Consider the following 57,671-nt stretch of genomic DNA (forward strand, 5'->3'; position numbering starts at 1 on the left):
ATTTCCAAAAATGGCGTACCGGATAATGCCATGGTTGTTAGCTGCTTACTGCCGGTGATCATTTGTATCTGGGTTTATTTTCAGCCGGATAATCTGTCGCGCATTACCGCGTTTGCCGTCATCGGTATTTACATTTCGTTCCAGATGGTGGTGCTGGCCGCGTTGCGTCAGCGTCTGAAGGGCTGGAAACCAGCGGGTGAGTGGACCATAGGTGGTTGGGGGACTCTCGTCAACGTGCTGGCGTTAGCCTATGGGCTGTGTGGTATCTGGCTGCTGGCGCAGCCTGCCGACAGCAGCGACTTCATTGATCGTTGGACGGTGTTGTTTGGTCTGGCGATTGTCGTGGGCTCAGGGCTGGTCTATATGTTCCTGACCCGTCCGTTCGGTCGCTCCGCTGCGCCTGAAAATGATGCTATTGCCTACGCAAACAAGCTAACTATGGGGCAGGACAACTGAAAACAAGGGCCTTCGGGCCCTTAGTTTTGATAGTGATAAAGGATAAAGTAGTCGCTCTGATAAACAAGGGTGGTGTTCGTCGGCGACAACAATTCACCTACGCGATAACGCGGCCAACTGGAGAAAATAATTCTGTTTTCCAGATTCGTCAGAATCACATAATCAGGCTGGGGGCAGGAAAGCAATTCAGCTTCAATCTGGCTGACCAGCAGATCGACGGCGGCGACACCAAGAAACTGATCATTGAAGTAGACGGGTACAGCTGACGTCAGTGTGTAAGAGATGTTGCAAATATAATCGACATACGGGCCGTGAATATAAGCTTCGCCGGCTGGTGGGGAGTGTTTAAACCACTCGAACGTTCTGAAATCCAGCCGCTGCTGTGTGGCCTGATCCAAATCCAGATTTGCCTGACTCAAACCATTATCTTTTTTATACCACCATTCCAGATGCCAGTACTCTCTCGTTGTCGGCGTGCTCTCAATATGGCTGGCGAATCCGGCACCGGAGCAATAGTGATTGTCATTGAGTGTACGTTTAATGTGCTGCTGAACGGTTGCTCTTACAGCAGGGTCGAGGACCACCTCCGCTGAGCCTTTTTGCACACCGGCAATAGCCTCATGGATACTCCTCGCCAGCGCAACGGTAGAATCTACGGTAGAAGCAGTAATATCATCAATTTTACGGATTAATGCGCTTAAGGATGTCGAAGAGGTCATTGTCTGTCCTGCCTTCACTGATTGTTAATTCGAATTATATTTCAGCTTTTTTTCTATAAGGTAATAGGTAAATGTGTTGATAATCTGCGTGGCGAACTGTACGGATTCCACCTCGTTATGGGCAGCCAGCGCGTCGGCCAGCGCCGCATAGAGCGCAATAATTTCTGCATGAATATTGCCAGAGCGATAAAGTATGGCAACCAGTGAGGCCCATTCAGCCTGAACCTGCAATTCCTGATTGGCCAGCCGCGCCGAATGAGAACTGGCTGCTATTGCCAGCAGGCAACGCATATCGGCCTGTGTCATTAATTCTGGCGAATCCGCTTTTCTTAACACCTCGACAAACTCGCGAAATTTAGAGATATCGGCACCGGTCATACGCCTGGAAGCGAGTCTTGCGCTGTGGCTAATAATAGCGCAATGCATTTCCCCTAAATCGGAAAGGTAATCTGTACTGATCGATTTGAACGGATGCAGGGCGCTATTTTTGCCGTCGATGTTTTCGCAAACAAAACTCCCGCCATTGCGACCACGAATCGTATGGATAAGATTATTAGCCCGAAGCGTGTTTAATGCTTCTCTGATTGTGATATGTGAGACACCCATCATCTTTGCCAGATCGGTTTCGTTTGGGAGCTGCTCTTTTGGCTCCAGTAATCCCGTAATAATGGCGTTCGAAAGGCGCTGCACTATCTGGTCAGAACGACTGACCTGCCCGATAGGCGCAAATATGACCGCATGAGTAATCATAATCTTTTCTGCACTCAATTCCCTGAAACAACGACCATTTCTAACACAAGCCCGTCAGGCAAGGAAGGTCAGAATGGTCGCGTTATTTTACATGCCCGCGCGTGATGCCATTGCACAGACGGATGCGTGTTCCGATAGCGTCAACTGGTGATGAATTGCCTCTCACTTGTAAATGTAAAATATAAGTTAAAAATGCGAGGCTTATCATAGTGTCAATGTTGCGCATTTGAAAAAGTTTTACAATATATATATTACATAAGATTCTTTATGTATTAAATGGCAGGAGATACGCATGAAAACCCTGAAGCACTTTATTAACGGGCAATATGTCGCGGGTAGCACAGATGAAACCTTTGAACTGGTGAGTCCGGTTGATGGTGAAACGTACGCATTATCTCCCAACGGCAGTGCGGTTGAGGTGGATCTTGCTTACTCGGCGGCGGCAGCAGCGTTTAGTATCTGGAAAAAATCGACGCCCGCGCAGCGGCAAAAAGCGCTTCTGGCGCTGGCTGATGAAATAGAACGAAACGTAGAACGTCTGGCGAGGGCGCAAAGCCAGGAAACTGGTCAACTGCTGCATTTTATTGAGAAAGAGGAAATAGCCGCTTCATGCGATGCAATTCGCTTTTTCGCCGGTGCAGCACGCTGTCTTGAGGGAAAGGCCGCCGGAGAATATTCCACCGGTTTTACCTCTACTATTCGTCGTGAACCGCTGGGTATTGTCGGGCAAGTCACACCGTGGAATTACCCGTTTATGATGGCGGTGTGGAAGATTGCTCCGGCGCTGGCGGCGGGTAACACAGTAGTACTAAAACCGAGTGATACCACCCCGGTCAGTACGTTGCTGCTGGCGGAACTGGCTGCACCACTGTTCCCGAAAGGAGCATTTAACGTGGTATTGGGAAAAGCCAATACTGGTTCGCTGGTGGTTTCTAACCCAACGGCTTCACTGGTTTCTATTACCGGTTCCGTCCGTGCGGGTTTGCAGGTCGCGGCATCTGCGGCTGCAAACCTGACTAAAGCCCATCTGGAACTTGGCGGAAAAGCACCTGCCGTCGTTTTTGCCGATGCGAACATAGACAAGGCTATTGACGCGATCACCACGGCGGGCTTTTTCAATGCCGGTCAGGATTGCACGGCCGCCACGCGTATTCTGGTGGAGCAGTCCATCTACCCTGCGTTTCTGGAAAAACTGATCCAAAAAACAAAGCAGATAAAATTTGGCCCTCCTGAAGACCAGGAGGCTCTGTATGGCGCGCTGAACAGCCGAAATCAGCTTGAGCAGGTAAAAGGCTTTATTGCACGTCTGCCAGCACATGCAAAAGTTGAAACGGGTGGAAGAGCAGGAGCAGGGCCGGGTTTCTACTTTGAACCGACCATCATCTCTGGCCTGCATCAGCATGATGAAGCCATCCAACACGAAGTGTTTGGTCCGGTGGTGGCCATTCAGCCGTTCTCAACTGACGAAGAGGCGCTGGACAAGGCCAATGATGTTGAATACGGCCTGGCTGCCAGCGTCTGGACCAGCAACCATGGTCGCGCGCAACGTTTCAGCATCGATCTTGATTTTGGCACGGTGTGGATTAACAGCCATATTCCGCTGTGTGCTGAAATGCCACACGGCGGCTTCAAAAAGTCGGGTTACGGAAAAGATCTCTCTTCTTATTCTCTCGATGAATATACCCGTGTGAAACATATCATGACCGATATTTCTGAATAGCAGGTAATGTGATGAAAACATTGAAAATAGCTGTGCTTTCACTGGTGATGTTCTCGGGCCTGAGCATGGCGGCAAGTACCTCGCTGAGTACTGTGAAAGAGTATATGGCGGCATGGAATGCGCACAATGCGCAACTTGCTGCACAGTACCTGGCAAATGACGTGGTTTATTACGATGCAGCGGCGGGTGAGCCGGTAAACGGCAGAGAAAACGCCGAGAAAGAGGTCATCGGGGCATTTATAAAAGCGGTTCCTGATTTAACCTGGAAAATGATTGGTAAGCCCGTTTATGACGAGGATACCGTCGCTTTCCGGTGGGAATTTTCAGGCAAAAACAGCGGTGAATGGGCCGGAAGTCCGGCAACAAATAATCCGATCAAATTTGAAGGTGTCAGCTATATTCATGTTAAAGCAGGAAAAATTACCTGGCAGGGTGATTATTATGATTCGAAAAAACTGGATGAAGAACTGAAGCCAGTGAAGTAGTCGATTGTCTCTCCCTCAAAAAAGAGGGGGAGACTCTGATTTTTTTAGGGCAGTGTGCAAGTGGCAAAAGGACAAAGTTAATGGCAATTACCAGACGTGATTTTCTCAACGGCGTGGCGGTCACTATCGCTGCGGGACTGACTCCTCTGGATCTGGTCAGGGCGGCAGGAAATGGCAACGAATTCATTAATGGAAGTTATTATCCGCCTGCGTTGACGGGTCTGCGGGGTAATCATCCAGGTTCGTTCGAGATGGCTCATGCATTGGGCCGTGAGCATAAACGTTTTGACTTAAACGCTCTCCCCATCGAGGAGGAGTACGATCTGGTTATCGTCGGCGGCGGCATTAGCGGGCTGGCTGCCGCGTGCTTCTGGCGTGAACTCGCCGGGCAGAGCAGCAGGATCCTTATCCTCGACAACCATGATGATTTTGGCGGGCACGCCAAACGTAACGAATTTAATTCCGCGGGCAAAAAACTTCTTGGCTATGGCGGCAGCGAGTCATTTCAGTCACCAGCGCACAATTTTAGCCCCGTGGTCCAAAAACTGATGGAGACAGTTGGCGTTAGTGCTACGCGTCTGAAAGACAGTTTTGACGTGAATTTCTACCCTGACTGGCAACTTAGTCGCGGCGTATTTTTCGACAAAAAGAATTTTGGTGAGACCAAAATAGTCAGTGGCGATCCGGGGCGGGCCGTCTCCGATGATATTCCACCGGACAGACTTAATGGGCGAAATATCGAAGCGTTTATCAACGACTTTCCATTAAGTGAAAGTGACCGAAAGGCGCTCATCGACCTGCATGTGCGCCCGGTCGATTATCTTCAGGGCATGACGGTGGACGAAAAAAGCGACTGGATGGATGCCCACAGCTACAGTGAATTCCTTGCAACAAAAGTCGGATTGAGCAAAATGGCGCTGCTCTATTTTCAGCAGCGTTCCAATGATTTCTTTGCTATTGGTATCGAGGGAATTTCCTGCAGTGATGCCAGAGCCTGCGCACTACCTGGTATGGAGGCATTAGGGTTACCGCCACTGGACGGGGAGTCGCTGGCCGATCTCGAAGAGCCATATGTCTATCATTTCCCGGACGGCAATGCCGGTCTGGCGCGACTACTGGTCAGACACCTGCTGCCCGACGCGCTGCCAGGCAATTCAATGGAAGATTCAGTCCTCGCAAGGCTGCATTACGAAAAGCTGGACCAGCCGGAAAATACAACCCGTCTGCGCCTGAACAGTACCGTGATCAACGCGGCGAACGTGCCGGACGGCGTTGCCATAACCTGGTTACGTGATGGCAAGATGCATCGCGTTCGCGGTAAGAATGCCATCATGGCGGGCTATAACATGATGATCCCATACATTGTGCCTGAAACGCCGGAACAGCAAAAAGCAGACCTCAAACTGAACGTAAAAGCACCGCTTGTGTACACCAACGTGGTGGTCAAGAACTGGAATGCGTTTAAGCAGCTTGGTGTGCATGAGTTTTACTCTCCCGCTGCGCCTTACAGTCGGGTGAAGCTCGACTATCCGGTTAGTATCGGAGGTTACCAGCATCCGGCGACACCGGACGATCCAATGGTTATTCATATGGTCTATGTGCCTACTTATCCGGGCAGTAATCTGTCAGCCAGGGAACAGTTCCGCCTGGGGCGGGCATGGTTACTTGGTACCACGTTTGCGGCGCATGAAGAAATGATTCGCGCCCAGTTGCAGGAGATGTTTGGTTCTACGGGTTTTGATAATCAACGGGATATTTCAGCCATTACGGTTAACCGTTGGGCGCATGGTTATGCGTATTACCCCACGTCGCTGTTCGATGATATGGACAAAATGCCCGAGATTATTGACCGGGCGCGTAAACCAGTCGGTCGAATTGCCATTGCTAACTCGGATTCTGACTGGAGTGCTTATGCGCATGCTGCGATCGATCAGGCATGGCGTGCGGTCAACGAACTCAAGGATATGGGGTGATCTATGCGTAACGTAACCTTTCTTATCGCTTGTTTATTTAGCGTCGGTGTCTCTGCTGCTGAATCTAACGGTGAGTACATCGCGCGAATTTCTGACTGTGTGGCATGTCACACCGCTGAGGGCGGAGCGGCGATGGCGGGGGGCAAAAAGTTTCCCACGCCCGTTGGCGATATTTATTCGACGAATATTACCCCCGACAAGACCCACGGTATTGGCAACTACTCTTACGACGAGTTTGAAAAAGCGGTGCGCCAGGGTATTGCCAAAGACGGTCATCCACTTTATCCGGCGATGCCTTATCCGTCTTATGCGAAGCTTTCCGATGAGGATGTTCAGGCGCTGTACACCTATTTTATGCATGATGTCACCTCATCTGCAGAACCCAATAAAGAGAACGCCATCCCCTGGCTCCTCTCGGCCCGATGGCCGCTGCATATCTGGAACTGGTTGTTTACCGACGCACCTGAGAGCAAAAAAGCGGATGTAAATACTGAGCTGGTCAATCGGGGGGCTTATCTGGTTGAAGGGCCTGGTCACTGCGGTTCGTGTCATACCCCAAGGGGGATAGCGATGCAGGAAAAAGCGTACACCAGTAGCGATGATGAATACCTGAGCGGCGCGATGATCGACGGCTGGTACGCACCATCACTCAGAGGGACCGCCTTGTCAGAGCAGGAGTTAACGTCGCTGTTACTGACAGGAAAAAGCAAACATGCCGCGGTTTCAGGATCAATGGCCGAGGTTGTGAGTCAGAGTACTCAGTATCTGACGGATGATGACGCTGCGGCGATAGCGCAGTATTTGCTGAGTCTGAAGCGCGATAAGGCTGCCCCGGCGCGCCCGACGGCTACGTGGTCAAATTCGCCTGAAGCGGGCAAGGTTGTCTATAACCGCTATTGCTCAACCTGTCACGGCCTGGAAGGCAAAGGAACGGATGATAATGTGCCTTCTTTGATCAAAAACCCGCTGGTCATGATTGACGATCCGACCCCGCTGTACAGAGTGATTACGCAGGGGGCGGAAACACCCACGACGCGGGGAAATGTCTCCTTCAAAATGCCAGCGTATGAGGGAATGATGACTAAGGGTGAAATGCGCGACGTTATCAACTATGTGCGTAAAAGCTGGGGCGAAGGTAATGGCGAGATAACTCAGGAGGATCTGGCCGGACTTAAAAAAGCCACACACTAGCAGAACGCCGGATGGGGGGGCAAACCTCATCCGGTGTACAAATCCGACGTTCGTCAGCTATGGGCTTTAATAATCCCGGCCAGTCTGGAAAACGCCGATGCCATCTCATGTTCTTCAATGCTGGCAAATCCCAGCAACAGACCGCGGTGTTTCTCTTCACTGATGTAATACCGCGACAGCGGCCGAACCAACAAACCTTCGGCATTTGCCAACCGTGCAATGGCAACGTCATCGCTATCGGCTGGCAACTGTAAAATCAGATGCAGCCCGGCGTTACTGTTGAAGGAGCCCAGATAATGTTCACCGAGCATCCTGGTGATCAGTTCAACCAGCATATGGCGACGGCGGCTGTAGAGCTGACGCATTTTGCGGATATGGGCCGCGTAGTAACCCTCTTTAATAAACTCAGCCAGCGCGGCCTGAATCAGAAGATGACCACCGCGATAGAGGTCAGTGTGAACTTTCTTCAGTGGGGTAGCGAGTGCCCGGGGCAGGACGACATAACCGAGTCGGAGTGCGGGATAAAGTGTTTTGCTGAACGTGCCGATGTAAATGACTGGACTCTCTTCCTCCAGTCCCTGTAATGACGGAATGGGCTGACCCGAGAAGCGAAACTCACTGTCGTAATCATCTTCCACTATCCAGCTTCGTGTTTCACGCGCCCGAAAGAGGAGCTGCCGCCGCCGGCTGAGGCTCATTACCGAACCGAGGGGATATTGGTGTGACGGTGTCACAAAAATCAGTTTCGGCGCAACCTCTGATGCTCCTGGCGGAACCATACCTTGTTCATCAACGGGGATCGCCGAAAAGTTAACAGCGTTGATACGCAGAATGTTTTTTATTCCCCAGTAGCCAGGTTCTTCAATCCAGACGTTATCACCTGGGTCACACAGAGTGCGGGTCACCAGATCCAGCGCCTGATGAATGCCTTCGGTGATCAGTATCTGTTCGGGAGAGCATCTGACGCCGCGCGCGGTACGCAGGTAATCGGCCAGCGCCTCTTTCAGCTCACTTACGCCGCCTGTAGCATCGTAGGTAAGAAACTCCGGGCGCAACCGTCTTGCCAGCCGGTCCTGAATCTTTTTGAGCGTGCGGTGAGGAAAATACTGCACGTCAGGTACGCCGGGGATAAAAGGTCCCCACTGTCGGGGGCTCGCGCTGGCGTAACCCAGCAGTTCAAGACAACGGGCTGATAAGCTGGTGTGGTCTTCTTGCGCGGGTGAGGTGGGTTCCCTGTCGGTGCGCAGGTTGAGATTATCCAGTACGCTGTCAGTAACAAACGTCCCGCTGCTGGTGCGTGCAGAAATATACCCCTCGGCCTGTAACTGCTCATATACCCGTAATACGGTGTTGCGAGATAGCGCCAGCTCACTAGCCAGATCCCGCGAAGGGGGCATGCGGGTTGCTGGTTTCAGGTTACCTTCAAGAATACAACTGCAGATGGCGGCATACAGACGACGATGAAGCTTTTCGTCAGTCTGCTGGCTAAATGCTTGCTTGATCACATCTCCGGCAAGTGAACGCATTTGGATCCTTAAAATAAAACGATTTGGCTCTCGATTAAAGTACCAGATGGCGTCTAAATTTAAAGGGTAATTCAACCCGGATATGTTTATGGACAAGGTGTAGATAATGAACAATAAAAACCTGCAACAACGTCGTTTGGATGCCACCCCGCGTGGCGTAGGTGTGATGTGTGATTTTTTCGCTCAGTCAGCGGAAAACAGCACAATTACCGATATCGAAGGCAATCAATATATTGATTTCGCTGCCGGAATTGCCGTGCTGAATACCGGACACCGTCATCCTCGTATGGTGCAGGCAGTCGAGGCTCAGCTTCAGGCTTTTACTCACACGGCATACCAGATAGTCCCGTACGAGAGCTATGTTTCTCTGGCTGAGAAAATCAATGCAGTTGCGCCTGTTGATGGGCCGCGTAAAACCACATTCTTTACTACCGGAGCAGAGGCGGTAGAAAACGCGGTTAAAATTGCCCGCGCACACACAGGTCGGCCGGGTGTTATCGCCTTTGGCGGCGGTTTTCACGGACGCACATACATGACCATGGCACTTACCGGTAAGGTCGCGCCGTATAAAAAAGGATTCGGTCCGTTCCCTGGATCTGTTTACCATGCGCCTTATCCTTCTGAACTACAGGGTATTTCCACCGCAGATTCGGTTAAAGCAATTGAGCGGCTGTTTAAAGCTGACATTGACCCCAGCCAGGTGGCGGCGATTATTTTCGAACCCGTGCAGGGCGAAGGGGGATTTGTTGTAGCTCCGCCTGAATTTGTCGCGTCTATCCGTCGCATCTGTGATGAGCACGGCATTGTGATGATTGCCGATGAGGTGCAAAGTGGTTTTGCCCGTACGGGTGAGTTGTTCGCTATGGATCACTACGATCATAAAGCTGACCTGATGACCATGGCGAAAAGTCTTGCTGGTGGTATGCCGCTGTCAGGTGTGGTCGGTAAGGCCGAGATTATGGACGCACCAGCGCCGGGTGGTTTGGGCGGCACCTATGCCGGAAACCCGTTGGCTGTGGCAGCGGCCCACGCGGTGCTTGATATTATTCATGATGAACAACTGTGCCAGCGTGCAGAAGCACTTGGTGAGCAACTGCGTGCGGCCCTGAACGATGCTCGTGCAGGGTGTCCGGAGTTGGCCGAAGTACGCGGATTAGGCTCAATGATTGCTGCTGAATTTTGTGATGCAACAACGAAGGAGCCAAGCGCTGCCGTCGCGCAACGTGTGCAGAAGAAAGCGCTTGAGCAGGGGTTACTGCTGTTAACCTGCGGTCAATACGGCAACGTGATCCGCTTCCTCTATCCGCTGACTATTCCGCAAGATCAGTTCGCCAAAGCGTTAGATATCATCAAAATGGCCATTAAATCGTAATATCTGACGAGCAGTACGCACGCAGGCCGACGGTAGTGATTGCCGTCGGCTTTTCTTTTATCGCCGTTAAGTCCAGCGTGACGTAACACGATCCTGTCTGTTTCACGTCATAAATTGATCTTCATCTTTTGAATGGCTCGATTTATAGATAATGGGTTGCCAGTCACATCGTTATATAATTTAATGCATATCGTTTTTTCCTTTCCAGATGGTATCTATGTTAACTCTTCGTTCTTTTGTGCTGGTTTGTGCCAGCCTGTTGTTTGCGTTTTCCGCGCAGGCAGACCGCAGTGTCACCGATCAGCTAGGCCGTCAGGTCACGTTACCAGACCACGTCGATAAGGTGGTTGTGCTGCAACACCAGACGCTGAATATTCTGGTTCAGTTGGATGCTCAACAGTCAATTGTTGGTGTCATGTCGAGCTGGAAAAAACAGCTTGGCCCTGAGTTTGCCCGCTTTATGCCAACGATTACCTCATTGCCAACGCCTGGCGATCTCACCAGCGTGAATATTGAAAGTTTGCTGGCGATTCATCCGCAGGTGGTGTTCGTTGCCAACTATGCGCCAGCGGAGATGATCCAGCAGATCCAGAATGCCGGTATTCCGGTGGTGGCTATCTCGTTACGCCAGGATATTGACGGGCAACAGAACAAAATGAACCCGACAATGGCCGACGAGGAACAGGTCTATAACGAAGGGTTAAAGCAGGGCATTCGGCTGATTGCTGATGTGGTTGGGCGCAAATCCCAGGCTGAATCGCTGATTAACTACGTTTTTGCGGCGAGGGAAAAATTTAATGCACCGGTCGCTAATATTCCTGAAGCGCAAAAAGTCCGTATCTATATGGCTAACCCCGATCTCATGACCTATGGTTCCGGGAAGTACACCGGGCTGATGATGCAGCACGCTGGCGGGCTAAACGTTGCGGCTGCGAGTGTTAAAGGGGCGCGGCAGGTTTCGCTTGAGCAGGTATTACAGTGGAACCCGCAGGTCGTTTTTGTTCAGGATCGCTATCCGCAGGTGGTGGCTGAGATCCAAAACGATCCCAACTGGCAGGGAATTGATGCGGTGAAAAACCATCGTGTCTGGCTGATGCCTGAATACGCTAAAGCCTGGGGATATCCGATGCCGGAAGCACTGGCGATTGGTGAGTTATGGATGGCAAAAAAACTCTACCCGGATGCCTATAAAAACGTGAATGTTGATGCGCAGGCGCAGGAGTACTACCAACGTTTTTATCGTGTGAACTGGCAGCCTGATGCTGGTAAGTAAGCGCATTTTATCCTGGCAACCGATCCTCATAACGGCTGTGCTGTTGCTGGGAGTGGGCTCGCTGTGTCTTGGACATTATCCATTGTCATTGGGCGATGTGTTTTATCAGCTTAGCCATTATTCCGACACTCAGGGCATTGCAAATCAGGTCATCTGGACTGTCAGACTTCCGCGTATTCTGATGGCATTGTTAGCGGGGGGAGCCCTTGGGCTGTGTGGCGCCACCTTGCAAGGGGTGTTTCATAACCCGTTGGTTGACCCACATATTATTGGGGTAACTTCCGGTTCAGCTTTTGGCGGCACGCTGGCTATTCTGCTCGGGCTGGATCCGTGGCTGATGATGGGCTCAACGTTCTTCTTCGGTCTGGCAGCCTTAATCCTGGTGTACGCCATTGCCGCGCTCCAGGGACTGGAGAATACGCTTGTTCTGATCCTGTCAGGTATCATTTTGAGTGGTTTTTTTGCGGCACTGGTGAGTCTGATTCAATATCAGGCCGATACCGAAGAAACATTGCCTAATATTGTGTTCTGGCTACTGGGTAGTTTTGCGACGGCCAACTGGCATAAAGTGCTGATGCTGACCGTTCCGGTCAGTATCGCGGCGACAATTTTGTACCAGTTGCGCTGGCGGATAAACCTGTTATCACTCAATGATAAAGACGCTAAAGCGCTCGGCGTGGCGGTGATTCCTCTGCGACGCAGTGTGCTGGTCTGCTGCGCGTTTTTAGTCGCGGCACAGGTATCTGTCAGCGGCAGCATTGCCTGGGTTGGGCTGGTTATTCCGAATCTGGCGCGACTGCTGGTGGGTGTCGATCATCGTCGATTACTTCCCTGCGCCTTCTGGTTGGGGGGCGGTTTTATGATTGCTGTAGATGATATTGCGCGTACCTTGATGTCGGCGGAAATACCTCTGGGGATCATTACCGCATTGCTCGGTGCGCCGCTATTTGCCTTTTTGTTAATTCAGTCCAGTCGTCGGGGAAAACGATGAAATCTGCGGCTCTGTATGTTGATCACCTGGCATATGGTTACCAAACGCCGTTATTTGAGCCACTCACATTTCGTTGTGAGAAAGGTGATATATGGGCCGTACTGGGGCGTAATGGGTTGGGGAAAAGCACTCTGCTGGACACGTTAACCGGTACGTTGCCTGCGCTTGGTGGAAGTATAGAAAGTGAAGGTGGAACCGGGATTGTCGCTCAGCATTCCCATCTACCATTTCCCTATACGGTGAGTGATGTCGTGCTTATGGGGCGAGCACAACATGTGAAGCTGTTTGCCCAACCCCGTCATCAGGACAAGCAACGGGCGGCTGAGGCGCTGGAACAGTTAAACATTGCGCATCTTGCTGCGTGTTCGTTTAGCTCGCTCTCCGGTGGGCAGCAACAGCTGGTGATGATCGCCAGGGCACTGGTAACCGATTGCCAGACGTTGTTGCTTGATGAACCCTGTTCCGCACTGGATTTAGCCAATCAGCAGGTAGTGTTGCAACTCATCAGCGATCTGGCCCATCGACAAGAATGCTGTATTCTCTTTTCCACTCACGATCCGCTGCATGCACTGCAAATAGCAACCCATACGCTGTTGCTGTTACCGCAGGGGAAATGGCTTGCCGGTCCTACAGACAGCGTTGTGACGGAAGATAATCTGTACAGGGCTTATGGATTGCCGCTGCGAAAATTAAGCCTGGAAAATCATCCGACGCCGTTTATTGCGCCCCTGTTTGCGATCCATCGCTGAGGGGTAAAAATCCGGCGGCGGTTAAAAATTCCTGACCGCCGCTGGTGAGAATAAATTCAACCAACGCCATGACCTCCTTAGACGCGTCGAGAATGGCAAGCTGATATTCGCACTGAACGTTGTGTTCTGGCGGGATTGCAACACAACGGACATCGGGCTGCCCACACAGCGTTTTCGCATAGTGCGCGTAACCAATGAACAGATCGGCAAATCCCTGACGAATAACCCATGCGCTGGCCAGTTCGCCTTTTGGCACGTTGAGACTGTCGCGACCTCCAACCAGCGCAGTGGCGCGTTCGCGCAGTTGTTGCCCAAGACCCGCTTCAAGCAAATCCAGCTTCTCGAAAAAGGCCCAGGTATAATCGCCACAGGGATCGCATCCGGGGGTTGATGTACCGATACGCAGGGTGGGGTCACGCAGCAAATCCAGCCATTCGCCGGGACGAGCGGTGGTAAGACTCAGTTGATTACGGCTAAACGTCTGTACGGATACGGCTTTACGACTGGACAGTAACTGTTGGGGATGTGCTCGATTTGCCGAAGCAAAAAGTGCGCACGGTTCACCGGCCTCAATTCGCTCCCGCAATAAACCTGCCGGGCCATATTCAACAGTGAAATCTATTCCGCTCAGGCGGGTGAAATGGCTTATCAGCGGGGTTAATGCCGGCCGTAAACTGCCAGCAGCAAAGAGGGGAACAGAAGCGGACATAAGATCAGATCTCTGTGATAAAGAAGATGGTGGAGACAACTATACCTGCTTACCACCTCGCGATAATGCTTCTTTTGATGGTAATAGCAGTGTGTTTTAGTCATGTCTCATAGAACGGCAAACGTCGACGAAAACGGACTGCCGGTTGCACAATAGCTTTCGCAATACAGTCGCCTATTTCCGCGCAGGCAGTAAGACCTTGTACGAACGGTTGATCGTGCATCAGCCAGGGAATGGCGGCAAGTGCAATACGACCACGAACAATATCCGGTGCCTGCAAGGTGTAGTCTTCACCGACATCCGGTAATTCCTCGCCTGTGGACTGAAGCTGTTTTCGTAACGTCGGAAATGGCAGATCTTTTGTTTTTAGTGGTTTTTGTCCTCTGGCGTCGATAAACACGTCAAATTTATACGCCTTATCGTTAGCGGAGATCACGGTTGCTGCACCTTGTTGCTCCAGCTGGTAATCCGGGCCGAGGGCGAGAATACTCACTATCCCGGCTTCACGCAGTGCCAGTAATCTGCGAATTGACTGTGAGGGGATGGCGGCATAATTATCGATAAAGACGCGCGCAAGTCCGTTGTTGAAGCGTTTTCTGTCCTTCTCATTGAGCGAGGGAACAATCTCCTGCACGGCCTCATGCAAGCGAAGAATAGTGTAGCGCCAGGCGACAGTTCGTCGGTCACGCTTATTACGCTCAACTTCTTCAAGGTTAGTTTCGGCCCACTGAAAAGGGTCGTGTTTTTTGCGTGCGGCAAACCAGGCCTGCGTAAAACTGTCCGCATTGAGCGATGACAGAGCGATCTGTTGGCTCCATACAGGGTCAGTATGTTCAATTTCTTTTACTATCAGCGCAAAGACCCGGTCGAGCAGGCCTTCTGAGCCGTCGGCTATCTGTTTTTCCAGTGCTTGCCCGGTAACAAAACACAGCGGTTCATAGGGGATAGGGCAGTAAAAATCGGCTTCCGGTAAAATGCCAGAGCGGGACATGAGTACAATGTGCAGATCCCGACTTTTGTCATCTTTTTCGAAGCGAATATGCTGCCCGTTATAGGACACAAATTTGCCATGCTGCGCCACGACAGCCATTGCCGCATCAAGAGCGCTCAAAGACGTGCCCATTATCCCTATCTGGCATGCCGGGATTTCTGCATCCATCAGACCGGTCCACGGGCTGGGAAAAAAGGTGCGAGTTAGCGTCTCCTCATCAGGCCAAACGTGCCCCGTTGCTATGACGGCGAGGTCAAATAGTTCAGGTGCAGCCTGCTCAGTGCAAACAACAATGCCCTCCGCTGTTGCCTGGATGTCGTTTACCAGGCTGGATTCATTCACTTTGATATTAAACCCCTGTCTTTCCGCCAGGCTGACAAGTTGTAAAAACTGGTCACGGAAATATTCACCAAGAAGAATGCGCGGCAGAAACTGGCGGACGTGCAGTGAGCCATGTTCAACGCCATAACGCGCTAAATGTGCTTCACTTTGCTGGCGTAACCAGTCGATATAGGGCGAGATAATGGGGGGAATTTCAATGCTGGCGATATTTGCCAGCATCATCCTTGAATTTTCTTCGTCGCTGTAGGGCATACCAACCCCGGCTTCTTTGGCTTGTTCATAGAGGGTAATTGACAGCGGTGTTTGATGCTTAAGCAGCGCGAATAACGTATAAATACCAGTAGGTCCCGCACCAACGATTGCTATCTTTTTCATCATTCTCCGCCTGTTTTTATTTAAACCTTTCGAATAATGCTGTTTGCTATGCCTGTGTTGAATCAGTGACATAGAATTACAGTTAATCGCTTATACGTTTACTCGACAATCACCTTAGCTCTGGCTTTTGACAGCAGAATTTTGACCAGTCCGGTGAAGGTTACCGGTTTGTAGAAATAGTAGCCCTGCAGGAAGGTAATGTTATTTTGGTTCAGGTAGTCGAGTTGCTCTTTCGTTTCGACCCCTTCGGCGACAATGCTTAACGACAGTTTACGAGCCAGATCCAGCACACAATCCAAAATGCGGGTTGAATCCGGATCGGCATTTACTCTACCAACGAAACTCTGGTCAATTTTAATATAATCAATATGCAGATCATGAAGATAAGAAAGTCCTGAATAGCCGGTGCCGAAATCATCCAGGGCAATTACGAAACCATTTTCGTGCAGGACATTAAGTCGCTGAACGAGGTGTTCATCCACATGTAAGGGTTCACGTTCGGTTACTTCAATAACCAGATGTAAATCATTTCGTCTGAAACTGTCCCTGTATTTCAGACACTCCTCAACAAATGTGGGGGAGGTGATATGGGATGCACTAAAGTTAATCCCGACATGAAATCCCTCGGGCAACTTACTGGCAATGACATTCATCTGCGTCACGACCTGTGTCATCAGACTTTGAGTCAGGGGAATTATCAGACCGGATTTTTCGGCAACTGGAATGAATGACGCCGGGGAGATATATCCGGCTCTCGGGTGTTTCCATCTGGCTAATACTTCAACACCGCGCAGCGTCAACGTTTTGCCGTTAACGATCGGTTGATAAAAAGGTACGATCTCTCCGTTGCTGATTGCTTTGCGTAACGTCTCTTCAGGCGTCGCATTCTTGTTCAAATATTTTTCCAGTGCGTAAGCCGCGATACCGGATATCAGCAGGATGAATATCAGTATGCCTGAACCTTTAGTGACCAGTCTGGCTAAGCTGAACAGCGGCGGTTGATTGTAAATTATACTGTAATGATATTTAGCCGAGTCAATTCGCCCGGTTAGTGGCGTATTTGCGTCTATTGTTGCCACATCTCCCGACAGGCCGATGGTGTTATTTCCCACGAGTAGTGAATACGCAACCCTCTTCAACGGAACATTCAGCGCTCCGCGAATATGCTGATCGCTGATGGTGACCAGAATACGGCTCGTTGCAAAAAGTGTCTGGTATAGCAGTACGGGCAGGCCGTTGACGGTGTTTTTGGCGGGTGCCAGCAGTAAGTTTGTTTCAGGCACAACGGGAATGTGGGTCAATAACACGCGATTACCCGGCAGCGATGAACACCATACTGCCCCATTTTTGATGATAAGAATGGTCCGCAGGTGAGGCTTCAGAGCAGCTTCTGTGCCGAGCTGATATTGTTCTTCCAGATCGCAACCCTTCACGACGATGTCCTTAGCCGTTTTGGTCGCCAGAGTAGCCTCATCGAGTATATTGTTTATGTTGTTTTCTGCATATTTAGCGCCAGCAAGGCTATCGGCCCTTGATGAATACCAGAGCTGAATATTCAGGACAGAAACGCCGAAAACAAAAAGACACGCTGCGAGTGTTAGAGGAAGCAGTATGCTGCGCATTGTCGTGTCCTCGGCCAAAAGACGTAATCTCTGGGGATGAGTGGCTCGCTTAACTGACGAGTAGGCAAAGCATGGTAGACAGAATAAAAAATATCCATAACCCCATCGACATTTCTACTCTATTTCTTATCGTTTGAGTTATGTATCACGCGGCCATCGTGCCGGATTGACAGCGCCACGCTGTGTTGTACCTATCCGCAGGCCACGAGGGATGGATTGATGCTATACTTGAGCTTATTTCTTGGAGGTACAACAAGGAGTTAGCCATTTTGTCGAGACAAAAATATATTAGTGCGATTATCTTGACTGTGGTTTGTACCACCTTAGTGTTCATCGCGCTGGCCGTGCATGAAGCGCGAAATTTACAGAATTATATGGGATATGTCGCTGAAAATGGCAAATCGGCACTATTCCATGAAGAGTCAATTAATCAGAATATCGCCAGTCGGCTTTCGCGGGAATTCTATTCCAGAACATCCTCCGATAACCTTACCGATAGTGAACTGGCAGAGATCTGTCGACATGTAGAAAACGAGGGCAACATCTACGGGTTTAACCTTCTGTCTAAAACTATGAAAAACCTTGAAGGGACCTTACAGACTCAGAATAAAACGTGTACAGAGTGGGGGCGTGATATTGGCGCGATGTCCATAATTCAAAGTCCAGGGAGTACGGTCTCACAAAAGTACAGTTTTTCAAACTATACCGGCTATGCTTTCAGGAATATCAGATACTACATAGATCTTTCACATAACTATATTTACATCAATAAACTGGTTAATACCCGTGACTATACCTTTAGTAACTGGTTAGTTAATAATGGTCGCAGCATTAATATCGCGCGTAGCGCACATACTATTACCATCGATGAGAACGCTCTGGATGACCTGATACGAGGGGAAAGCATTGTGTCTCATATTTACCAGGATGGTTATACTCAAAATAATATTATCAGCATGCTTACTCCAGTGTTCCTGGGAGATAAAGTGAAAGGCATTCTGATTACAGATATCAATATTAACGATCTTATCGTTTCATTCGAAACAGTTGACCGGCCGTTGCTATGGAAATTCCTGTCTCTGTATGTTACGGATAATGCAACCGGTGCGAATATTATTTTTCATAACCCGGATCTCAAATCTTTTGGTTTGATCAGTTACCAGGACAAAATCACCCAGTATTACACTCTCCATGTCAAACTGGATGCTATCTACGTCATCATCGCTAATCTGTGGCTATTTATTTTGTATGTTCTGGGGACCTGGACATTATGCCGATATGCGCATAAGCAGTTAATCAGACAGGAATCGCTTTCGCGGGATAACGTGACGGATGTGATGACTGGCCTGTATAACAGAAAAGTTATTACACCTGAACTTGAGCAAAAAATACGCGCGCTCGTTGATCGCAACATCCCTGTCACGATCATCGCGATTGACAGCGATGGACTCAAAAAAATAAATGATACGCTTGGCCACCATATGGGTGATAAAGCGATACAGGCACTGGGTTTGGCGCTGGGAAATACTATTCGTAAAAGTGATTATGGCATACGGCTGGGGGGGGATGAGTTCTGCCTGGTTCTTATTGATTATTCACTGAATAAGTCGCGTGATGTTATCGATCGCGTGCAGGAACAATTGCTCACTATTGATCGCGATAAACTGGTGGCGTTCTCCTGGGGAGCGCACCAGATGCAGCCAGGCGATACGCTTGAAGTTGCAATGTTGAAAGCGGACGAATTACTGTATCAACACAAACGTAGCAAATATGCGGAACGCCGATAGTGATGGGTGATAAATACCGTTTTCGTAGGCTGTGTAAAGGGCAAGGAAGCGACTGATTTCGACGTGATAACTCACCATAATCGCTTCTCTTTTTTATCGTAAAGTAGTGCTAACGCTACTAATTTGCAGGTTTTTTATGGCTATTATTTCCCCTAAATATCAACGTGCATACCAGCGAGAATACGAAAAAGAGGCTGTAAAAAATGCCCTTGTCTGGATGAGCATGAATGACTATTTAGCGGAGTGCCTGGCTATTCATGATGAGTGCCACGAAGGTTATTCCCTTCATGAGCAGGTAAGTTCATGGCTTTTTATGCTTCGCATGAAAGGTAAGCCAGAGTTATTGGGGTACAAAACCGCGATACAGTCAAAGGACATGGAACTTCTACATTCAGCCCTGCGTCAGTCTGCCATGGTCAGGCACGTGACGTTGGGTGTGGATTCCGGATGCGATCACTGCATCAATATATGGACGACCCTGGATATTCTTGCCGCCGGCATGTTTTATCGTGTGTCACTTCTTTTACCTGAAAAGTGTGGTCTGAGTGACAATGGTCATCCTGTTACAATAGCGATTACCAATTTAGTTATGGCTTTATGGTACAAACGTACTGACTTTGAAACAGATGCAAGGGAAGGCGCAAAAAGGGTACTTGCGACTAAGCAGGCCACTCACGATCTCCTGGCTATTCGATACCTGATTGCACTTCTTGATGGAAACGTTGCCGAAGCGGGAACACTACTCGATCTATATTGTAAAAGTGTTCCACAAGTAAGGGAGTTTGGTGTCACTAAGCTCAATAAAATGTTCTGGCCATATGCACATGGGTTGTACAATCTTGCTTTTATTGTTTTAGGTCACGATAAAGCCAGCGCAATACCAAAACCAGCGTCGGATTGTTTCCTGAACGAATTGTCCGAGTGGCAATTCACCCATAATTATTGCTCCGGCTCGCTATTTTTTGAATATCCGCAGCCAGTTGGAATAATTAACTCAATTATCTCGTGTACGCCTCCAGAATGTTTTTTACATCAACCCGATCGGGATACAAGTAAAAATTATAAAGAAAAAAGATATCTGCATGCAGAGCATTTTGAACAACAGGTAATTAAAACAGTTCTGGATAACATGACAAATAAGTCCAGCATCGAGATATAACGGTCACTACAGGAGAACCTACAGGGGTTGATTTGTTGTAGTATTGTCGTGTTTTTTGCGGCGCATGTTTTAATGTTGACTTGTTTATAATTTAACTTTCAATTAATCAAATGCCCATTAATGGACATTTGTCGCGCTCCCTATCTGTTTCACAGGTAAGTATAATATTTTTATGCACGGCATCCTTCAAGCTGCCTCGGCGTTGGCTACGTTCGTTCGCCCGAATCACTTACCAGAGTGAGCTCATCGGGATTCACTCACTTGCCGCCTTGATGCAACTTGAATGATTTTTTGTATATACCCATCATACTTAAACCGCTTAGGTGTTGGCTGCCTTCCTGCAATTCAAGTTATTTAGGGTGTGGCTATTTAATATATTTATTTTTTATAAAAATAATGATGTTCTCCAGGAGAGAAAGCTGTGAGTAATTTACTCGGTGTGATTAAAACGATAGTTGGCCAGGTTTATGTCATGGAAGCGGATGGCTCGCAGCGCCTCCTGAAAGAAGGTGACAGAATTTACAGCGGTGAAGAGGTTATTACCGGCAGCAGCGGTGCGGTTAGCGTAGCGCTGTCTGATGGCCGAATCCTGGATCTTGGACGAAACAGTCAATGGGGCGAGAATGGCCTGCACACCGTAAACTCCGATGATCATAACAATCAGGATGTTGCATCGTTACAGAATGCGATTGCATCAGGTGAAGACCCGACTAAATCATTTGAAGCGCCTGCCGCCGGTAATGAACCTACAGTACAGATTGAAGGTGGCGGCGGTGGACATACTCTGGTGCAACTGGAGCTTACCGGGCAGATAGTGAACCCGACGGCTGGTTTCAAAACGCGGGGGATCGGTGAGCCAGAATGGGAGCGTAGATTACCTGATAGCGGCGTCGCAGCAAGCGATTCAGCTGGCGCCCTCCATGTTCTTCCTCCCGTGGTTCACATTGATGATTTTGCGGGTAACGATGGCTACGTAAGTAAAAATGAAATAAATCATGCCAGCGTTCGCGGTACCAGCAACCAAAATCATGTCACGCTCATTTTCACTGATAGCCAGAAAAACACATTAATCATCGATGTAGCTGTGACTGACGGTCACTGGGCTGCACGGCCTGATTTAAGCCAAATGGTTGAAGGGCGTATTACCGTAGAGGCAACGGCTACAGACGTTTCGGGCCGTACTGCGCAAGTTACCTCTGTCGCAGTTATTGACACCATCGCTTTGCATGACAGCATCACCATAGACAGTGTTACGCCAGATAACGTTATCAATATCGCGGAGTCCCATAATCGGCAGACGCTAATTCACGGTATTGTTGCGGGTGATGCAAAGATTGGCGATAAAGTCATTTTATTGGTAGACGGGCAGACCTATACCAACACTGTTATCGATTTGGGTAATGGTAAGCTGGGTTATCAAATCAACGTCTCCACTCAGGGATTGCTCTCCGATCCCCATGTTCAAGCCACTGTGACGTCGACGGATGCTGCAGGTAATACATCGCAAGCCTCAACCCGCCATCATGTTGATATCGATCTGGATATTCATAACACCGTCACGATTGGTACTGTTGCTGACGATAACATCGTCAATTCAAATGAAGCCCGCATGCCCGTTATGATTACTGGTTTCGTCGGTGGCGATGCCAAAGCGGGGGATCAGGTGACGGTGACTGTTGGGGGGCATGATACCCATGGGGTTGTCGTCAGTGATAACGGTCAGTTGCGTTACGAGGTTGTTGTCCCGACAAACCGGCTTCGCGAAGGTGAAAACGATGTCCTGGTCCAGGTTATCAGTCATGATGCTGCTGGTAATGAAGCTATTGCTACTGAGCACAAAATTGTCACCCTCGACAGGTTTGCCCACAACGAACTAAGTATTAACACCGTTGCTGGCGATGATGTGGTAAACGCGATGGAAAATTGTATGCCAACGTTTATCAGTGGTGTTGTGACCGGAGATTCTCAGGCCGGAGACCCTGTGGTGGTCAGTGTTAACGGATTGCCGTTTTACGGTACGGTGAGTGATGAAAACGGCACACTGCGTTACAACGTCGCTGTACCGAACGGTACGTTAAACGAAGGTCGTAATGATGTAGAGGTGATGGTTTCCGGCGTTGATTCATCTGGCAACTCGTCGATTTCAGTAGCGTACAAGACAATCACGCTTGATACGCAGGCTGATAATTCTCTGACCATCGGCACCGTGGCTGGCGACAACACAGTAAATGCCATCGAAAATCGTATGCCGACAGTCATTAGCGGAGATGTCGCTGGTGATGCGCAGTCAGGGGACCGTGTGATAGTCACGGTTAACGGAATGACGTTTTACGGCAAGGTGGTGGATGACAACGGTCATCTACGTTATGCCGTCCCTGTACCAGGCCATGCGCTGGGTGAGGGCCACAATAACGTGCAGGTCATGGTGGTGAGCCATGATATGGCGGGCAACGAAGCGATAGCTGTCGAGCACAAAAATGTGACGCTGGATACTTACGCCTTTAACGCCGTGGATATCAGAACGGTCTCGGGCGATAACGTAGTGAATGCGGCGGAATCGCAGCATGACACTTATGTTACCGGTGTAGTGAGCGGGAAGGATGCCAGAGCGGGCGACAGGGTTGTGGTGCATGTAAACGGAAAGGACTTCGTGGGCGAAGCGTTTGCCCATGCTGGAGGCCAGTTACAGTATAAAATCGCAGTAACGCCGGGCGTACTTCTGGACGGTGACAACGACGTCCTGGTTACGGTGACCAGTCACGATAAAGCAGGCAACGAAGCGATCGCAGTAGCGCACCATAATGTGGTGCTGGACACCCATGCCGATGCCACGATAAGCGTGGATGCAGTGACAAAAGATAATGTACTGAACCACGATGAGCTGGATGCGAAGCAATGGGTTCATGGCAGCGTAGGCGGGGATGCTCGTCCGGGAGATCGGGTTGATATTGATATCCGTGGGCAGCATTTCACCGGAGACGTTATCGTCCTGAACGACGGTTCGCTGGGTTACCGCATCCCGGTGGATGCCGGTGCATTGGGTAATAACGGCGGTGAAGTAAATGCCGATTTGAGGTTCACTGTCAGTGTCACCGCCCATGATAAAGCCGATAACGTTGTCACTCAGACGACAGAGCACACTGTCCATCTTGATAACCATGCCGAAAATGCTGTGGTTATCAGAACGGTCTCGGGCGATAACGTAGTGAACGCCGCGGAATCACAGCATGACACCTTTATTACTGGCGTAGTGAGCGGGAAGGATGCCAGAGCGGGTGATCGGGTTGTGGTGCAGGTACAGGGGCAGAGCTTTGCCGGTCGGGTCGTTGAAGATGGCCACGGGCAACTGCATTATAAAGTCGCGATTTCGCCGGGTCTCCTTCAGGAAGGTGACAACGACGTCCTGGTCAACGTGATCAGTCATGACAAGGTGGGCAACGAAGCGATTGCGCTGGCGCATCAAAACGTCGTGCTGGACACCCATGCGGATGCTTCCGTCAGCGTTGATCGCGTGACGAAAGATAACACACTAAGCCACGCAGAAATGAACGCGCAAAAGCAGATAATTAGCGGAACAGTCGGTGGGGATGCTCGTCGCGGCGATGTCGTGACTCTGGATATTAACGGGCATAAATTCATCGATAACGTTGTCGATCTCGGTGATGGAACGCTGGGATATAAAATCTCTGTGGATCCTGCGGTATTTGGTGATAATCACGCCATGATTGACGGAGATATTAAATTCACCGCCTCGGTCACCTCTCATGACGCCGCTCACAATGACGTCACCGTCATTACCGAACATACGGTTCATATTGATAACTTCGCGTCTAACGAGGTGCATATTGGCACGGTTGCGGACGATAACATCATTAATATGAATGAATCTCGTCTGCCAACCTTGATCAGTGGCAATGTCGGTGGTGACGCTCAGGCAGGCGATCCGGTCGTTATTACTGTGAATGGCCGGGATTATGCTGGTGAAGTGGCGGGTGTTGCCGGTCATCTGTATTACAGCGTGCCTGTACCGACCAGTGTGCTGCACGAAGGCAAGAATAATGTGAAGGTCATGTTGACCAGTCATGACCACCTGGGAAACGAAGCGGTTGCTTATGAGCATAGGGTCATTACCGTTGATCGTCATGCGCATAATGAGGTGACGATCGGTATCGTGGCGGGAGATGATACCGTCAACGCCCATGAGTCTGCGGAAATTAGCGGCACTGTTCGTGGTGATGCACAAGCAGGCGATCCTGTCGTGATCAGCGTAAATGGCAACAGTTATACAGGCTTAGTTTCAGAGGTAAATGGCCATCTCGGCTATCATGTCACCGTGCCGCATAGCGCGCTTGTTGAAGGCAAAAACGATGTGCAGGTGATGGTTACTGGCGTCGATAACGCCGGGAACACGGCTATTGCCGTTGAGCATAAAACTATCATTCTGGATAGCCATGCCTACAACGCGCTGAACATTGATACAGTGGATGGGGATAACATCGTGAATGCCAGCGAGTCCCGTATGCCGATGATTATCAGTGGCAAAGTCAGTGGCGATGTACATGCGGGCGATCCTGTTGTTGTGAGCGTCAACGGCCATACTGTTAATGGCGTAGTGGTGGTCGATAACGGACATCTGCGTTATGAGGTTGCGGTGCCAACACATTACCTCCGTGAAGGTAAAAATGATGTGCAGGTGACGGTAACGGGTAATGATGATGCAGGAAACATGGCGAGTTCAGTCGAGCATCACCAGGTCACTCTTGACAGACAGGCCCACGCCACAATTTCCATTGGTGCAGTGACGAATGACAACGTACTTAACTACAGTGAACTGGAGACACCCAAACAAACTCTCACTGGCATTGTGGGGGGCGATGCGAAGGTGGGTGATGATGTCGTGCTCAAGATTAACGGATATCACTATTCCGGGCATGTCGTGGAGTTACCTGACCATCAACTGGGCTACAGTATTGCGGTTGATTCCTACGCGTTCAGCGATAATCGCGGACATATCGATTCGGGCGTTAAAGTTACCGCGACGGTAACTTCGTTTGATCACGTGCAAAACGAAGTCATCCAGACCACCGAACACATTGTCCATATTGATAACCACGCGGATGTGAGTATCACTGTTGATCCAGTGACGGGTGATGACATCATCAACCATTCAGAGTCGAGAGAGCATTTCACTAAAGTATCCGGAACTGTGAGTGGGGAAGATGTCCATGCGGGCGACAAAGTTGTCGTCACGGTGAACGGGCGAAACTATGAGACGGTTGTGGCGTCGCTTGCACATCAGAATGGGACGCTGGGTTACAATGTCGATGTGCTGACAAGAGACATGCTTGCCGATCCACATCATACGATAACAGCGCATATTACGGGTCAGGATGCGGCTGGTAACAGACAGCTCGTGGAGGCGTCGAAAGAATTAGTGGTCGATCTGAATGCGGAGGCGACGATTACCATCGACCCGGTGACCGCTAATCATGACAATATGATCAACGCCGCAGAGTCGGGACATGAGTTCACAACCATTACCGGGACGGTAAGTGGCGACGCGAAAGAAGGCGATTTGGTGACTCTGCATGTTAATGGCCTTGATTTAACCGGTCGTGTGGACGCTAACCTTCATTACAGTATTGATGTCAGCACCTACGATTTGATGAGTGATCCGCACCTCAGAGCCTCGATTTCTGTCACTGATAACGCCAATAACACGGCCCTCATTGAAGCTAAGCAGGATATTGTTGTCGATACACATGTTGATGCCACCATTACGGTGGATCCTGTGACAGCAGATAACACGCTAAACGATGAGGAGCTTAATCACCGCTTTACCCTGGTAACCGGCAATGTAACCGGCGAAATGCACGTCGGTGATCCGCTGACATTGACAGTGAATAACCATGTTTATCACGGGACAGTGGAAGACCTGGGGAATAACCAGATGGGCTACCGTATCGCGGTGGAAACCACGGATATTCATTCTGGCGATCATAAAATATACGTCAGTATCGGCGTGACAGATGCAGCGCAAAATAGTGCAGTGGTAGCGGCTGAACACCTTGTTGGCATTGATGATCACGCGGATGCTACGGTGACTATCAATATTATTTCAGGCGACGATGTCCTTAATCAGCTGGATCAATCGTCACCGACCACTGTCATTAATGGTTTGGTCACCGGAAATATTAACGCGGGAGAATTCGTGCATCTTACGGTGAATGGTCATACGTACGATGTTGAAGTGAAGCCTCAGGCATATCTTGATAACAAGCTGGGATATTCCTTTGCCGCCAGTACTGCAGATTTGCTTGCTGATCCGCATATTGTTGCAACGGTTAATGCCAGCGATGCAGCAGGCAATACCATAACAGCCGGGGCGACACACGATGTATCAAGGGATGATCGTGCTTATGCAACCATTACGATTGACTCTGTTACTGACGATAACGTCATTAACAATACCGAAGCGCATCAGGAATATACGACTGTCACTGGTCTTGTTAGTGGCGATGTCCATAGTGGCGATCGGGTTGAGTTAATTGTAAATGGACAGCATTATTTTGACTGCGTTAGCGATCAAGGTGGTGGTCTTCACTACAGCATTGATGTCAGTACTGCAGATTTAATTTCAGGTGATAGTAAGCCCGTGATCCACGCTTCTGTAATGGGTTACGACGCAGCAGGTAATACCGTTCTGGCTGAGTCTGATCATACTATAAATATTGATACACGGGCTGATGCGGAAATAAAAGTGGGGTCATTAACACTTAACGGCTCCCGGGATTTTTGGGTCATTGAGGGAACGGTTGGTGGTGACGCAAAAGAAGGCGATGTGGTTAAAATCTTCGCCAACGGGAAAACCTATGAAACGGCGGTGCAGAAATATTCTGATGGTCATCTTGGATTTAACGGCGATCGCCTTATTGATGCTGCAACCGGCAACCCTGTTTATATTAACGCGCACGATTTAGATAATAATGCCGATGTCAGAGTAGAGATAACCAGCACCGATCCTTACGGTAATAGTGAAACGGCAAGCGCTCAGATACATGCTAATGTTCCGTGGCCAGCGACCAGCAATAATGGCACGGTTAATAATGGCAACACCACCACGCAACCTCATAACAACCAACCATATGCCGTTATCACCTTAAATCCGGTTGCAGGTAACGACATTATTAACCAGTCGGATTCGCAGTCACCGCACACGGTTATCCGCGGCACAGTCTCAGGCGATGTGAACCTGGGTGATGAGGTGACCTTACATATCGGAAAAGACAGCTATACCGGCTATGTTACTGAACGTCCTAACTTGCCGGGCGAGTACGGTTATGAGATTAGCGTTGATACGCAAAATCTCATTAATCATCCGGATATTACAGCGACAGTCACGGCCCATAATGATCATGGCAGCCAGATTGTTACTGTGTCTAAACCACTGATTATTGATACTGATGTCAGCGCCACAATTAAGCTCGATGATATAGCCGGTGACAATGTTATTAATAGTGTGGAATCCCGGTCTGGCACGACGACCGTTAGCGGTACCGTAACCGGTGACAATGTACATACGGGAAGCAACGTAACATTGACCGTTAACGGCCACCAAATTACGACGCAGGTGTTTGAAGATGCCAGTCATGTACTGAGATTCAGCAAAGAGATAAGCATTGACGACTTACGCCACGACCCTGTTATTACCGCCAGCGTGACCGGCAACGACGATCATGGCAACGTAATGACGGTAACGGATGGTAAAACGATTGCCGTTGATACCGACGTTAAGGCGACGGTAACGATCAATAGTGTTACGGATGACAACGTCCTTAACCTGTCAGAAACAAAGAGTCCTGTCACACAAATAACCGGTACCGTGTCAGGCGATGTGAATCCTGGCGAATATGTCACGCTGACGGTTAATAACCACAAGTATCATGCCAAAATTGCGCCGGATATGACTTACAAAGCAGATATCAGGACTGTCGATCTGCTGGCCGAACACCGTATTGATGCGAAAGTGACCGGGAATGATACAGCGCAAAACTCGATTGATGCATTCGCGGACCGCACTATAGGTGTGGATACGACTGCCTCGGCAACTATCACCATTAATACCGTTTCAGGTGACAATATCCTCAGCGCGAAAGATCTCAGTTCCCAGCAGACTGAAATTAGTGGTGTGGTTGGTGGTGACGCCCGGATCGGTGATGACGTGAAAATCATGCTCAATGGTCATCTGACTGTTGGCAAAGTCATCGAACTGCCTGGCATGAACGGACAGCCTGGCTACACGATGAAAGTCGATACGGCAGATTTAAAAGCAGAGCTGACGGCTGAATTAAAAGCCCATCCAACCGACACGCCAACGATTACAGTGACTGTTTCCGGCACAGACGATGCAGGAAATTCCTTTAGCCAGCGTGCCGTCAGAGCGGTGGCTATCGATGATCATGCTGATGTGGAGCTGCATATCTACAAAGTCTCAGATGACAATGTGCTTAATCTGGATGACAGCCAAAAACCGACGACGGAGATCAGCGGCACAGTTACTGGCGATGTGCATGCGGGTAATAACGTGATTGTGCATGTTAACAGCAATGATCTGAACGCAATAATTGAACATGGTCCGAGCGGTGAATTAACCTTTAAAGTACGGGTTAATACCTCTGAACTGCTTCAGAACCCGGAAATTACCTATACGGTCACAGGAGTTGATGCTGTTGGAAATACGGTAACCCTGTGCGAAGCCAATAAACTGATTATTGACCAACATGCGGAAAACAGTATTCACGTTAATACGATTGCGGGCGATGGCAAAGTTAATTTCACTGAACTGATGTCAGGGAAGACGGCAATTACGGGGAGTGTGCAGGGTGATGTTCATGTTGGTGATACGGTAACGCTCGCCGTTAATGGTCATACTTATACTGGCATTATCGTTGAACATACTGACAAGCATCATAGTTCACTGACCTATGACATCCCCGTTGATAGTAATGTCCTCAACGAAGGTGAAAATAGCGTTACGGTTACCGTTAGCGGTAAGGATGCTGCTGGTAATACGGCAACCTCGACCACAACTCAGACTGTCATACTGGATACGCATGCTGATGCTTCCATCAGCATGGATCCCGTCGCGTCGGATAACATCATCAATGTGGCAGAATCTGGTCATATTTCTGTCAGCGGCGTGGTTGATGGTGATGCAAAGGATGGCGATATTGTCACGCTGTTGGTTAATGGTCACGCTGTTCAAACTAAAGTGGTCACCGTCGGCAATCACCTGGGCTATGACGTTGAAGTGAAGAAAGGGTGGTTGCATGAAGGAGACAATGATTTCACGGTGAGTGTGCGGGCAACAGATGATGCGGGCAACAAAGTCACACCGGCCTGGCATCAGAACGTGGTGTTGGATACTCATGCTGATGCCACGATCATTGTGAATAAAGTGACGGGTGATAACCGTATCGATTGGCATGAAGCACGCAACCCGGTCAATCACATTACGGGTTTTATAGACGGGGATGTACACAAAGGCGATCACGTTAGCGCGACGATTAACGGTAAACAATACGATGCAAGATTGCATGAAACTCATGGGCATCTGAGCTATGACATTCCGGTTCAGACCGACAGTCTTCTTAGCGGACACAACGACGTGATTGTTTCGGTGATGGCGCATGATGACCATGGCAATGTGACACGGCAATCACAGCATGTTGATGTGATAGTCGACGCCCCCATTCATCATGGAAAGCAGGAGTTTCATATTGCGGATAAAAACCATCATGCAGCACGGCACGACAGTGGATTAGGCAAGCTGTTTGATGATAATCATGATTCGTTTGCTTTCAATTTTCATCATGGTGAAGCAGGTCAACCCGATGAAAAAGGTCATAGCATCTTTACCGGTAAAGAAAGCGGCGAGCATGGGAAAGTGGATCTTAGCGATCTGGCGCATGAGTTACATGAAATCGCCGACATTACCCTGTTGATGAAAGTTGGCGAAACTCATCATGGGACAATTGCTGCAGCACCTGCAAATCCAGGACATGCCGGTGATACCTCACAGATTCCGTTAAGTGACTCGCATGTTACCTCTACGTATTCGCTGGATCATCTTATAGCCAAACCTGAAAATTACTCGCACTAATGGATCCCCACCGCTGCTGGTACAAGCGGTGGGGGCTTCATTTCAAGATGAATTTTCAGAGAGGGGCCTCTTTGAATACTGAAAACATATTCGATAAAAAGAATATGTTTTTGACTTTTCATCTACGCAGAGAGAAACTTACCCCATGGCAGGAGGTTATTATGTCGCAAATTTCATCCCTACAGTTGTTCAAAAACCTTTCTGACGAGACCCGTCTCGGTATCGTGCTATTACTCCGGGAGATGGGGGAGTTGTGCGTGTGCGATCTCTGTACGGCATTGGATCAGTCGCAGCCTAAGATTTCACGTCATCTGGCGATGTTGCGAGAAAGTGGATTACTGTTGGATCGCAAGCAGGGGAAGTGGGTTCATTACCGCTTATCTCCGCATATTCCTTCGTGGGCGGCGCAGGTTATCGAGCAGGCCTGGTTAAGCCAACAGGACGACGTACAAGCTATCGCCCGTAAGCTGGCATCGGCAAATTGCTCTGGTAACGGCAAAGCTGTTTGTATCTAAAAAATTTGCCTAAACATATATGTTTTTTCGAATGTGAGATATTGAAGATGAAAACGTTAACGGTGTTTGATCCGGCTATGTGTTGCAGTACCGGCGTTTGTGGAAGCGATGTCGATCAGGTTTTGGTCGATTTCTCTGCCGATGTGCAATGGCTGAAACAACGCGGGATTCAGGTTGAGCGCTACAACCTCGCGCAACAACCCATGAGTTTTGTACAGAACGCGAAAGCAAAAACATTCCTTGAGGTTTCAGGTGCTGAAGGACTTCCATTGCTATTACTGGATGGAGAAACGGTGATGGCAGGACGTTATCCAAAACGTGCTGAACTGGCTCGCTGGTTTGGCATTCCACTGGAGAAGGTGGGATTAGCACCGACAAGCTGCTGTGGTGGTAAGAGTTCCTGTTGTTGAGTATGTCAGGAGGACGTATGCGTTTCTTACAGAATATCCCGCCTTATCTGTTTTTTACTGGTAAGGGCGGAGTGGGTAAAACCTCCATTTCCTGCGCGACGGCTATCCGTCTGGTTGAGCAGGGCAAGCGAGTTTTGCTGGTTAGCACGGACCCCGCCTCGAATGTTGGTCAGGTATTCGATCAGACTATCGGCAACACCATTCTTCCCGTGAAGTCTGTGCCGGGATTGTCTGCTCTGGAGATCGATCCGCAGGCCGCCGCTCAGCAATACCGGGCCAGGATCGTCGATCCTATTAAAGGGCTTCTGCCTGATGATGTTGTTAACAGCATCAGTGAGCAGCTCTCGGGGGCATGCACGACGGAAATCGCGGCATTTGATGAGTTCACCGGCTTGCTGACTGATGCGGATCTGCTGACCCGCTTTGATCACATTATTTTTGATACCGCGCCGACAGGCCATACTATCCGCCTGCTGCAACTTCCCGGCGCCTGGAGCAGCTTTATTGAAAGTAATCCGGATGGTGCTTCCTGCCTGGGGCCAATGGCCGGGCTGGAAAAACAGCGCGAACAATATGCTCATGCTGTTGAGGCGTTGTCCGATCCCGAGCGTACCCGGCTGGTACTGGTCGCACGATTGCAAAGTTCAACATTACGTGAAGTTTCACGTACTCATGAGGAGCTCGCCGCGATTGGTCTTAATAACCAGTATCTGGTCATTAATGGCGTATTGCCAGAAACCGAAGCGGCAGGCGACACATTAGCCGCAGCTATATGGCAACGGGAGCAGCAGACTCTGGCAAATCTTCCCGCCGGTTTATCTGGCCTGCCGACAGACACCTTATTTCTTCAGCCGGTGAACATGGTTGGCGTATCCGCGCTGAAAAATCTTTTCACTATGCGTGCTGAGGCTGCATCGATACCTGAACAGGTTAATCAGTACCAGCCTGAGAATTTGTCTCTCTCTGAGATGGTCAATGATATCGCCCGCAGTGAGCACGGTCTGGTTATGCTTATGGGGAAAGGTGGCGTCGGTAAAACAACGCTGGCGGCTGCTATAGCCGTCAGGCTTGCGGACATGGGATTTGATGTGCATCTAACGACATCAGATCCTGCCGCACATCTCAGCACAACCCTCAACGGCAGCATCAATAATCTGCAGGTCAGCAGGATCAACCCGCACGATGAAACCGAACGCTATCGCCAGCATGTTCTTGAGACAAAGGGCAGGAGTCTGGATGACGCCGGGAAGCGACTGCTGGAAGAAGATTTACGTTCTCCCTGCACTGAAGAGATTGCGGTATTCCAGGCATTTTCCCGTGTGATCCGCGAAGCAGCAAAGCGGTTTGTTGTCATGGATACGGCTCCTACAGGACATACGCTTTTACTTCTGGACGCTACAGGGGCTTATCACCGCGAGATTGCCCGGAAAATGGGGAATAAAGGACACTTTACAACGCCAATGATGCAGCTTCAGGACCCGGAGCGAACCAAAGTGCTACTGGTCACGTTGCCTGAAACGACTCCGGTGCTGGAGGCTGCAAATTTGCAGGCCGACCTTGTACGGGCGGGGATTCAGCCCTGGGGATGGATTATCAACAACAGCCTCTCTGTTGCAGACACGCGCTCGCCACTGCTGTGTCAACGTGCCCAGCAGGAGATACCGCAGATTGAGGCCGTCAAGCAACAACATGCTACGCATATAGCACTGGTTCCATTACTTGCATCAGAACCTGGCGGCATCGAAAAACTCAGAGGTCTGGTGGGTTAATTGAAAGTATTTACAGGGCAACTCTGTCGCCCTGTCTGGAGGATTTATGTTACTGGCAGGCGCTATTTTTGTCCTGACCATTGTTTTGGTTATCTGGCAGCCGAAGGGATTAGGGATCGGCTGGAGCGCCACATTCGGCGCTGTACTCGCACTGATTTCTGGCGTTGTACACATCGGTGATATTCCGGTGGTGTGGAATATCGTCTGGAACGCAACAGCGACATTTATTGCTGTTATTATTATCAGCCTGCTGCTCGATGAGTCCGGTTTTTTCGAATGGGCTGCACTGCACGTTTCTCGTTGGGGCCATGGTCGTGGTCGTTTGCTATTTACGTATATCGTTCTGCTTGGTGCGGCGGTCGCAGCGCTGTTTGCCAATGATGGCGCGGCGCTTATTTTAACGCCTATTGTTATCGCCATGCTGCTGGCTCTGGGGTTCAGTAAAAGCACTACACTGGCATTCGTTATGGCTGCCGGATTTATTGCTGATACGGCCAGTCTGCCGCTTATTGTGTCGAACCTGGTAAATATCGTTTCGGCAGATTTCTTCGGGCTTGGATTCTCGGAATATGCGTCGGTCATGGTGCCAGTGGATATCGCTGCTATTGTTGCCACGCTGCTGATGCTGCATCTGTTCTTCCGCAAGGATATTCCCCCCACTTACGATCTGGCCCGGCTGGAGGTCCCTGCAAAGGCGATTAAGGATCTGGCAACATTCAGAACGGGCTGGATAGTTTTGATCCTTCTTCTGATTGGCTTTTTCATTCTTGAGCCGCTTGGTATTCCGGTTAGCGCAATCGCGGCAGTTGGGGCAGCCATCTTGTTTGCTGTTGCTAAACGGGGCCATGCCATTAACACGGGTAAAGTGTTACGCGGCGCACCCTGGCAGATTGTCATTTTCTCGCTGGGAATGTATCTGGTGGTCTATGGTTTGCGTAATGCCGGGCTGACGGAGTCTCTCTCCGGGCTACTGAACGTGCTGGCGGACAGAGGGCTCTGGGCAGCTACCTTGGGTACAGGTTTCCTGACAGCGTTTCTGTCTTCCATTATGAACAATATGCCTACTGTGCTGGTTGGCGCGCTGTCTATTGATGGCAGTACCGCAACAGGGGTGATTAAAGAAGCGATGATTTATGCCAACGTTATTGGTTGCGATCTGGGGCCGAAAATTACACCGATCGGTAGCCTGGCAACGCTGCTCTGGCTGCATGTTCTCTCACAGAAGAATATGACAATCACGTGGGGATATTACTTCCGCACCGGGATTATCATGACGTTGCCTGTGCTGTTTGTCACGCTGGCTGCACTGGCGTTACGCCTCTCTTTTACTTTGTAATGAGATACTGAAATGAGCAATATTACTATCTATCACAATCCGGCATGCGGTACGTCGCGCAACACCCTGGAGATGATCCGTAACAGCGGTACTGAGCCGACCGTTATCCATTACCTTGAAACACCGCCATCGCGTGACGAACTGGTCAAACTCATTGCAGAGATGGGGATTGCGGTACGGGCACTGCTGCGTAGAAACGTTGAACCGTATGAAGTGTTGGGGCTTGCTGAAGATCGTTTTACTGATGAACAGCTCATCGAGTTTATGTTGCAGTATCCAATCCTGATTAACCGTCCAATTGTGGTGACACCGCTGGGAACGCGTCTGTGCCGACCGTCGGAGGTCGTGCTGGATATTCTTCCACAGCCACAGAAGGGGGCTTTTACCAAGGAAGACGGTGAGAAGGTTACTGACGCCAGCGGAAGACGCATCGACAGTAAGTAAAATTCAATCAATGGAAGGGCTGATCCTGTAGCCCTTTCATCGTTCTCATCTTTTCCGGCAATACAGGGTAGGGGACATTTCCCTGTGCTTAAAACAGGACAACGTATAACCAAGTTTATATGTGTTCTGGTTTGGGAATATTAGGAAATTCAGGGATATAACTGAGTGGTGCGTCCGAATGGACTCGAACCATCGACCCCCACCATGTCAAGGTGGTGCTCTAACCAACTGAGCTACGGACGCACAAATTTGGAATGGTGCGTTCAATTGGACTCGAACCAACGACCCCCACCATGTCAAGGTGGTGCTCTAACCAACTGAGCTATGAACGCAATGTTGTAGGTGACAACGGGGACGAATATTAGCGGCAGAGGCCGAATGAGGCAAGAGGGAAATGCTATTTTTCTTCATGTTTTCACGCGATTGCAGAGTAATTAAGCAAGTTGATTATATTTTGTTGATTTTGCTGCGTGTTTTTCGTTCATCCCAACCGGTAATAGGGCACAAGTCTACAGAGATATTCCCATGATCTTAAGAATGCTCCGCTGCGAAGCTGTTTCGAAAGCGATCGCTTTAATAAACTGCATGCCCTGTTTGTCGTAGAATTTGCGAGCGCGTTCGTTCTGTTCAAGAACTTCCAGCCATAAAAAATCTTTTCCATTACTCCGGGCAAGCTTTTTAATTCTTTCGAACATTAACTGACCGTAGCGTTTACTTGTCTCAGCAGGACAAAGGTAGAGCTTGTTAAGCAGCACGCCTGAAAGCTCCGTCTCAGGTATTGTGCTTTGCCATGTCAATTTCGCAAAACCAATTGGGCGGTCGGTTTCGGCCACATACCAACTGACACTACGGTCTCTCAGGCTCTTTTCAAGCGTGGACAGAGAGTATTCACTTTCTAAAAAATCGTTCATCTCCGCTTCAGACACCCACATATGCTGAAAGTGAGCACGATAGATGCGAAACCCCATCTCATTGAGCAACACCGAATCGGCCAGCGTGGCCTGGCGTATTTGTAATGTCATGGAACGGAACCTGTCTCAGTAGAAAGGTTTAAAGATATCTGATTGTGAGAGAAATATCTCTTCCCGGCCTGCCGGTATGCGGTATTCGCCTTGATCACTTTGCCTGAAGGCGTTGTTGTCTGACCGGCAGGCGCAGGGTTTATTTGGTGGCGAGTTTGAGGAGCACTACACCGGAAATGATGAGTCCGACAGCGAGCAGACGAGTAAAGTTAACAGCTTCCCCAAATAGGGTAATTCCGACGAAAAACGCACCTACTGCACCGATGCCGACCCAAATAGTGTAAGCCGTTCCCAGAGGCAAGGATTTCATGGAATAGGCCAGGAGACCAAAACTGAGGAGCATAAACAACAGGGTAACAACACTGGGTATGAGACGTGTAAACCCGTGCGATTCTTTCATTGCTGATGCCCATACCACTTCAAAAATACCTGCCAGAAACAGAGATAACCAGGCCATTGTAATATCCTTACATACGGGTCGTCCCATTGAGATTAATAAGCGGCAGGTCGTCCTGCATAGAGTCCGGAATGCCCGGCATCGCTATTTATCAATACACGAAGTGAGTTGCGTTCCCGCTCCGTGATGCACATACCTTCAGGATGTGTTAATTCATATCGGTTTTTAAAACGATCCACCTGAAGAAATGGCCCGCGAGATATCCCAGACAACCCATTCCCAGGGAAAGCGTTACGTTTACCCACGGCATCACACTGGTGGGGAAGACGGATATCTGTGCAAGCAGTTGGCTGATGACAAATCCAGAAAGAAAACCAGCCAAAGTTAATAACCACACGAGTCTACGCATAATAACACCTTATAGTTCTGTGAAGGGGCGTCCCTTTATTTAACTGAACACGACCGGTCGTCCCGGCGCTAAATATCCGGTACCGTGTTACCGGCCCTGCATTCTCATTTTGCATATAGTGGTTTTTAGTGCTTACACCTCTTTCTGACCTTATTTTTCTGCCCCTGACCGCCATTCAGAACACCCATCCGTGATTCGTAAATGAGCCCGACGAGGAGGATCAACACAAATATGCTTGCCGCAATAAAACCGCTCCAGCCTGCTTCCCTCACCGCTATGGCATAAGCAAACAGGAACAACGCTTCAGCTTCAAAAAATAATAAAAAGGAGTGCGACCAAATAAAATTTTACAGACAGTTTCAAACGGGCACTGCCTACTGGCAATACCCCGGATTCGAAAGGTTCATGTTTACTATGTCCGCTGGATCGTCCGCCCATAAAACGGGCTAGCAGAAGTAGTAATGCACCAAGGCCGATCGCTCCGATTATAAATATCGCCAGTGACCAGTGATGGGAGAGATTAGCGATATCCGGGCTCATTCAGATGTCCTCAGTGGGTCATTTGAATGGTATCCCGACGGGCAGGCCTGATATGGCTGGTATTCTGGCAGGGAGCAGGAACCAAAAGCATCTGAGGCGTGTAATATAAGTAATGGAGTTACTGAACAGCAGAAACATGAACGGTCCATAAAATCTTCCTACAGAAGAATGGGCCGTCCCGGTTGATGGATCGTACCTGAGGTCGTCCTCAGGTAGATATAATGTCAAATTTCAAATCACTATAGCACCACTTTTTTTTGCTGCCCAGTATTTATCGCAATAAATACCGCATTATTCACCGCAAAATGGTAGGTAAACATGGATATATACATTAAATAATTCAAGTTGCAGGAAGCCAACAGACCTGCAACTTGACGTATGACGAGTATAGCTATTTCTTAAACACCGTGACCATTAGGCCGGTAATTATTTATTTTATTGGTTTAAATATTAGTAACCAGCGGCCTTGTTAGCGGCTTTTATGCGATTGCTTCTGGTGTCTTTTTCGTGTTGGTCTTTAGCTTGCATTATGCCACCTGCAGCATCAACCCAATCACTTGCGGTACAACTGGATAATCCCACAGTTAACATAAGGGCAAATACATACTTCATTTTAGCTCCATCATCTTATTATTTGTATAAATAACGTCCATGTAATACGCAAAGTATTTGACGTTGATTTTTTGACTTTAACAAAAAGTCACATTATGGGCAAGGTACGGAATTTCACTGTATAACACTTAATCTATAATCCAATTAATTTAAGGGCAGGGTGGATAATAGATCTGATTCTAAAAATAGCCACCCTCCCGGACATCATCCTGTAACTATAAGATGTGAATGATCAGAACGACAAAGTCCGTGATGGAAATTGACCGGATAGTGCGCACATAGCTGACGCTCAGGAAAGTGAAAACGGATAGAACTGATAAACCGCCGCCATTGCTGAGACACTCAATATCACGCTGATGATGAAGTATGTTTTGAATGGCTGTTTTTGTGTTTTATGGCGGAAGAGTTGCTGCCCAATAATCGCGCCAGCCCACCCACCTACAACGCCAAACACCAGCAAAGTGGATTCTGGCACTCTGCGCCAGGCCTTACGTGCTGCTATTTTGTCCACACCGTAAATTACCAGCGTCAGTATGTTGGCGAGCAGGAACCACATGACTAAAGGAGACGACGTAAAAAAGCTTCCGATCGCCGCGACGATCAGTAGGAAATAACAACAGCGATTGAGAGTCATATCATTAGCCACGGCAATTTTCAGAGTTTATCGCAGCGCATTATACGCAATCATCGCCATACCGATAGTTCCTGCTGTTTCCCACGAGGCGCTGGTAAACGTGGCGATACATTTTTACACTAATGCTCTGACACTGTAGGTAACCTCTTGCGCAAGGATACATTTTGAAAAGAAAGCTTCGTCAGCGCAATCAGCGCTGGCTATCCATTCAACTGCGACGTGCGAAAAATGAGGGACTGCCATTTAGCTTTTTTATTCATTTCCCTTCCATGCGGGCTGCAACATGCAATGGGGAGCGGCTCAAGCGGCGTGGTCTCATTAGGCCAGACTGGCACCGGGCACTGTTTCATCAGGGATGGGGAGAAGTGCCGATGGTAGGTCCTGGCGGTGATATTTACTGGTTTATAGGTTTCGATAAAGAGCAAGTTCCCATTGAGTTTCAGTCAGTGTGGCGGGACGAGTAGCTTCTCTTGATTCTCTTCTCACGAGCCAATCTTCTGCTTTTTAGCAGACTCATTAAGTCAGCTCGAATAATTTATACTGCGGGCGTGAAATAAGCTTCCATCCCAGCCATTGTTGGATTATCTCCGCGTAATGCCCGATAGATTTTATCGACGTCCGCTCCTGACATTTTGCTGCCATGAGATTGCTTATGCTGCGCGGGCCAGAACCCAGGCCCAATCGGAACTGCAGAGAATGCGATAGAAGGGCTTCACGCGGCATTTTACAAATTCAAGAATGTCTGCTTCGCTCATCGCTGAGGCCTTAGAAGGATATTCAGGTCCCCAATCATCATAGAGTTCGTCGTATATGCTGTAAAACTTCCAGCAGATGTTGCTAAAGATACGGGAGCTCGGAGATAAGTGAAACGCTGGGATTTGATGCAGCCGTAACTCTACTTCTTTGGAAGTACCGGCATTCATTAGAAACCAGGCTTTGATCCTTAGCCACGTAATTGCACTCGCGCTGATGCTGGGTATAACTATGTTTTTTTCAAGCATATATGCATGAAGGTAGCGCTCAATTTCATCTGAATCAGGATGTTTATCTAAATTGAGGGAGGCTAAAATTAACAATGATTCAGAACTATTGCCGGAGAGTAGTTCTCTTTCTGCCCACTCAATGATCATTTTGTCGTAATCATCGACGCGATAAGCTTCGAAAGCTTCACCAACCGTTTTCAAACAAAGAATTTCGTGTAGGTCATGTTTGTATTTATTTTCCATAACATCATTTAATCCATGTTGTTAAGAGGGGTAAAAGTATGCTTTCGTTGAGATGATCCGGTACAAAATGAGCGTACTTTATTGTCACCCTAATGTCTGTATGTTCAAGTGTAGTGGTCGCCCAAAATTAGGCCTCGGCATGAGAGATTTCTAGAACTACTAAAAGTCTGCTATTGGTACGAAGCGAACAAGTTACCTGAGCTGAAGGTCCGCAGTGAGCAAATAGCAGATGTTAGTGTTGACTGTGGGTTAGCATACCAACGCCATCTTAAATGACTCTGAGGTGTCTGCTAAACCAGGGCGATTCACTTGCCTGCGTCAACTGGTATAGCTTTTCAGCTATACCAGTGTCCTCCTTCAAATTAACGTGGCATTAATGCAAACACGCCCCAACCCAAATACTCTCTCGTCCATCTAACATGGCGTATGGGGGCTATCGTCAGTTCTGCCCGAACGACTTTCGCAAAGTCATCGTCTGGGTTTTCTTCCAGCCACCGGCGCATGGTCATCCACTTAGCGGCTTCATACCTGTCCCAACCCTCCTGGTCCGCCAGCACCATTTCTACTACGTCATAACCTTGTTCATCAAAAGACGATACCAGTTCGGGAAGAGGGAGAAAATCAGCCACGGACGAGACGCCACAGGCTTCGGCGATCTCCTCCGTGGCTGGGACATGACGCCAGTACGGTTCCCCGATGAGAATAATTCCTCCAGGCCTGAGGCTCTTTGCCAGCAATTTAATCGTCCCGACGACGCCACCTGCAATCCAGGTGGCACCGATGCAGGCCGCTATGTCACATTTTGTATCAACAACGTAACCGGCCGCGTCGTTATGAATAAAATGGACTCGTTCGCTGACGCCGAGTTCATCTGCACGTCGTTTTGCCTGCGCGGTGAAGAGGGGACTCATGTCAATGCCGACGCCTGTAATACCATAATCGCGCGCCCAGGTGCAGAGCATCTCACCCGAACCGCTGCCGAGATCGAGAATACTCGTACCCTGCTTCATACGTAACATGTGGCCCAGTGTGGCATACTTTTCTGGTGTGAACGGGTTATGAATGCGGTGTTCACTTTCGCTAATGGTAAAAATACGTGGGATATCCATTAGTTAATTCCTTTTATCGATGGCGTATTCAGCGGGTTTTGTTCACAGGGGTTAGCTTTTTCAGCCAGCAGAGCAAATAGCTTGCCAGCAAACGTCTCGCTGACCGGCCACTCTGCACTGTCCGGGCACTGTTTTATGCTAAGGCCCGCGTTAGCGAGCAGGCTGGTATATTCATCACCATGCCAGGCCTTCATTTGACTGCCGAACCGGGTAGCTCGACCATTCGCCTCTATTGCCCAGAACCGTGTTGAACTGATTTGTGCCTCTTCATCCCAACTGTTTTCGGTCAACAACAGATGAGGAACAGCAAGGAACAATCCCTGTGGACAACGCTGCCAGTTCGCAGGCGCCATACCCTGACGTTTAACTTCATCGTAGGTATGAACCTCAATGAGCATCCTGCCACCTGGTACCAGCCATCGCCCACAGTTGCTGATGAGGGAGCAAGTGTCTGATGCGCTGAATACGTTCAGTTCCCCAAAGGTCATCATGATGAAATCGAACGGATCATCCGGGCTGTATGTTCGGATATCCTGTTGGATGTATTCAATATTCAGACCGGAGATTTGCGCCTGCTGGCATGCCCATTGGATGGATGCCGGTGAAAAGTCCACTCCTGTGCAGCTAAAACCGCGCTCCGCTAACAGGCGGGTATAAAAACCAGGGCCGCAGCCGAGATCAAGAATGCGTGCCCCATCAGGTAACTGGCGGGCAATCCACGCTATCTGTTGTTCAATTACGGTCAGTCTGCGGCTTGCCCAGTCATGTTCCTGCGACAAATGATTTTCCAGCATACGCTGGCTAAAAGCGGGTTCGTCCCAGGGGATTTTGTCTTCATCCGGTGACAGCTGTATGTGACCCGCGGTAAAAATAATGCTATCGATATCCATCATCCTCTCCTTAACGGTTATCGGACTGGGCGCGAACATTGTTCAGCCCGGTGGTATTAATGCGGTAGGGCTGACCATTGACGGATTTAATCAGTTTTTTTGTTTTGAGTTTTTTGAAGACGGCGAGCGTACAGTCTGCGAGCAAAAGTCCTTCGCGACTGTAGCATTCAACAGAGGTAACGCGGCCTGACGAATCACGGACGTGCGCAATACGCCCACCTTTGGCGAGAACGTGTAAGGTACGTTGTTCCTGACGGGATAAATTCATACTGGAAAACCTGTTTAATCATGATGTGCAAAACGTGCAAACACACAGCGGTGTCCGCATACAATTTCGGCGCATTGATAATCAGTCCGGCCTGAAAAGGTCGGGAAGCTGATTATCGGATGATTACATTCTCCAGCATCAAAGCCTCGGATTGAGTTGATAGGTATTTACGGCGTGAATGATAACACCTGGTTTTTGTAAGTGAATAACCAGGTCTGAAAAGTGTGATCCCGAAGGGAGCCTGTAGTTCATTCAAGCCAGTGGAGTGTATGAACCTGCTGAATATGTTCAAACGCGCGGGCGCTCAGAAAGCGTGCAATTGCTGAACTATAATAATGAAGGTAGTTAAACCACGCTATACAAGCGATGTTAACCAGAAATCTCTAAATATTTCATTGTATTAAATACCTTTCCCCTTCATGGGAACGTTATCTATCTCTCTCCGTGTCTGCTGATGATTTCCACTGGAATGGCATGCAGTTTGATTTTCAACCTGGTTATCAATGACGTTTTCATTGTCGTATAACCGCTAATGGAATGATTAGTATGAATAAATTACCAGGTCTTGCTGTTTCACTTACTATTCTGACAGCTCCCGTTTTTGCTGCACCAGCTCCCGACTGTGTGAAGGTGAATGAAGCTCAAATCGAAGCCCTGTTTGATAAGTGGAACGAGTCGCTGAAAACGGGCGACGCGAAGACAGTTTCTGAAAACTATCTTAGTGATGCGGTATTGTTACCTACAGTATCCAATAAAGCCCGTTTAACGGATGCTGAACGCATTGATTATTTTGAGCATTTTCTTGCGAAGAAACCGACCGGGAAAATCGACACTCGTACCATTCGTCTTGGCTGTAATAAGGCGATAGACACCGGAACTTATACATTTACCTTCGCGGATAAGTCCACAGTTTCAGCGCGTTACACTTTCACCTATGCCTGGGATGGTAAAGAGTGGAAAATTTCTACGCACCATTCTTCGGCTATGCCTGAGGGGTAAAAGACGGAGCAGGGGACGGGAATTGACCGTTCCCTGCAGTGAAACTGATATCCAGGTGATGCACCTGGTTTCCGGGAGCTATAGGGATTGAGTGATGAGAGGTATTGGGGATCGTGCAGAAATTTGTTACGGTTTCAGAGTTGCGAGAAAAACTAATCAGCGATTACCTTACATTCGCTCATCAATCTATTGGAAAATTAAGCGATGGACAACCTGGCCGACTATGTAAATGCAATTAAAAATGGGAAAAATGTCATTTGCATTGAGGAGCTCTGGAATCGAGATGATTTGGCGGAAGTAGAGATCTCCCATATGACCTGGCATCATGATTCAGGGGTCGTTATCAGTTGTATTTGCGAAAATGAGTTGGTTCAACCGCTATCAGACATATGCCCGGAATGCTGTATCAAATGGGGGATTGTTGATGCGGCGGGTCGGGATATCAGACCGCGGGAGAAAACTTTTCGCAGTAAATGCCAGGAGTCGTACTGGCTAAAAATGAATCGCTAAAATTCGCAACCCGTATCAACAACATGTGCGGTATTTTGCGAGTATGGCGGATGGCGGTAATAACCGTGCTGCGGTGAAAATAATCAACTCTATAACACCGCGGCTTTCACTGGCTCAGAAAGGACCATCCGGGGGTTAAACAACGTGCCTGGCTATTGCTGAGTACAGGCTGCATCATTCAACACCCGCTGGTGATACAAAATTCCTCCGTGTCTTTTACATTATTGCGAGTCGTTACAGGCGATGTCTTTATGCCTGGCCCAGTCCACCATTCCCTGGAAATCAACGATGACTACAGATTCATCCCCAACCACCCAGGCATCGTGACCCGGGGGGATGCGTGACAAGTTACCGGGCAGACAATCGAATTCACTACCATCATCCATCTTCACCCGTAGCACCCCGGCAACGTGATACTGAAAGTGAGGGGCTTCACAACTCTTCGTACCTGCGATGGGTTGAACGGATGTAGCCCAACGCCAGCCTGGTTCCAGTACTGCACGGCCGACGATCGCTCCTCCTATATTGAGAAGCTCCAGTCGTCCATGTGGAAATTCGCGAATTTCGTCTGGAATACCGAATGACTTCACTTCTGCTTTGTCCATTGCGCACCTCCTTAGATTGAATACGCGCATGGTCGCACTTAAATTATATCTGCTTTGGTTGTTTTTTGTTCTATTTCTCGAGGGGACAACGTGGTGACGGGATGGTAAATGATTCCTGTCGGGGGCTGGTTTTGACCGTGGTGTTAGTAATGCCAGCGCAGATAGTAGTAAAATATTGCCCTGGTGGTGCTACTGCACGGATTCACTAAACAAGGTTAACTCGATGAAAAACAAACATGCGCTCTCTCTGATGTGTTATCAGATGCTGGAATCTGGCGCGTCTCGCCGTACAGTGAAAAGAGCGCTCACATCCCATCGTGTAAAAGGTCGCCAGGCAGTAGTACTGCTCTGCAAGCAAGAGATGGCGCTGTTGAGATCCGGGAAGATAGCGATACAAAGCACGACAGCCCGGTGAGCCGCCGGTAACTCGTCGGCAGGGTGAACGCCTTAAAATAATTCGCATAATTATCAGGGAAGAAGACCATGACGGAGTATTGGTGGCAGGATCTTTGTGATCGCGATAATAACTGGCAAGGCCTGGAGTTTACCCTCAAGAAGAGTCATAAAGCCGGGCCGGTGATGGATATGCTAAGTGGCCGCTACGGTCGGATGGCGTTGCAGATCTCTGGAGAGACATTATTCTGGGCTTCAATGCTGGAAGATCATTCTGGTGTCTGGGTGGTGTTTAATTCGGAACATTCAGGCCCGCAGGCGTTATTACCTTGCGTAACGTCTGAAGATATTGAACGGATCAAAAGCAAAGGGAAAAGGGCATGGACGAGTGAATGGTGTCGTTATTTTTCTCGTCAATTAATGAATGCGCCAGCGCCACTACTGTCACCTCGCCGTTGGTTACTCAGTCCAATGGAGTTGACCCGACGTTCATCGCCATACTCATTACAACAGTCTCTTTCTGTTAAAAACTGGCGTTTTGACTCTCCTGAAAGTAGCGGTAATTTTGGCTGTCGCTGGACGCTTTACGGTGAAGATTTTCCCGATCTTGTCCAGCCGGAAAAAGTCAGACTGGTCGACTGGTGGTGGGGAAACCATCTGCTACTTGGGCGTTATCCCGTAAGCCCGGATGCCGGAAGGGTTAAATGGTGGCGTAAAAAATCTCGCGAGGGAACATTGCCTCCAGTGCTGGTCTGGTATATCGGCGGGCTGGGAGCGTTTGTGATCCTTGATGGTCATTACCGTTTGCAGGCTGCAGTTAAAGAGGAAATTGCGCCGTCTTTCTTAGTGTTGAGTGAACTTAATGAAAGAGAGTTCCCCTCAGATCCTGTTCACCAGCAACGAATTATGCGGGCGCTGGAAAAGCAACAGCTCAATAATCCTGAGCATCGAATTGCAGCGATAAATCAGACGCTGATAAATCTCTACGATACACGTTATTTTTATACATCAACGCATAGCCGCGCCGTTCTTGGTGAGGGGATACGATGGGCTCAGGAGGTTGATGGCTTTTTGCAAAAATATCACCTGGAAGCCTTCCGGGAAAAGATATTTAAACGGACAAACGCATAGATGGATTGGCCCACGAGTTGCATCAGAAAAACTCCATTTTTTCATAAGGATGTGCTTTGCACTCGTTGAGTCGACTCTCTAAACTACCAATATGTACTTCCAGCTTGTGTCCATCCGGATCCAGAAAGTAAATGGATTGGCCTTCGCTCTTGTTCGACTTCCATTCGACAATGCCGGATGACCGCAGTTTCTCAACGAAAGGGGCAAATTTATCGGATTGGATGCTGAATGCGTAGTGGGTATAGTCCAACTGAGGTTTAACGACATCGGCGGAAAGGCATAACCATAGCTCTCCCAGCGAAAGATAGGCCCCGCGACTCCACCTGGCCTGAGGGACAAAACCAAGCTCGTTCACGTAAAAATCAAAACTTCTTGCTACATCACTAACAGCAAGAGTGAGATGGTTAAGTCCTGTCAGCATGTTAAACCCTCATTTCAGGATGGAGAATATTTCAGCCTGCTTCCAGCATACCAAAGCTCACAATACGCGAACGACCCAACTCTTTTGCGCGATAGAGCGCCACGTCTGCGGCACGTAGCAGGTTGTCGCTTTGCGCGTGTTGCGGGTAACTGGCAACGCCGATAGAGACATCAACATGGCCAATATCCGACACGCCAAAACGCAGTGACAGTTCGCGTACGCCGTTGTAAATATCCGTCGCGAGTCGGTTCGCGGCCTCTTCACCCATGCTGGTCAGCAGGACCAGGAACTCTTCGCCGCCGTAGCGAAAGGCCATTCCATTGTCGTGTACAACGCGCTGAATAATGGCAGCGACGCTTTTGATGACGCCGTCACCCGCTTCGTGACCAAAACGGTCATTTATGTTTTTGAAGTGATCGATATCGATCATCAGGCAACTGAGTGGCTCCTGATTGCGTATTGCCTGGCTCATCTGGGTTCGCAGGGTATCTTCCAGATGATGACGGTTGCGCAGACCGGTCAGGGGATCATAGAGCGCCTTTTCCAGCAATGCGTCGCGTAGACGCTGGTTGGCTAAGGCCAGGCCGAGTGCCTCCGCCATCAGTTCCAGATAGGCTCGGGAAGGTGCGCTTTCCTCGCTTAGATTCTGGAATGAGAGCAGACCAATCGCTTCGCCCTGGGCAATCAGCGGCACACACAGCGAGTGATTTTGGCACGATTCCGGCAGATGGTAGCAGGCGATATCCGGCTCACCGTGTACCGGTGGATGGCTCTGCCCACGACGAACTGCCCAGCATTCATCCGGGTGGAAAGCATCCGCTTTGCCCTCAGGTGAAAGCCATTCAGCGACACAGCGCATCTGCCAGGGATCCCGATCAAGGATGTAGAGTCGACCAGCAATCCCGGGCGCAATGTTTGGTGCAAAAAGCTCCGCTACGTTGATCACATCCGCAAAATTCTCGCAACCTTGTAAACGCTGCGTCATACGTGCCAATAATTCGCGTATCGCCCAGTCTGCATCACGCTCTTTCTCCAGTCGCTGTCGCACCAGACCGTTCTCGCGAAAAATTCGGATTGCCTGCGCCATATCTCCGATCTCATCAATCTGGTTGAAATTGGGCGTTTCAACGGCGTAATCCTGTGAAGCCAGTCGGTGAACAACGTCACTGAGGCGCACGACGGGGCGTAGCACGCGGCGTTTTAGAATAAATCCGAGGACAAACAAAAATAACAGCGCCGTCAGTCCAACCATCACTTCTGACAGCGTGCGCAGGGTGCGGGATGCCTGAGTAGCTTCCTGAATCGTGTCGCGAACACGATTGTCGAGTATCTGCCGAAAATGGTCTATCCGATCCTGCGCTCGCTCCAGTTCTTGTTCATAGGCTTTACTGAAGAGCAGGGCGATGGCTTGCTGATCTTCTCCGCGCGCCACGCTGGAAAACGCCATCGCTTGCTCTTCCTGCAATGTATCAACGATTTGTAGACCTTCATGCAATAGCGCCAATTCTTCGCCCGTTGCCCCGGCGTCTTTCAGGTTCGCCAGCCGGTGCTCAATCTCTTTTAGCGACGTTTCCTTCTGGCGATAGGTGTCCAGGGTGTCAGGGTTTTTAGTGACAGCGTACAAACGGGCCAAATCAGACAGCGACCAGGCGTCGGTTTCCACCTCCCCGGTCAGTTTGTCGAATACATACCGCTGCTCTACCGCCTGGCGTTCGGTATTATCTGCGTTGGACGCCATCAGCATGACGACGCCGGAGACAATGGTCAGACATACCGTCGCGCTATAGGCCCAGTTAGTTATTGTGGCGATTCGCACCTGTGAGTTCCTTTTGCGACGATTAATGAATAAGCATGATTGAAATTATAGGAAACGTATGATTTTGCGTGAAAATAAAAAGGCGACCATTGGCCGCCTTTTGTTATCGTCACACCATTACAAATCTGGAGGATTTTTTCCTTCTTCCATAAACGCTTCGTCGATTCCTTCGGCATTTCCTTCGTGGTCACGACCGGAGAACAGGTTCCAGCTGGCAAGGAACAGCGCGGCAATCAGAGGGCCGATAACAAAGCCGTTGATTCCGTAGATCTCCATCCCGCCGAGTGTGGAAATCAGAATCAGGTAGTCAGGCATTTTAGTGTCTTTACCCACCAGTAGCGGGCGCAGGATATTGTCCACCAGACCGACAATAATCACGAAAAATCCGACGATAAACAGCCCCTGCCAAATTTGCTGTGTGGCGAAGAGGAAAATGGCTGCTGGTACCCAGACAATCGCTGAACCAACCGCGGGAACCAGTGAAAGAAACGCCATCAGCGCGCCCCACAGAATGCTACCGTCAATGTCGACTATCGCAAAAGCAATGCCCCCCAGCGTACCCTGAACAACGGCAACCACCGCAGTGCCTTTTACCGTCGCCCGCGTAACGCCGACGAATTTGGCGAACAGATGCTGTTTGGCAAAATCTGAGAGTGGTAACGAATCCAGAATCTGTCGAACCAGATACGGCCCATCCTTCAGCAAGAAAAACAGTAAATACAGCATAATGCCAAAACTGATGGCAAAGCCGAAGGTCCCCTTACCGATCAGGAACGCGCTACCAGCGAGGTACTGCCCGCCCTGTAACGCAATGTCAGAGAGTTTTTTCTGGATCTGCGTGACATTATCGAGATTGTGTTCCGCGAGGAACGTTCTGGCCCAATCCGGAAGGTACGACAGGATCGAGCTAACCACTTCCGGGAACTGCGTATTGTTCTGTTGCAGCTTGGTGTAAACCACATTCAGTTCAATCGCCAGCGATGACAGGATCACCATCAGAGGGATAAAGACAATCAGACAGATAATACCGATGGTAATCAGCGATGCCAGCCCGTTGCGATCCCCCAGTGCGCTGCGAAGTTTATTTTTCACCGGGTTAAAGATTGTGGTTAATATTGCGGCCCACAGAATCGCGGAAAAGTAGGGGGACAGCACGTCGAAGAACGCCCATGTGACGAGGGCAAGAATGAAAATGAAGAAACCTTTGGTCAGTCCGTTAAATCGCATTAGTGAATCCTGTAACTGAGAAGCAGCCTCGACTATAGAACCGTTCAGCAAATTTACCAACTTTCACTGCGAATACCCGCTAATTTGTGGGGGGATAGGACGTGTGCCAACAGCTATATTATTTCTCGGTCATTTTCCCGGTGAAGAAACTAAATTCATCATTATTGATATATTCAGTCATTTCTCTGTAAGCGCTCTGTTGATTAAAGAAGACAATGTCTCAAGCTGAACAGTGAGTTGTATACTTAACCAGACGTATCCGTGAATCGCGCTTTCCATGACTTCATCACTTTCACAAGAAAGTAAAAGGTCATGTAATTCTTGAGTGATTTCATTCAGACGTTCACTGTTTGAGGCTATTGGTGAGGGGTTTCCTTTATGCAGGGCATGAGCCAGTGCTCTGAGCGTGTGTTGAGTCATTTCCTGCATATCGGAAAGAGCATGGGAGTTTAGAATCAAAAAGCGACTTCTGCGTGAGGCCCAGTGAGCGTTGAGCTGAAATTTTTGTGCGGCAACCATATCACGGGTTATTGACTGAATTTCTTCAAGCAGTTTTATCGGTATCCGGGTTTCATTATTTACTGGCGTGATCAGATTGCGCATTTTGACGACTTTATTCAATGCCCGGGTTTGCAGACTGGTCATTCTGGGAGGATAAAGCACGTTACGCGAGACGCCCGCAGTATTGATTTTTAAATAATCAGATAAAAAATCAGCCAGCTGAATACGCCAGTTAATGAATGCCCTTTGGGGAAGTATGCTGGTAAACAGCATCGCCAGAATACAGCCTAAAATGATATTGGTACTACGCCATAGCGCTGTTTGTATATCTCCGGCAGGAGCACTGCTAACTACTGCCAGCGTTATCCCTACCAGTAAGGCTGCATATGGACGTTTGCTGATAGCCAAAAAACCACAAAAGAAAGCAGCGCAGCCGCACCACAACAGCATTAAGGGTAGAGAATAGACTTCAATGTGTAGTGCGATGATCCCCAGAATCGCTCCCGTTACGGTACCCGCCATGCGTTCAAACGCTCTGGGAATTACGTTGCCCATGTAGCTGACAGGCCCCATAACGACGATAAGTGTAATAAGGGGCCACGAATGATCGGGTAACTTCATCATTCTTATAAGTAAAAAAGTCAAAACAAATGCCACAGCAATGCGTATTCCATGAACCACACGATAGTTGCGGTAAATCTTTAACTCGAGTGAACTAATGGGTCTGTCTCGTTGCACTGAAAAGAATGATTTCGTCATTTCATGTGAGCTTATAAGCGAAGATCATACGCTAAAGAGTATTCATATTTGTTCTGGTTTTTTTACCAGGGAACTGTATACAGATTTGAACTGCATTCATTTTTATATAATGCAGGCAATCAATTGACAATATGTATTAACGAAATGCCAGTATGTAAATGACCAGTGCAATTGCGAGGAATACCCAATATTGCGAGTGATAATGGAAATATTTTTGCATTGAAAGCCTCCTTCTGAGTTGGTCCTTAAGTAATGACAGAACTAAATGTCAACATCAAATATAAAATGGCGATGCTCAAATTCTAAATCATTACATAATGTTTCAACTATGAACTGAATGAGAGTAACGAACAAAATAGTTTGTCAACATTGTAATTCTGTTATCAGAAGATCTGGCATTAAACCGCGGGTTAACAAAAGGAGTAAGCTATAGCGGCACCGAACTGCAAAAGTGCAGCAGGCATTCCAGGAATGCCTGCTGACAGGGATCATTTGGAGCAATAGACTCTGGCTTCTTTAGGGGTATAGATACCAATAGTGATGATTCGTAAGAAAACATCCATACCTGATTCCTGTACTTCGGTACGAATAACTTTATCAGCACCGCCACAAACCCGCGCTGCATTAATGGTTTGCGACTGTCCAATACCGTTAACAAAAAAGGTTTGTCTGGTTTCTTGAGTTGGTTTCTCAGAAATTCCATGATTTATTTCAAAGGTTTGTTGTGCGCAACCTGATAATGCTGTAGCGACAACCATTACCGTCATTAACTTTTTCATTTTTACCATTTCATCGTAAGGGAAAGGAGTCGCATATTCTTATTTATTGCAATGGACTCATATCCGACCAGTTACTAATTTTATGTTTATAATAAACTCGTTTAGTCATTGTTTATTTATAGGGGGTGGCGTGTATTTTTGAATTTTGCGCATCAGCGTGGAATAGTAAGCCATAGCGTTTAGTCTCCGGCTAAAGTCTATATTAATATTTTGCTAACCATTAAATTTAACCTGGATTCGCCAGCAGGCTGAAAATTCGTTATGATCCGCGCCCACACTCCATCCGGGCAGCCTGATGTCTACTATTTTCGATACCTTTATTGCCCCGCCGTGCCATGATGAGATAGAGACGCTCTATCAGGATGAACACCTGGTGCTTATCAACAAACCCGCCGGGTTACTCAGCCTTTCCGGGAAAAATCCGCAAAATCTCGATTCAGTGCATCACCGGCTGGTACAGATTTTTCCCGGCTGCACTCTGGTCCACCGTCTTGACTTCGGGACATCCGGGCTAATGGTCATTGCGCGGAATAAAGCTATCAACGCCGCACTTTGTCAGCAATTCAGCCAGCGAACGGTGACGAAAATGTATAGCGCCTTACTCTGCGGGCATCTGGATAATGACGAAGGGGTAATCGATGCGGCGATAGCCAAAGATCCAGCACTGTTTCCGCTGATGACGATTTGCCCTGTGAACGGCAAGCCTGCGCGCTCGCATTACCGGGTTGTCGAGCGCTTTTATCACGAAGTGGAGCAAGGGACGTTATTGCCATTGACGCGGGTGCAGCTCAGCCCGGAGACCGGACGCACACATCAGTTGCGCATTCATTGCCAGCAGTTGGGGCATCCTATTTTAGGTTGTGATCTGTATGGTGGTCGCTTGTTGCCCGGTACTGAACGAACGCCCCGGCTGATGCTACATGCCAGTGAATTGAATTTTGTGCATCCCATTAGCGCAAAGTTGATCAATGCCCGTAATGCCAGTCCATTCTGAAACTGGTAAAAAAAATAGCCACCATGCGGTGGCTATTTGCGTACTATCGGGCGGCGCGTTGCAAAATAATGGATGACGGCTGGCGTTGCAGATAGCGCATCCGCAGCATCATCAACACTGCAGCGGAGGTCAGGCCAATAATAAAGCCTATCCAGAAGCCTGCAGGCCCCATGCGATCGACAACCAGATCGGTCAGCGCAAGAATATATCCACTCGGTAAACCCAGCAGCCAGTATGCCGTCAGGGTAATAAAGAAAATAGAACGTGTATCTTTATAACCACGTAAGACCCCGCTGCCGATGACCTGGATAGAGTCTGAGATTTGATATACGGCGGCCAGTAACATCAACTGGGCGGCCAGCGTCACGACTTCAGGGTTATTGTTGTAAAGCAGGGCAATTTGCTCACGCAATGTGACGGTGAAGATTGCGGTTATCATCGCCATGCAAACGCCGACCCCTAAGCCTGTTCTGGCGGCGGTTTGCGCATCCAGCGTAGAGCCCTGGCCCAGACGATAACCGACGCGGATCGTAACGGCGGCAGCCAGCGACATCGGCAGTACGAACATTAACGAGCTAAAGTTCAGTGCGATTTGGTGTCCGGCGACATCAACAATTCCCAGTGGGGAAACCAACAGTGCGACTACGGCAAACAGTGTGACTTCAAAAAATAACGCCAGCGCAATGGGTAAACCCAACTGGACCAGACGTTTCATTACTGCGGTGTCTGGTTTCTGGAAGCCACGCACATTACGGATATCTCGCATTGATCGTGCATGTTTGACATAAGAGAGCATGGCGATAAACATCACCCAGTACACTGCCGCCGTCGCTACGCCGCAGCCAACGCCCCCGAGTTCCGGCATACCCAAATGTCCATAGATGAAAACATAGTTAACCGGAATGTTCACCAGCAGGCCGAGAAACCCCATTACCATCGCCGGTTTGGTTTTGGCCAGCCCCTCGCACTGGTTACGGGCAACCTGGAAGAACAGATACCCCGGTGCTCCCCACAACAGCGCACGCAGGTAACCGACAGCTTTATCTGCCAGCGCCGGATCGATGTTATGCATGGAACGGATAATGTATCCCGCGTTCCACAGCACTACCATAATCAAAATGGATACGCTGCCCGCAAGCCAGAATCCCTGGCGTATCTGATGGGCAATGCGATCGCGGCGACCAGAGCCATTGAGCTGCGCAATCACTGGCGTTAATGCCAGCAGCAGTCCATGACCAAACAAAATGGCCGGTAGCCAGATGGAGGTCCCGATGGCAACGGCCGCCATGTCCGTCGCGCTGTAACCTCCAGCCATGACGGTATCGACGAACCCCATTGCGGTTTGGGCGATTTGCGCAAGAATCACCGGAATTGCCAGAGCTAATAACTGACGCGCTTCTATTACATACTTTTGCACGTTTACACCTTATTACTCTTCATACTCCAGGCTGCAGGTTTGTTGGTTGCGTTCGTTTGCCCCGGTCACACAGTGGTTTATGTCCCGGACCTTACTCACCGCTTCCCTGCAACTCGAATTATTTTGAGTATCTATTGTTGTTATTTAAGAGACAAAAAAGCCGCCTTAAATGGCAGCAAGGAGAAAATGCTGAGGAAATTGCAGTCTATTGTAGCGAGGAATGCATAATTCTCCAGTGAAAAAACAGGTGGGGGCGGTGCATTGCTGGCAACCTGTTTTTTCACCTGCTATTGTGCTCAGCAGAGATGTCTTAATTGAGTTCAGGAGTTACAGGTATGTTTACGGGTATTGTGCAGGGCACCGCAAAACTGGTGTCTATTGATGAGAAACCAAATTTTCGCACGCATGTAGTGGAGTTACCTGAATACATGCTGGAGGCGCTGGAGACCGGCGCATCGGTGGCACATAACGGTTGCTGTCTGACAGTGACTGAAATTAATGGCAACCGCATCAGCTTTGACCTGATGAAAGAAACACTACGTATTACCAACCTTGGCGATCTGCGGGTAGGTGACCTGGTAAACGTAGAACGTGCAGCAAAATTCGGCGATGAAATTGGCGGACATTTGATGTCGGGTCATATTATGACCACCGCGGAGGTGTCGAAAATTCTGACCTCCGAGAATAATCGGCAGATATGGTTCAAGGTCCAGGATACGTCGCTGATGAAATACATCCTGTATAAAGGATTTATCGGTATTGATGGCATCAGCCTGACGGTAGGCGAAGTGACGCCGACGCGCTTCTGCGTGCATCTGATCCCGGAAACGCTGGAGCGTACTACGCTTGGCAAGAAAAAGCTTGGTGCGCGGGTCAACATTGAAATCGACCCACAAACACAGGCTGTTGTTGATACCGTTGAGCGCGTACTGGCCGCGCGAGAAGGTGCGATCAGCAACATCACCGGTGAGGCTGGGGCCTGAGTCATGATGAAAAGCCCCCGTCGCGAACGGGGGCCGAAAGAACTAGCGGGGAACGCGCAGGCCGTGTTCCACACCGCGAGAGAAAACCACCTGCCAAAGCTGAATATCACGTGCGCGAAATGCACCGGCACAGGCGTTGAGGTAATAACTGAACATGCGTTTAAAACGCTCAGTATAATTATCGGCAATCTCCGGCCAACTCTCCATGAAACGCTCATGCCAGGCCATCAACGTGGTATCGTAATCCGCACCAAAATTGTGCCAGTCCTCCATCACAAAATGTGACTCGCTGGCGTTGGCAATCTGGCGTACCGATGGTAAACAACCGTTCGGGAAGATGTATTTGTTAATCCATGGGTCAACGTTATTGTCAGTTTTCTTAGAACCGATACTGTGCAGCAAAAACAGACCATCTGGCTTTAAATTGCGATCAACCACGTCAAAGTAGGTGTTGTAGTTTTTTGGCCCCACATGCTCAAACATACCGACGGAGACAATGCGGTCAAAGCGGTCGTTCAGGTCGCGGTAGTCCTGGAGTAAAATAGTAACGTCCAACCCTTCACAGCGCGCCTGCGCCAGTTTCTGTTGTTCCGCTGAAATCGTCACGCCCACCACACTCACGCCGTATTGTGCTGCCATAAACTGGGACAGGCCTCCCCAGCCGCAACCAATATCGAGCACGCGCATTCCTGGCTTCAACTGCAGTTTCTCGCCAATCATTCTGAGCTTCGCCTGCTGGGCAGCTTCCAGGGTGTCGGCATCTTTCCAGTAGGCGCAGGAATACTGCATATAGGGGTCGAGCATGCGGGTAAAGAGATCGTTGCCAAGATCGTAGTGCTCTTTGCCGACAACCCACGCGCGCTTTTTAGTCTGTAGATTAAACAGACGCGCCGTTGCGATACGGAGAGTATCTTTGAAATGGCGGGGGAGTTGGCTTTCCAGATCTGCGCGTAAGACTTTGGTAAAAAACATATCCAGACGATCGCATTCCCACCAACCATCCATATAGCTTTCACCTAAACCCAGCGACCCTTCCTGCAGGACACGTTTGAAAAAAACGGGGTTTTTAACGCGAATATCCGCTGGCGCAGCACCATTAATCGTAATACCCGCACGGCTTAGTAATTCATTGGTGATTCGGTACCAGTTATCATCCGGTACGCTGACGTCTTCTATACACGATGAACTCATAGCTTCTCCATCACTGGTCGGTGATCAGAACCTTAAAACAGCGTAGACGCTTTTTTGGTCTTGTGAGAAATTTCACGGAATTAATCCGTAATCTATTATCCGACGTAGAACAGAGGAAGGGAGAACCCCTTGCCGAAAAGACCATCCGTGGAAAAACGGGAACAACCTTGTTCCCGTTAACACAGAATAATTATCGTAATTTTAACAACTGGAAATCAGTATAGGCCTGAATATTTGGTGATTCAACCGAAAATTGTTAGCCAGCTAATTAAGTTATGACGGTTATTAATGTGACTCACCATGTGCAATCTGAGAGCCCTCATTCGCCAGGGAATCATTCTCTTTTTGCGACTGCATTTTATATCCAAGCGCAGCCAGGAACACCGTTGACAGCATTACGCTGGTGGTTGTGAGCAACGGAGTACTGATTAACCACGACACCACAAGGCTTGCCAGGAAGCATAAACCCAGTTGTAGCGTGTTCTGCATCGCCGCTGCGCGTCCTGTTGCCTGCGGGAAAGGACGTAGTGCCTGAGCGACGACAATCGGATAGATCGCGCCGTTCGCTATCGCCATGACGCAGAATGGGATCAAGATTTCGGCCAGTGCAACGTGGTGAATAAAACCGGTTGCCCATGTGGCAATAACGCTGATTGCATACAGGATCAGTAGCCATGGCAGCAACTGGCTACCCTGCCATTTTTGCAGTGCGGCGCGGCAACCGTACCCGCCGATCAGGAAGGCGATAGTTTGTGGAACATAGCTCAGTCCAATTACTGCCGGGCTATAGCCCATCTCGCTCAGGATAAACGGTGAGCCGGTCAGCCATGCGAAAAAGCTCGCAGAACATGCCGCATAAATCAGTACATTTCCACGGTATGTTTTAGAACGCAGTAGCGTCGCGAACGTCAACGCGTCCTGACTATCGTCACGCGCTTTTGCTGTCGGTTTTAACCGCAGGGCAGGCAACATCAGGATCAAGGTAATCGCAAACAGGGTGGCAAAAATGGCCTGCCAGGAAAAATGTACCAGGATCCAGCTACCTAATAAGGGCGCGAGGGCAGGTGATAAGCCGACCAGCGGCATAATGGTGGCAAAGATACGGTTAACTTTTTGCGAGGGATAGTAATCGGTAACCAGCGCCTGCCAGATTACTGATGCGGCACAAACGCCGACGGCCTGGACGAAGCGCAGCACCAGCAAGCCGGTGGCGTTTTCAACCCATAGCATCCCCAGACTACCCAGGGCGAAGATGGATAATCCCAGCAATAAAATTGGCTTACGACCATAGCGGTCGGAGAGTGGCCCCCACAGAAGCTGCGCAACGGCAAAACCGGCTAAGAACAAACTAAGGCTGGCGCTGACGGCAGACGCAGGGGTTTGCAGATCGGACTGAATAGCAGCAAAGGCGGGCAAATACATATCCGTTGCCAGAAAGCCGAGCACGCTAAGACCGGCCAGCCAGACTAAAAACCCTTTTCCAGGTTGCATCATCATTTCTCTTTTTAAGCAGTAAAACAGTGTCGCAGAGTGTAGTGAGTGAAATTCTCGCTGTGAAACGCTAATATTTGTTTACTGATTTCAAAATTTTTGTAGGCAGACTATGTGGTCGGAATATTCACTTGAAGTCGTTGATGCGGTTGCGCGTAACGGCAGCTTTAGTTCGGCTGCGCAGGAGTTGCACCGTGTACCTTCGGCGGTAAGCTACACAGTTCGTCAACTGGAGGAGTGGCTTGCAGTTCCGCTTTTCGAGCGACGTCATCGGGATGTGGAACTAACACCCGCAGGGGCGTGGTTTTTAAAAGAAGGTCGGTCTGTTATCAAAAAAATGCAGATCACTCGCCAGCAATGTCAGCAAATCGCCAACGGCTGGCGAGGGCAGCTCGCGATTGCAGTCGATAATATTGTGCGACCGGAACGCACCCGGCAGATGATTGTGGATTTCTATCGTCACTTCGATGATGTGGAACTGCTGGTTTTTCAGGAAGTGTTTAACGGTGTCTGGGATGCGC

General features: G+C 49.1%; 46 protein-coding genes, 2 tRNA genes and 2 pseudogenes (1 of these 50 only partly in view). 24 read left to right on the forward strand and 26 right to left on the reverse strand.

The window, feature by feature from the left end; translation table 11 throughout:
- Nucleotides 1–456, forward strand: a pseudogene (locus AACS05_RS10200) (amino acid permease); the annotation flags it as partial.
- Nucleotides 457–476: 20 nt separating this feature from the next.
- On the opposite strand, the gene AACS05_RS10205 reads toward AACS05_RS10200, so the two are convergent.
- Nucleotides 477–1,175 carry a cache domain-containing protein gene (locus AACS05_RS10205; RefSeq protein ID WP_045442326.1) on the reverse strand — a complete coding sequence of 233 codons (699 nt, stop codon included), beginning with the start codon at nt 1,173–1,175 and terminating at the stop codon, nt 477–479.
- 24 nt (nt 1,176–1,199) lie between these two features.
- The gene (locus tag AACS05_RS10210; RefSeq protein WP_045442328.1) at nt 1,200–1,925 is read right to left on the reverse strand and encodes a FadR/GntR family transcriptional regulator; all 726 of its coding nucleotides are present in this window, start codon (nt 1,923–1,925) and stop codon (nt 1,200–1,202) included.
- A gap of 292 nt (nt 1,926–2,217) precedes the next feature.
- Here AACS05_RS10210 and AACS05_RS10215 point away from each other — a divergent pair, with 292 nt between their 5' ends.
- The 4 genes from AACS05_RS10215 to AACS05_RS10230 all read left to right on the forward strand — a co-directional run bounded on the left by AACS05_RS10215 (nt 2,218) and on the right by AACS05_RS10230 (nt 7,294).
- The gene (locus tag AACS05_RS10215) at nt 2,218–3,645 is read left to right on the forward strand and encodes a gamma-aminobutyraldehyde dehydrogenase (protein WP_045442330.1); all 1,428 of its coding nucleotides are present in this window, start codon (nt 2,218–2,220) and stop codon (nt 3,643–3,645) included.
- Nucleotides 3,646–3,656: 11 nt separating this feature from the next.
- Nucleotides 3,657–4,130, forward strand: a complete 474-nt coding sequence (locus AACS05_RS10220) for an ester cyclase (protein ID WP_045442332.1) — start codon at nt 3,657–3,659, stop codon at nt 4,128–4,130.
- Nucleotides 4,131–4,210: 80 nt separating this feature from the next.
- A complete protein-coding gene (locus AACS05_RS10225) occupies nt 4,211–6,103 on the forward strand; it encodes a flavin monoamine oxidase family protein (protein ID WP_045442335.1) in 1,893 nt (630 codons plus the stop codon).
- A gap of 3 nt (nt 6,104–6,106) precedes the next feature.
- A complete protein-coding gene (locus AACS05_RS10230) occupies nt 6,107–7,294 on the forward strand; it encodes a c-type cytochrome (protein ID WP_045442338.1) in 1,188 nt (395 codons plus the stop codon).
- 53 nt (nt 7,295–7,347) lie between these two features.
- On the opposite strand, the gene pdxR is transcribed toward AACS05_RS10230, so the two are convergent.
- A complete protein-coding gene (pdxR, locus tag AACS05_RS10235) occupies nt 7,348–8,820 on the reverse strand; it encodes a MocR-like pyridoxine biosynthesis transcription factor PdxR (protein WP_045442340.1) in 1,473 nt (490 codons plus the stop codon).
- A 106-nt stretch (nt 8,821–8,926) separates the two neighbouring features.
- Between pdxR and puuE the strand changes: the two genes are divergently transcribed.
- From puuE to AACS05_RS10255, 4 genes are all read left to right on the forward strand, one after another.
- Nucleotides 8,927–10,192, forward strand: a complete 1,266-nt coding sequence (gene puuE / locus AACS05_RS10240) for a 4-aminobutyrate transaminase (protein ID WP_045442343.1) — start codon at nt 8,927–8,929, stop codon at nt 10,190–10,192.
- Nucleotides 10,193–10,409: 217 nt separating this feature from the next.
- Nucleotides 10,410–11,465 carry an ABC transporter substrate-binding protein gene (locus AACS05_RS10245; protein WP_045442346.1) on the forward strand — a complete coding sequence of 352 codons (1,056 nt, stop codon included), beginning with the start codon at nt 10,410–10,412 and terminating at the stop codon, nt 11,463–11,465.
- Nucleotides 11,452–12,456 carry a FecCD family ABC transporter permease gene (locus AACS05_RS10250; RefSeq protein ID WP_045442349.1) on the forward strand — a complete coding sequence of 335 codons (1,005 nt, stop codon included), beginning with the start codon at nt 11,452–11,454 and terminating at the stop codon, nt 12,454–12,456. Before AACS05_RS10245 ends, AACS05_RS10250 begins: the two co-directional genes overlap by 14 nt.
- The gene (locus AACS05_RS10255) at nt 12,453–13,205 is read left to right on the forward strand and encodes an ABC transporter ATP-binding protein (protein WP_045442351.1); all 753 of its coding nucleotides are present in this window, start codon (nt 12,453–12,455) and stop codon (nt 13,203–13,205) included. The genes AACS05_RS10250 and AACS05_RS10255 overlap by 4 nt, the downstream gene beginning before the upstream one ends.
- Here the strand turns inward: AACS05_RS10255 and AACS05_RS10260 are convergent.
- The 3 genes from AACS05_RS10260 to AACS05_RS10270 form a co-directional block, all read right to left on the reverse strand.
- Nucleotides 13,174–13,914 carry a substrate-binding domain-containing protein gene (locus AACS05_RS10260; RefSeq protein WP_045442354.1) on the reverse strand — a complete coding sequence of 247 codons (741 nt, stop codon included), beginning with the start codon at nt 13,912–13,914 and terminating at the stop codon, nt 13,174–13,176. The genes AACS05_RS10255 and AACS05_RS10260 overlap by 32 nt on opposite strands.
- 100 nt (nt 13,915–14,014) lie before the next feature.
- On the reverse strand, nt 14,015–15,622 hold the full coding sequence (locus AACS05_RS10265) for an FAD-NAD(P)-binding protein (protein WP_045442356.1): 1,608 nt from the start codon (nt 15,620–15,622) through the stop codon (nt 14,015–14,017).
- Between the two features lie 98 nt (nt 15,623–15,720).
- Nucleotides 15,721–17,244, reverse strand: coding sequence for an EAL domain-containing protein (locus tag AACS05_RS10270; protein WP_045442358.1), 1,524 nt, complete (start codon nt 17,242–17,244; stop codon nt 15,721–15,723).
- A 269-nt stretch (nt 17,245–17,513) separates the two neighbouring features.
- On the opposite strand from AACS05_RS10270, the gene dgcJ reads away from it, so the two are divergent.
- The 8 genes from dgcJ (at nt 17,514) to arsC (ending at nt 34,826) form a co-directional block, all read left to right on the forward strand.
- Entirely contained in the window at nt 17,514–19,031 is a 1,518-nt protein-coding gene (gene dgcJ, locus AACS05_RS10275) for a diguanylate cyclase DgcJ (RefSeq protein WP_223306986.1), read from the forward strand.
- A gap of 136 nt (nt 19,032–19,167) precedes the next feature.
- Nucleotides 19,168–20,190 (forward strand): hypothetical protein, encoded by a 1,023-nt coding sequence (locus AACS05_RS10280; protein WP_045442360.1) that lies wholly within the window; start codon nt 19,168–19,170, stop codon nt 20,188–20,190.
- Between the two features lie 421 nt (nt 20,191–20,611).
- Entirely contained in the window at nt 20,612–30,352 is a 9,741-nt protein-coding gene (locus AACS05_RS10285) for a retention module-containing protein (protein WP_045442363.1), read from the forward strand.
- A gap of 161 nt (nt 30,353–30,513) precedes the next feature.
- Nucleotides 30,514–30,867 carry an As(III)-sensing metalloregulatory transcriptional repressor ArsR gene (gene arsR, locus AACS05_RS10290; protein ID WP_045449582.1) on the forward strand — a complete coding sequence of 118 codons (354 nt, stop codon included), beginning with the start codon at nt 30,514–30,516 and terminating at the stop codon, nt 30,865–30,867.
- A gap of 47 nt (nt 30,868–30,914) precedes the next feature.
- Entirely contained in the window at nt 30,915–31,277 is a 363-nt protein-coding gene (gene arsD, locus AACS05_RS10295; protein WP_045442366.1) for an arsenite efflux transporter metallochaperone ArsD, read from the forward strand.
- 17 nt (nt 31,278–31,294) lie between these two features.
- Nucleotides 31,295–33,046, forward strand: coding sequence for an arsenical pump-driving ATPase (gene arsA, locus AACS05_RS10300; RefSeq protein ID WP_045442367.1), 1,752 nt, complete (start codon nt 31,295–31,297; stop codon nt 33,044–33,046).
- A gap of 46 nt (nt 33,047–33,092) precedes the next feature.
- A complete protein-coding gene (locus AACS05_RS10305; RefSeq protein WP_045442368.1) occupies nt 33,093–34,382 on the forward strand; it encodes an arsenic transporter in 1,290 nt (429 codons plus the stop codon).
- Between the two features lie 12 nt (nt 34,383–34,394).
- Nucleotides 34,395–34,826: a glutaredoxin-dependent arsenate reductase gene (gene arsC, locus AACS05_RS10310; protein ID WP_045442371.1), complete on the forward strand. Its 432-nt coding sequence runs from the start codon at nt 34,395–34,397 to the stop codon at nt 34,824–34,826.
- A 166-nt stretch (nt 34,827–34,992) separates the two neighbouring features.
- Here arsC and AACS05_RS10315 read toward each other — a convergent pair.
- From AACS05_RS10315 to AACS05_RS10345, 8 genes are all read right to left on the reverse strand, one after another.
- Nucleotides 34,993–35,069 (reverse strand) — tRNA-Val (locus tag AACS05_RS10315).
- A gap of 12 nt (nt 35,070–35,081) precedes the next feature.
- Nucleotides 35,082–35,158: transfer RNA gene (locus AACS05_RS10320), tRNA-Val, on the reverse strand.
- 177 nt (nt 35,159–35,335) lie between these two features.
- Complete coding sequence (locus AACS05_RS10325) at nt 35,336–35,848, reverse strand: GNAT family N-acetyltransferase (protein ID WP_045442374.1); 513 nt, start codon at nt 35,846–35,848, stop codon at nt 35,336–35,338.
- A gap of 139 nt (nt 35,849–35,987) precedes the next feature.
- Nucleotides 35,988–36,305 carry a quaternary ammonium compound efflux SMR transporter SugE gene (gene sugE / locus AACS05_RS10330; protein ID WP_045442376.1) on the reverse strand — a complete coding sequence of 106 codons (318 nt, stop codon included), beginning with the start codon at nt 36,303–36,305 and terminating at the stop codon, nt 35,988–35,990.
- Between the two features lie 148 nt (nt 36,306–36,453).
- A complete protein-coding gene (locus AACS05_RS10335; RefSeq protein WP_045442378.1) occupies nt 36,454–36,654 on the reverse strand; it encodes a hypothetical protein in 201 nt (66 codons plus the stop codon).
- 125 nt (nt 36,655–36,779) lie between these two features.
- Nucleotides 36,780–36,926 (reverse strand): NADH-quinone oxidoreductase subunit A, encoded by a 147-nt coding sequence (ndhC, locus tag AACS05_RS24955; RefSeq protein ID WP_255351282.1) that lies wholly within the window; start codon nt 36,924–36,926, stop codon nt 36,780–36,782.
- A gap of 37 nt (nt 36,927–36,963) precedes the next feature.
- The gene (gene ndhC, locus AACS05_RS24960; protein ID WP_255351255.1) at nt 36,964–37,194 is read right to left on the reverse strand and encodes an NADH-quinone oxidoreductase subunit A; all 231 of its coding nucleotides are present in this window, start codon (nt 37,192–37,194) and stop codon (nt 36,964–36,966) included.
- Between the two features lie 901 nt (nt 37,195–38,095).
- Nucleotides 38,096–38,440 (reverse strand): DUF1294 domain-containing protein, encoded by a 345-nt coding sequence (locus AACS05_RS10345; protein ID WP_045449584.1) that lies wholly within the window; start codon nt 38,438–38,440, stop codon nt 38,096–38,098.
- 164 nt (nt 38,441–38,604) lie between these two features.
- On the opposite strand from AACS05_RS10345, the gene AACS05_RS10350 reads away from it, so the two are divergent.
- Nucleotides 38,605–38,904, forward strand: a complete 300-nt coding sequence (locus tag AACS05_RS10350; RefSeq protein WP_045442380.1) for a hypothetical protein — start codon at nt 38,605–38,607, stop codon at nt 38,902–38,904.
- A gap of 186 nt (nt 38,905–39,090) precedes the next feature.
- Here AACS05_RS10350 and AACS05_RS10355 read toward each other — a convergent pair whose 3' ends face one another.
- The 3 genes and pseudogenes from AACS05_RS10355 to AACS05_RS10365 form a co-directional block, all read right to left on the reverse strand.
- Nucleotides 39,091–39,666, reverse strand: a complete 576-nt coding sequence (locus AACS05_RS10355; protein WP_045442383.1) for a hypothetical protein — start codon at nt 39,664–39,666, stop codon at nt 39,091–39,093.
- A 362-nt stretch (nt 39,667–40,028) separates the two neighbouring features.
- Nucleotides 40,029–41,668, reverse strand: a pseudogene (locus AACS05_RS10360) (methyltransferase domain-containing protein).
- Between the two features lie 7 nt (nt 41,669–41,675).
- Nucleotides 41,676–41,933, reverse strand: a complete 258-nt coding sequence (locus tag AACS05_RS10365) for a YjhX family toxin (protein WP_045442392.1) — start codon at nt 41,931–41,933, stop codon at nt 41,676–41,678.
- Between the two features lie 546 nt (nt 41,934–42,479).
- On the opposite strand from AACS05_RS10365, the gene AACS05_RS10370 reads away from it, so the two are divergent.
- Complete coding sequence (locus tag AACS05_RS10370; protein ID WP_045442394.1) at nt 42,480–42,932, forward strand: SgcJ/EcaC family oxidoreductase; 453 nt, start codon at nt 42,480–42,482, stop codon at nt 42,930–42,932.
- Nucleotides 42,933–43,663: 731 nt separating this feature from the next.
- Here AACS05_RS10370 and AACS05_RS10375 read toward each other — a convergent pair.
- Complete coding sequence (locus AACS05_RS10375) at nt 43,664–44,047, reverse strand: cupin domain-containing protein (protein WP_045442398.1); 384 nt, start codon at nt 44,045–44,047, stop codon at nt 43,664–43,666.
- Between the two features lie 223 nt (nt 44,048–44,270).
- On the opposite strand from AACS05_RS10375, the gene AACS05_RS10380 reads away from it, so the two are divergent.
- Nucleotides 44,271–44,462, forward strand: a complete 192-nt coding sequence (locus tag AACS05_RS10380; protein ID WP_045442408.1) for a hypothetical protein — start codon at nt 44,271–44,273, stop codon at nt 44,460–44,462.
- A gap of 68 nt (nt 44,463–44,530) precedes the next feature.
- The gene (locus AACS05_RS10385; RefSeq protein WP_045442410.1) at nt 44,531–45,571 is read left to right on the forward strand and encodes a hypothetical protein; all 1,041 of its coding nucleotides are present in this window, start codon (nt 44,531–44,533) and stop codon (nt 45,569–45,571) included.
- A 22-nt stretch (nt 45,572–45,593) separates the two neighbouring features.
- On the opposite strand, the gene fos is transcribed toward AACS05_RS10385, so the two are convergent.
- The 5 genes from fos to AACS05_RS10410 all read right to left on the reverse strand — a co-directional run bounded on the left by fos (nt 45,594) and on the right by AACS05_RS10410 (nt 51,074).
- Entirely contained in the window at nt 45,594–45,992 is a 399-nt protein-coding gene (gene fos, locus AACS05_RS10390; RefSeq protein ID WP_045442412.1) for a fosfomycin resistance glutathione transferase, read from the reverse strand.
- Nucleotides 45,993–46,023: 31 nt separating this feature from the next.
- Complete coding sequence (locus tag AACS05_RS10395; protein WP_045442414.1) at nt 46,024–47,808, reverse strand: diguanylate cyclase; 1,785 nt, start codon at nt 47,806–47,808, stop codon at nt 46,024–46,026.
- A gap of 117 nt (nt 47,809–47,925) precedes the next feature.
- Nucleotides 47,926–49,035: an AI-2E family transporter gene (locus tag AACS05_RS10400; RefSeq protein WP_045442417.1), complete on the reverse strand. Its 1,110-nt coding sequence runs from the start codon at nt 49,033–49,035 to the stop codon at nt 47,926–47,928.
- A 177-nt stretch (nt 49,036–49,212) separates the two neighbouring features.
- Nucleotides 49,213–50,295, reverse strand: a complete 1,083-nt coding sequence (locus AACS05_RS10405; RefSeq protein ID WP_081918201.1) for an FUSC family protein — start codon at nt 50,293–50,295, stop codon at nt 49,213–49,215.
- Nucleotides 50,296–50,783: 488 nt separating this feature from the next.
- Complete coding sequence (locus AACS05_RS10410; protein ID WP_045449588.1) at nt 50,784–51,074, reverse strand: Bor family protein; 291 nt, start codon at nt 51,072–51,074, stop codon at nt 50,784–50,786.
- Between the two features lie 295 nt (nt 51,075–51,369).
- Here AACS05_RS10410 and AACS05_RS10415 point away from each other — a divergent pair, with 295 nt between their 5' ends.
- Nucleotides 51,370–52,068, forward strand: a complete 699-nt coding sequence (locus tag AACS05_RS10415) for an RluA family pseudouridine synthase (RefSeq protein ID WP_045442422.1) — start codon at nt 51,370–51,372, stop codon at nt 52,066–52,068.
- Nucleotides 52,069–52,111: 43 nt separating this feature from the next.
- On the opposite strand, the gene mdtK is transcribed toward AACS05_RS10415, so the two are convergent.
- Nucleotides 52,112–53,485 (reverse strand): MdtK family multidrug efflux MATE transporter, encoded by a 1,374-nt coding sequence (gene mdtK, locus AACS05_RS10420; RefSeq protein WP_045442423.1) that lies wholly within the window; start codon nt 53,483–53,485, stop codon nt 52,112–52,114.
- Between the two features lie 335 nt (nt 53,486–53,820).
- On the opposite strand from mdtK, the gene AACS05_RS10425 reads away from it, so the two are divergent.
- Nucleotides 53,821–54,468, forward strand: a complete 648-nt coding sequence (locus AACS05_RS10425) for a riboflavin synthase (protein WP_045442425.1) — start codon at nt 53,821–53,823, stop codon at nt 54,466–54,468.
- A gap of 42 nt (nt 54,469–54,510) precedes the next feature.
- Here AACS05_RS10425 and cfa read toward each other — a convergent pair whose 3' ends face one another.
- Both cfa and punC read right to left on the reverse strand, forming a co-directional pair.
- Nucleotides 54,511–55,659 (reverse strand): cyclopropane fatty acyl phospholipid synthase, encoded by a 1,149-nt coding sequence (gene cfa, locus AACS05_RS10430; RefSeq protein WP_045442427.1) that lies wholly within the window; start codon nt 55,657–55,659, stop codon nt 54,511–54,513.
- Between the two features lie 285 nt (nt 55,660–55,944).
- Nucleotides 55,945–57,150 (reverse strand): purine nucleoside transporter PunC, encoded by a 1,206-nt coding sequence (gene punC / locus AACS05_RS10435; protein WP_045442429.1) that lies wholly within the window; start codon nt 57,148–57,150, stop codon nt 55,945–55,947.
- Nucleotides 57,151–57,262: 112 nt separating this feature from the next.
- Here punC and punR point away from each other — a divergent pair, with 112 nt between their 5' ends.
- A protein-coding gene (gene punR / locus AACS05_RS10440; RefSeq protein WP_045442431.1) for a DNA-binding transcriptional activator PunR crosses the window boundary here: on the forward strand, nt 57,263–57,671 show its beginning. The gene runs 515 nt beyond the window's last position; 409 of the gene's 924 nt are visible here — the first part of the coding sequence; its start codon is at nt 57,263–57,265; its stop codon lies off the right edge, out of view.

The organism is Citrobacter sp. S-77, from assembly GCF_963864895.1.
In the GTDB taxonomy this organism is placed as follows: domain Bacteria; phylum Pseudomonadota; class Gammaproteobacteria; order Enterobacterales; family Enterobacteriaceae; genus Citrobacter; species Citrobacter murliniae.

Excerpts from the sequence above, each read along its gene's own strand:
- AACS05_RS10325 (WP_045442374.1), bottom strand. The coding sequence starts at position 35,848 with ATGACATTACAAATACGCCAGGCCACGCTGGCCGATTCGGTGTTGCTC.
- AACS05_RS10365 (WP_045442392.1), bottom strand. The coding sequence starts at position 41,933 with ATGAATTTATCCCGTCAGGAACAACGTACCTTACACGTTCTCGCCAAA.
- AACS05_RS10230 (WP_045442338.1), top strand. The coding sequence starts at position 6,107 with ATGCGTAACGTAACCTTTCTTATCGCTTGTTTATTTAGCGTCGGTGTC.
- arsR (WP_045449582.1), top strand. The coding sequence starts at position 30,514 with ATGTCGCAAATTTCATCCCTACAGTTGTTCAAAAACCTTTCTGACGAG.
- AACS05_RS10405 (WP_081918201.1), bottom strand. The coding sequence starts at position 50,295 with ATGACGAAATCATTCTTTTCAGTGCAACGAGACAGACCCATTAGTTCA.
- arsA (WP_045442367.1), top strand. The coding sequence starts at position 31,295 with ATGCGTTTCTTACAGAATATCCCGCCTTATCTGTTTTTTACTGGTAAG.
- AACS05_RS10400 (WP_045442417.1), bottom strand. The coding sequence starts at position 49,035 with ATGCGATTTAACGGACTGACCAAAGGTTTCTTCATTTTCATTCTTGCC.
- puuE (WP_045442343.1), top strand. The coding sequence starts at position 8,927 with ATGAACAATAAAAACCTGCAACAACGTCGTTTGGATGCCACCCCGCGT.
- AACS05_RS10370 (WP_045442394.1), top strand. The coding sequence starts at position 42,480 with ATGAATAAATTACCAGGTCTTGCTGTTTCACTTACTATTCTGACAGCT.
- AACS05_RS10260 (WP_045442354.1), bottom strand. The coding sequence starts at position 13,914 with ATGTCCGCTTCTGTTCCCCTCTTTGCTGCTGGCAGTTTACGGCCGGCA.
- ndhC (WP_255351255.1), bottom strand. The coding sequence starts at position 37,194 with ATGAGCCCGGATATCGCTAATCTCTCCCATCACTGGTCACTGGCGATA.
- sugE (WP_045442376.1), bottom strand. The coding sequence starts at position 36,305 with ATGGCCTGGTTATCTCTGTTTCTGGCAGGTATTTTTGAAGTGGTATGG.
- AACS05_RS10225 (WP_045442335.1), top strand. The coding sequence starts at position 4,211 with ATGGCAATTACCAGACGTGATTTTCTCAACGGCGTGGCGGTCACTATC.
- AACS05_RS10255 (WP_045442351.1), top strand. The coding sequence starts at position 12,453 with ATGAAATCTGCGGCTCTGTATGTTGATCACCTGGCATATGGTTACCAA.
- arsC (WP_045442371.1), top strand. The coding sequence starts at position 34,395 with ATGAGCAATATTACTATCTATCACAATCCGGCATGCGGTACGTCGCGC.
- AACS05_RS10270 (WP_045442358.1), bottom strand. The coding sequence starts at position 17,244 with ATGCGCAGCATACTGCTTCCTCTAACACTCGCAGCGTGTCTTTTTGTT.
- AACS05_RS10375 (WP_045442398.1), bottom strand. The coding sequence starts at position 44,047 with ATGGACAAAGCAGAAGTGAAGTCATTCGGTATTCCAGACGAAATTCGC.
- AACS05_RS10355 (WP_045442383.1), bottom strand. The coding sequence starts at position 39,666 with ATGGAAAATAAATACAAACATGACCTACACGAAATTCTTTGTTTGAAA.
- AACS05_RS10280 (WP_045442360.1), top strand. The coding sequence starts at position 19,168 with ATGGCTATTATTTCCCCTAAATATCAACGTGCATACCAGCGAGAATAC.
- AACS05_RS10410 (WP_045449588.1), bottom strand. The coding sequence starts at position 51,074 with ATGAAAAAGTTAATGACGGTAATGGTTGTCGCTACAGCATTATCAGGT.
- AACS05_RS10345 (WP_045449584.1), bottom strand. The coding sequence starts at position 38,440 with ATGACTCTCAATCGCTGTTGTTATTTCCTACTGATCGTCGCGGCGATC.
- AACS05_RS10250 (WP_045442349.1), top strand. The coding sequence starts at position 11,452 with ATGCTGGTAAGTAAGCGCATTTTATCCTGGCAACCGATCCTCATAACG.
- AACS05_RS10335 (WP_045442378.1), bottom strand. The coding sequence starts at position 36,654 with ATGCGTAGACTCGTGTGGTTATTAACTTTGGCTGGTTTTCTTTCTGGA.
- AACS05_RS10305 (WP_045442368.1), top strand. The coding sequence starts at position 33,093 with ATGTTACTGGCAGGCGCTATTTTTGTCCTGACCATTGTTTTGGTTATC.
- AACS05_RS10205 (WP_045442326.1), bottom strand. The coding sequence starts at position 1,175 with ATGACCTCTTCGACATCCTTAAGCGCATTAATCCGTAAAATTGATGAT.
- AACS05_RS10215 (WP_045442330.1), top strand. The coding sequence starts at position 2,218 with ATGAAAACCCTGAAGCACTTTATTAACGGGCAATATGTCGCGGGTAGC.
- arsD (WP_045442366.1), top strand. The coding sequence starts at position 30,915 with ATGAAAACGTTAACGGTGTTTGATCCGGCTATGTGTTGCAGTACCGGC.
- AACS05_RS10425 (WP_045442425.1), top strand. The coding sequence starts at position 53,821 with ATGTTTACGGGTATTGTGCAGGGCACCGCAAAACTGGTGTCTATTGAT.
- fos (WP_045442412.1), bottom strand. The coding sequence starts at position 45,992 with ATGCTGACAGGACTTAACCATCTCACTCTTGCTGTTAGTGATGTAGCA.
- punC (WP_045442429.1), bottom strand. The coding sequence starts at position 57,150 with ATGCAACCTGGAAAAGGGTTTTTAGTCTGGCTGGCCGGTCTTAGCGTG.
- cfa (WP_045442427.1), bottom strand. The coding sequence starts at position 55,659 with ATGAGTTCATCGTGTATAGAAGACGTCAGCGTACCGGATGATAACTGG.
- AACS05_RS10385 (WP_045442410.1), top strand. The coding sequence starts at position 44,531 with ATGACGGAGTATTGGTGGCAGGATCTTTGTGATCGCGATAATAACTGG.
- AACS05_RS10210 (WP_045442328.1), bottom strand. The coding sequence starts at position 1,925 with ATGATTACTCATGCGGTCATATTTGCGCCTATCGGGCAGGTCAGTCGT.
- AACS05_RS10265 (WP_045442356.1), bottom strand. The coding sequence starts at position 15,622 with ATGAAAAAGATAGCAATCGTTGGTGCGGGACCTACTGGTATTTATACG.
- AACS05_RS10415 (WP_045442422.1), top strand. The coding sequence starts at position 51,370 with ATGTCTACTATTTTCGATACCTTTATTGCCCCGCCGTGCCATGATGAG.
- pdxR (WP_045442340.1), bottom strand. The coding sequence starts at position 8,820 with ATGCGTTCACTTGCCGGAGATGTGATCAAGCAAGCATTTAGCCAGCAG.
- AACS05_RS10245 (WP_045442346.1), top strand. The coding sequence starts at position 10,410 with ATGTTAACTCTTCGTTCTTTTGTGCTGGTTTGTGCCAGCCTGTTGTTT.
- AACS05_RS10220 (WP_045442332.1), top strand. The coding sequence starts at position 3,657 with ATGAAAACATTGAAAATAGCTGTGCTTTCACTGGTGATGTTCTCGGGC.
- AACS05_RS10380 (WP_045442408.1), top strand. The coding sequence starts at position 44,271 with ATGAAAAACAAACATGCGCTCTCTCTGATGTGTTATCAGATGCTGGAA.